Genomic DNA, 57671 nt, shown 5'->3' with positions numbered 1-57671 from the left:
GCTTTTCTTTAGTCGCTCATTTCCTTTAACCTTTAGCCTTCTTTTCCTTTTCTTTTTCTGCCCTATAAAATTCATGGAACATCTTCATCAACGCACGTTTCTCGATCCTTGATACATAGCTGCGGGAAATCCCTAGCTCTTTAGCGATTTCCCGCTGCGTTTTTTCCTTTTTCAAGTCAAGTCCGAATCTGCCTACAATGACTTCCTTTTCCCGTTCATCCAAAATATCAATATATTTTTTCACTTTTTCAATTTCCATATTGAGCTGAATCGTATCGATGACATCTTCGGATTCCGATTTCAGTACATCGATTAAACTGATTTCATTTCCCTCTTTATCCTGGCCAATCGGGTCATGCAAGGAAATATCCTTCTTCGTTTTTTTTGTCGCACGTAAATGCATCAAAATCTCATTTTCGATACATCGCGCCGCATACGTAGCGAGCTTCGTCCCTTTTCCATCCGAATAACTTTCAATCGCTTTTATCAGTCCAATCGTCCCAATCGAAATCAAATCCTCCGTATCTTCGCCCGTATTCTCGAATTTCTTGACAATATGGGCAACAAGCCTAAGGTTATGTTCAATCAAGATATTCCGGGCATCACCATCACCCTCGCTCATAAGCTTCAAGTATTTCTTTTCATCCTGTGACGATAAAGGCTGGGGAAAAGCATTGTTTTTCACATAGGAAACAAATAAGTAAAATTCTTTGATGATATATCCGACAACTGTAAGTATTCCGGGCATTGGTTTCATCCCCCGTTTCTTTGGTTTCCCTATTCATACCTATGCAGCAGTGGGCTCGTTCGTGTCTGTCCCAATAAAAGAAATCAGGAAAGCATGAAATGTTTGTAACGCAATGGTTGAATTCCCAAACGGATAAAAACAATCATTCATATAATAAAAGGGAATTTTTAAGGAAAGGGGGATTTTAAAATGGGATATAACCATGGACCATACGGTTGCGGCAACTATGGGCATTCGGCTCCGCCACCAAGTTATGGCGGGTATGGATACGGGTATGGTCTGTTTATCGTCCTGTTGATTGCATTGCTCATTTTTGGGTTCTGTTGGTTCCCGGGATATGGGTATGGCGGACAAAGTCCATGCTGCTAAAACAGAAAAAACTCGGCCAATAGCCGAGTTTTTCCTTTTATCCTGAACAATTCACCGACTGAAATCCGTTAATCGCACGGTCAAACCAAGACCATGAACATTCCGTTAGCCGGTATCCTTCTCCTGCCAGTAGCAACGCTTTACTCCTTTTACATAAATCAATTTCATCATATTTACCTCCACCTTTCATTGAATTTTTGGTAAGTCCAACACCACACATTTTAGAAAAAAGGACGATGCTTGATCGCTTTGTCGAGATGTTCTTCACGAATTTTGTTGATTCTCTCCTGCTGCATGCATTCCTCGGCAGTCATTTTTTTCATTTTTATTGTAATTGTGAAAAAAAGCATATTCAATGTCATAAATATCACCTCCTTTTAGGGTGCGGCCCCGCAAAAAGGCATAAAAAGGCCGCAGAAAGTTATGTCCTCCTGCAGCCTTTTCAAAAAAAATATAAAAAGGCCGCAGGATAAAAGACTTCTCCCCGCGGCCGCTATGTCTGAATGATTAATAAAGCCCATTTGCTTTAGAAATATTCCGCGTGGCACAGGTCGAATCGTATTTGATTGTCAATTGAAACAGTCCAGATCATTTGATTAGTGACGACTCCATATAGATACAAATTCATTTTCTTCGACCTCCCTTGGAATATTTTTTATTACTTGGTAAGTATATCCATAAATCAGAATTTTGTAAACAGCTTTTGCCTATTTTTTTGAAATTTCTTTCTTTTTTCCCATTTTCAAAAGCTTTTATAAAAAAAAGTGGCCATAATAAGGATAAATCCTTGCAACAATCACACTTAGCCCCTGTGGTGGAAGATACGAGACTCCTGCGAGAAAAGCGCATCTATGTGAAGCCCCGCAGGCGGCAACGCCGAGGAAGCTCACGAACCGTCTCTGGGAGAGTGGAATGAAACGGAAGGCAACGACACTCCTGAGGGAGATGCGCGTCAACGCGCGTCCCCGCAGGCTGAAAGGCGAGGAGGCTCACGGACCGCCTCTGGATTAGGGAGTGCCTGCAGTGAATGAAGCGGTCGAAGTCCAGATTCTCCAATACTTTGGACAGTCAGGATTCCATCTCGTTTTCACACAGTGGAATGAAACGGACATAAACAAAACTATTGAAAATGGAGAGCCTGCCTTAGTGTTCATGCAGAGTAAAACGAAATATTTAACTAACAAAAAAACCGCAGACAAATTTGTCTGCAGCCTGTATCCTGATTCTATTGTTGTAAAGAATCCTGGTCATCCATTTCTGCCAAGACCTTCTTGTGTTTATTTGATAAAAGGAAAAATAATATGGATACACCAAGGAACATGGTCGTCGCTCCCATATAGGCATATGTGTCAATCATCGTTTTGTCGCCAGAAGGAAGGATGGTTCCTAAATAGAAAAACGAACCCACACATAGCAAGGTGATTCCAAATTGCTTATAATCCGCCACCTTCGAACGCAGCATTGCCGCCGTTTCGTTTTTACGGTTTTCCATGCCATTCCACCTCTTTCAAGCTGATAAGTTATCGATATCTTATTCTACCATATTTATTCCAAATCTCAGGGTGTAAATAATGGCAGTAAGCTTATAAAGCGGCAATGACTCCGTTTATGCTCTTAGCGCTTGCTCCAAGTCTTCCAATAGGTCTTCTGCGTCCTCCAGGCCAACGGAAATGCGAATCAGCCCGTCTGTTATTCCAAGCTCTGCACGGCGCTCTGCTGGAATTGAAGCATGCGTCATCAAAGCCGGCACGGAAATTAAGCTCTCCACTGCTCCTAGACTTTCAGCCAGCGTGAAGTATTTCACTTTACTCAAGACGGATGCGGCTTTTTCGGCACTGCCGACATCAAATGAAACCATGCCTCCGAAGCCACGCGATTGTTTCTTCGCTATTTCATGATTTGGATGGCTTTCGAGACCAGGGTAATAGATTTTCGAAACGCCTTCATGACCGGATAAGTATTCAACGATCCGGGATGTATTCTTTTCATGCTCTTCCATCCTGATTCCGAGTGTCTTGATGCCTCGCATCAGTAACCACGAGTCTTGAGGCCCTAGCACGCCTCCTGTAGAGTTTTGGATGAAGTGAAGGTCATTGCCGATTTTTTCGTCATTCACCACGACAAGGCCCGCTACAACATCGCTGTGCCCCCCCAGGTACTTCGTGGCGCTGTGCAGGACGATATCCGCACCAAGCTTAAGTGGATTCTGCCAGTATGGCGTACTGAAGGTATTATCCACAATCGTGAGGATGTCGTTTGCCTTCGCTATTTTTGCTACGGCTTCCAGATCCGTAATCTTCAATAATGGATTTGTCGGAGTTTCGATGAACAGCGCTTTCGTATTGTCCCTGATTTCGTCTTGAATCGCATCTATGTCACTCGTATTGACGAATGAAGCTTCGATTCCGAAGCGGTTCAGCACCTTCGTCATCACCCGGAAGGAACCTCCATAAACATCATCCGTCATCAAAACATGATCACCATTGCTCAGCAGCATCATGACCGCTGTCATAGCTGCCATCCCTGAACCAAAGGCGAATCCTCTTGTTCCTTCTTCAAGATCCTTTATCAATTCCTCAAGAGCATGGCGGGTAGGATTGCCTGTACGAGAATATTCATATCCCCGATGATCCCCCGGACCATCTTGTTTATAAGTACTTACTTGATAGATCGGCACCGAAACGGCACCTGTTGCTTCATCACCAAAAATGCCACCGTGGATCAATTGTGTTTTCTTTCTCATTTTACATTCCTCCCTGATAAATATTTTTACTTAAGTAACGTTCACTGGAATCGGGGAAAACGACGACGATATTCGTCCCAGGGGTTGCCTTGGCCGCTTCATCCAGTGCTGCAGCAAATGCCGACCCGGAAGAACTGCCGACTAGCAGCCCTTCCTTCATTGCCAATTCCTTGACCATGGCGAACGCTTGCCGATCGCTTATCGTATGAATTTGATCAAAGTACGATTCATCCATATAAGCGGGTAAAAACTCCATTCCTATTCCCTCTGTTTCATGAGGTCCCGCTTCGCCTCCGTTCAAGATCGATCCTTCTGGTTCGACAATGACCGTTTTGACCGCAGCCTTTTTTTCTTTTAAATAACGCGATGTTCCCATGAAGGTCCCTCCCGTCCCGGCACCGGCAACAAAAACATCAATCTCGCCATCCAGCTGTTCCCAAATTTCAGGACCCAGCGTTTTGTAATAGGCATCAGGATTGGAAGGATTGGCAAATTGCTGAGGACAATACGACCCGGGAATTTCGGCAAGCAATGCCTTGGCCTTGGATATCGCCCCTGTCATCCCTTCCTCTGTCGGGGTCTGGACCACTTTTGCTCCAAGAGCACGCATCAATTCCTGTTTCTCGGCACTGAATTTCTCGGGTACACAAAATATCACCTCGACGCCACTGTTTATCGCCGCCAGCGCCAGTCCGATCCCGGTATTCCCGGCAGTCGGTTCGATGATCGTTCCGCCCTTTTTCACTTTCCCGGTTTGCAACGCCTGCGTTAAAAGCTCCTGACCGAGACGGTCCTTCACACTGCCTCCTGGATTGAAGTATTCCAGCTTGGCAAAGATGCGGACCTCATTCGGAAGCGGGAAATGGGTGATTTCCATCAGGGGTGTCTTCCCGACCAACTCATGTATGTTTTGAAAGACCTTCATATTCGTACATCCTTTCATAGTTTCCCTACCAACTTAGTGAGTTATAAAACCAAAGAGTAATCAGCGGAGAGACTCGCGCTGATCACTGCTCGTTTATTTCATTTTCCCAACCATTTTCAAAATGAGATCCGCTGAATGAAGGGCCGCCGTTTCCAGGAATTTATCGAAGGAAATATTGGACTCCTTACCTGCGATGTCCGATAGGGAACGTATGATGACAAATGGTGTTTGGAATTGGTAGGCTACCTGTGCAATCGCTGCCGCTTCCATTTCCACTGCATAAAGATCCGTGAATTTCCCTCTTACGAACTCGACCCTGACAGGATCATTCATGAACGAATCCCCCGTCACGATCAACCCTTTCGCCACTTGTATATCTTTAATTTCCTTAGCCGCTTCTTCTGCGAGGGCAAAAAGCTTCTCATCTGGGATGAAGGCTGCCGGCAGTTGTGGAACCTGGCCATACTCATACCCAAAAACCGTCACATCGACATCATGGTGGCGAACTTCGGTAGAAATGACTACATCCCCTACGTTAAGCGCTTCGTGATAACCGCCTGCAGAACCAGTATTGATGACTGCATCCGGTTTGAATTTTTCCAAAAGGATCGCAGTTGACATCGCCGCATTCACTTTGCCGATGCCGGATTTAAGCAAAATGACCTCGACACCGTTCAGTTTCCCTGTATTGAATTCAGAACCGGCAATGGTCACCTGCTCCAAACCTTCCAATTTATCACGTAAAATCGTAACTTCTTCTTCCATTGCTCCGATTATGGCTACTTTCATTAGTACATACCTCTTCCTATAATTTTTCCGCCTCCATAATCCAGACAAACTGATTGCAGCGCTCGAAGTTCACTTTATAACCATGTTCTTCTAGCACTTTTGCCAAAAAAGGAATGGTTGTATAAAATTCGGTTTGCAAATCGTTCGCCAAATTATGAAAGCCTGCCTGCTTTGCATCGGAAATCGCTTGTTCATGCGCTTCCTTTGATTGGTACATCGTATCGGCAAACACTATTTTACCACCAGTATTCAGTAACTTTCCATAGCTGGCTATCGCTTTTTCTTTTTCTTCATCCGTTAAATGATGAAACGCATACGTACTCACGATCGAATCGACCTGCTCCGGCTCAGGGAAATCCATGAAATCGCCATCGGCAAGCTCCGTTCCAGCGCCCAACTTGCCGGCCGCAATCTCCCTCATCGCAGGTGAAGGCTCAATCCCCGTAACCTTAAGGCCTTTTGTCAATAACCTTTTCGTTAGATTCCCGGTACCGACGCCGAACTCCAGAACATGACCATGTACCCGATCCGTCACGCTATCCAAGATTTTGTCATAATGTTTAAAGACCTCTTGATATTCAATATCGTGTCCACCGACAGTATCATCATACGATTTCGACCATTCCTCAAATAACTCCAAAAATTCTCTGCCCATTTTTTATCACCTTTTTATTATAATATAATAAAGCCTATAAGTATAATATGAATTAAACGCAAAAATAGTGCTTGTTTTCTAGGCAAATCCACTATACGGCATACACCCAACTAAGCCTGATTTTATTATAATACAATAAATCCTATAAGTATAATATGAAATAATAAAAAAAAGAGTGTCGGTATTTTTAGGAAAAATCCCTCATTCAGTATTAGATTGGGCTAAATAGGTGTTACACTAGCAGTATCTAAAATGTTGGAGGGAAGTTACTGTGAATTTTCAGCTTGACTTAAACCTATTCGAAGATAAGATAGAGTTTTTTGAGGCAGAAAGCATCAAGAATCTCGAAGAAAAAATCCAAGCACAAATTGAAATCAATAAAGCGATCATGCTCCAGGTTCATTCCGTCTCGCACCAAATGTATGTAAGCGAGGAAGGCAGACGTTTTTATAGTGCCGTCGTTCACTTCAAAGCAAAAAAATGACCATCATGAAAAGCCCCCGGAAAGAGAGTTCTTCCGGGGGCTTACTGGCTATTTCCGTTTATCATTAACCTTCAATTCTTCGACTTTTACAGGTTTCCACCCTGAACCATCCACCCATTCAATATGGACGCGATAGGTTTTTGGATTGTCACCATCAGAAACGGTACCGATAGCCTTGTTGGGCGAACCGCCGTTTTGAAGCCACCACATCCTCAGGCTGCCTTCATCGATACCAGCTCCGAGCGCAATCGCTTTACTCATTTCATTCCAGTCGGCGGAGCCCTTTTGAAAGCTTGTCGTATGTTCCCCGGATTGCTCGGTACCGACTGGCTTCCAATCCTCACTCGTATAGGTGGACGCGACATTGCCATCCCCGCTGCCTTCCACTTCCACAAGCTCGGCATCTCCTGCCGTATCCGAGGCGGCATCATCCTCGGCAGTCTCTACTTCTTCTTCCTCCTTTGCAGGAAGATCTTCGTCCGTGTCCTTTTCCGAATCCTTTTCTTCCACTTTTCCGGCAGGTTTGTCCACCTTGCCCTTATCTTTATCGGCAATTTTCTTCGGTTCAGTCGTGGTTGGATCCGCTTTCGTATCGCCATCACTTAAGAAGATGGTGATGGCAACAACGACGATTAAAATGGAAACGATCGTAATTGCGATATTGTATATTTTATTTATTTTTCTTTTTTGATCTCGCTGATTGAATCTTGAGCCCAAGCTCCATTCCTCCCTTACCATTTCTTACTGCCCCATTTTAACATGATTCAGCCACAGATAGAAGGGAATGGTTTCCTACACTTTTCGCCAATTCTCGTATCAGTCCTGGTTCTTGGAGTATAAAACTTTTACAATATCTGAGAAAAGCGGCGTCATGCTGGAACTATTCTCCTCCGTTTCAAAACTTACGGTAACTAGCGCATATTGGGGATTTTTATATGGGAAGTAGCCCGCAAACCATTTATTAAGCTTTTGGGACTTCCCTTCTTTAATTACCGTTTGAGCTGTACCGGATTTGCCCGCAACCTCCACAGGCAAATCTCTTAAGGAAGCACCGGTCCCCTTATCTTCCGTCACAACCTTCCTAAGGAGATGCTGCATCTTCATCGCTGTGTAGGGAGAAAGGGTCTCGCCTCCCATGCTTTGATCCTTAAAGTCCACCACAGTCGTACTATTATTGAATTCGACCTTGGAAACGGCTTTCACTTGTTCCTTCTTGCCTCCACGGGCAATCGTGGCCATCATGTTCGCTATCGCGAGCGGTGTCGTTTGGACATTTTGCTGGCCTATGGCGGTTTGGGCAATCATGTTGGAATTTTTCTTGGAATCATCGTCGTTCCAGACCTTTCCGGTTTGTTCATGGTACAACTGAGTGACTTTCGTATGATACACATCACCTTGCCAGCCCGTTTCACCAATCAAGCCTAACTTTTCCGCATACGTTTCGAGAAAGTCAGGTTCCTTTTCGGCGATTTCCTGTGACAATTCGGCAAATGTCCTGTTACAGCTTTGGGCAAAGCTGCTTTCGAAATTCAGCATCCCCAACTCCCTCTGTTCATCCGTCTTTCCTTTAATCGTCAAGTTACAATTGAATGTCCTGGACGGGCTTGCCGCTTCATGATCGATGGCAGCAGCAGCCGTAACCGTTTTAAAGACGGATCCTGGTGCTTTTTGCGTCAGCATCATATTGACCGCTCCTGAGCCATTCGGATCTTTAATGTTCATGGCCGGACGAGATACCATGGCGACGATTTCACTTTTTTTGATATCGATCAGTACGAGTCCGCCTTTTTTTATGCCGCGTTCATCTACCAGCTTTTCCGCCTTTTCCTGTATTTCTTTATCAATCGTCGTTACGACCTTCACGGGGTATAAGGGGTTGGCTGGTTCCACGTATTTCACATCAACACCAAACATCGGGCCGCCGCTTGCATCCACGTGAAAGACGAGCTTCGATTCACCATTCGATAGCAAAAACTCATCAAAGGTCCTTTGCAGTCCTGAATTGCCTATTTTCGTTTCCGGAGATAAATTCATGTCCGGATACCGTTTTTTCTTCTCGGCATCCGATATATTCGTCGTGCCGATCAATTGCGCTGCAGGTGTTTGATTGTGATACAGCTTTTCGTTCACGGCAAAGACCCCTGGGATCTTCAATTGGTTAATGGCCTTCGATTGGCTTGCCGTCAATTCTATCGGATCATCCCCGCCGAATACGAATGGTTCATCCGCTTGTTCAATTGCCCGTTTCAGCTCACTTTCCGATTTGCCGATTATCGAAGCGATTTCATCTATAGGCCATGTCATTTTTTTCAGAAACGGAAACAGCACGAGCGTGGGGATTTCTTCATGAGCAAGCGGCTCCCCATTTCGATCATAGAACTTTCCACGTCCGTCATCAATCTTTAGTATTTGTGACCGCTGCTCCACGCTTGCTTCTATTAGATTTACATCATGCTTTGAAAAAGATTCTGTCGATACGAGTTGAATGTAAGCAAGCCTGCCTATGAGTATCAGCATGCAAGCGGTCAAAAGAAATGCCAGCAACCTCATTCGTTTCTTTTTCATTAAAATACACCTCGTAAACATTGTTGACGAGGTGCGAATTTTTAAACAATTACAAACAACTTTTTGCCCGCAAAAAAAAGAGGATGCCCTAAGGACACCCTCTAAAATCCGTTAATTAGCTGATGGATACAATCTTGACGCTCATTTCGCCGCCAGGTGTTTGGATCGATACTTTATCGCCAACCCTTTTCCCTATCAGGCTTTTCGCGATTGGAGAATCATTGGAGATTTTCCCGTCAAATGGGTCCGCTTCAACGCTCCCTACGATGGAATATGTTTCCTCGTCACCGTTTGGAAGTTCTACGAATGTTACCGTCTTGCCTAGCGAAACTGTATCTGTATTCGAATCATTGCCTTCGATGATTCTTGCATTACGGATCATGTTTTCGATCGTTGTGATGCGGCCTTCAACGAATGCTTGTTCTTCTTTAGCGGAATCATATTCGGAGTTTTCGGAAAGATCCCCGAAACTGCGGGCGATCTTGATTCTCTCCACTACTTCTTTCCGTTTAACCGTTTTTAATTGTTCCAGTTCCTGTTCAAGTTTTAACTTTCCTTCTTTAGTCATTGGATATTCTTTTTCAATTGCCAAAACCCTTCACTCCTTCAAATTCTTTATGCCAAGTTTATGTACGATATAGTGCTTAACTCTAAAACCTTGAGTCAAAATATATAAGTGCGCGACTTAAAAAACACGCACAACCGATACTAAGGAACAACCGTTCTTTAATATATGAACCGACTGCGTTGAACAGCCGGTTCATTCTGTATCAAGAATAGAGTATTGCGTTTCCCAGCATTTGTCCAGTATTTCCCCCTAAATAAATGGGATTATTTCAAAAACGGAGGAAAATGGCGCCTATCATTATTTATGCTATGTTATTACAAAAAAGACTTTTGTTCAAGGATTGTTTGTATTTTAGTCACCATGAGGTCAATCGCAACATGGTTTTGTCCACCTTCAGGAATGATGATGTCGGCATAACGTTTCGTCGGTTCGATGAACTGGTTGTGCATCGGGCGGACGACACTGATATATTGATCGATGACGGACTCTATGGAACGGCCGCGTTCTTTAATGTCACGCGTCATCCTGCGGAGTATCCGCAAGTCCGCATCCGTATCCACATATAGCTTCATGTCCATCAAGTCACGAAGGCGTTCATCCTCTAACACCAGAATCCCTTCAAGAATGATGACATCCTGCGGTTCGACGGCGATGACCTCCTCCGAACGAGTATGGATCGAATAATCATAAACGGGTTTCTCTATCGTTTCGTAGCGCAGTAAAGCGTTAAGGTGTTCGATTAACAAATCATTATCAAATGCCAACGGATGATCATAATTCGTTTTCAACCGCTCTTCAAACGGCAGATGACTTTGATCTTTATAGTAATAATCTTGTTCGATCATCAAGATCGAGTGTCCTTGAAAGAATTCAAAAATGGAACGGGTAACACTCGTTTTCCCTGATCCCGAACCTCCCGTAACTCCGATGACCACTGGTTTTTTTCTTGTCATATCAATTCTCCTTCCGCATCATATTGCTCACATATACTCTATTATCTACTTGAATGCGGACAATTTGAAGCGGATGGCGGGCAGCCTCCAGCTCGTTGCCTGACTCATCCCAGATCGTTCCGATTTTTTGTGTAAAGTTTTCAATTTCCGGACCGAAAAACTCGACTTCATCACCAGGCTTGAAGAAGTTACGCTGTTGCATCGTCGCGATTTGCGTTTCCTCGTCGTAATCAAGCACCAATCCTGCGAAGTCGAAGCGAGTCTTTACGGTATGATTCCCGAACATTTGCTGTTTATACCCAGGAATTTCACCTTCCATGAACGATGATGCCGTCTCACGATTTGCACACTTATCAAGCTCCTCCAGCCATTCTTGTTTAATCTTGAAATGGTCGGGATCGGCGCAATACGCATCAATAGCCTTGCGATAGACACTGATAACAGTAGCGATATAATGAATCGATTTCATTCTTCCTTCGACTTTTAAGCTATCAATGCCGATTTCAATCATGCCCGGCAGTGATTCAATCAGCTTCAGGTCTTTCGGGCTCATGGCGAATGGAGCATCTTCTTTATCGAATAAAGCCTTTTCCCCATCTTGATCCAGCTCATATAAATCATAATCCCAACGGCAGGACTGACAGCAGCCACCGCGATTCGAATCACGCGCCGTCATATGATTCGAAAGCGTGCAGCGTCCTGAATAAGCGATGCACATGGCACCATGAACGAATGCCTCGATTTCGACATCGACCTTTTCCTTCATTTCACGGATTTCTTCAGCACTTGTCTCACGGGCCAAGACGACACGCTCCAAGCCCTCCTCTTTCCAATACTGAACAGCCTTCCAGTTCGAAAGGGATTGCTGCGTGCTTAAATGGATCTCTACTTTCGGAGCGACTCTCTTGCACGTTTCAATGATAAGCGGATCGGCGACGATGATTCCATGAACACCAGCCTCCTGAAGGCCTGCCAAATATTCATCAAGACCATCGATATTTTCATTATGCGCGAAGATATTAGTCGTCACATATACTTTAGCACCGTACTTTTTCGCAAATTCGACGCCTTCGGTCATTTCCTCGAACGTGAAATTCCCTGCATTGGAACGCAGTCCATATTCCTGCCCGCCAATGAAAACGGCATCGGCGCCATAATGGACGGCAATTTTTAGTTTTTCCAAGTTGCCAGCTGGGGCCAGCAATTCCGGTTTTTTAACAATGACTCTCTTTCCATCGACGATCCTGGAAATTTTATCAGCAATAGCATTCAAGGCTATTCCTCCTCTTTCTCTTACCCTTTTCTTTAATAAACCGACTCTTTAAAGAAGAAGCCTGTATCCAACTGTCGGCTAACCGGCTGAACCGCTTTGACTTTTTCATAAAGTTCCATTTTCGAATCTTCATATCCGTCGGGATCCTCTGCGCATAAATCTATCGCTTCCCGGTATAGCTTGGTCATCTCCGTGATATACTCAGGAGTTTGTAATAATCCTTCGATCTTTAACGAATCGATTTCCGCCTCAATCAATTCCTGCAGTTCATCGATCATGCACATATCGTTCGGGCTCATGATATGTGTACCGTTTTCATCTTCATATATCGGATATTTGTTTTCGCGTTCCTTATCATGCAGAAACATATTTCTACTTTCCTTGCGATTTTCCACTTCCAATTCCTTGCCTTGGTATTCAAAATAATTTCCCAGAAGCGTCCGTTTGGACTGGAACATGCACGTCATGCCGTGTACCTGAACTTCAAGCTCGACCTCGGCATTTTCCTTCATTTCGACTATTTCGTCCAAACTTATTTCACGGGCAGCAAGGGCTCGGACTGCACCGCGTTTTCCCCAATAATTACAGGTGTACCAGTTCGTCACCGTCATCTCTGTATTCCAGTGCAGGGGCATATCAGGAGCAACGGCTCGGACTGCCATCAAGACTGCCGGATCACCGAATACAATCCGGTCTGCACCAGCCTCGTTTAGGAATGTGACATAGTCTTCTAGCTCGTCCACCTTTTCATTATGAAATATGGCGTTCATCGACACGTACACTTTTTTGCCTGCGGCATGGGCGATCTCTATCGCTTTCTTGATATCCTCACGGGTGAATTCCCCTGACAGCCTAAGAGCGTACCGCTGTTCGCCAATGACGAAGGCGTCAGCACCAGCATCGATAAGCTCTGCGATATGATTGACAGTCGTCGGGGTCACGAGTAATTCAGGCTTTTTCATTTTTGTCACCTCTATGTTTACTTATGGCCACACCATCACCTATCGGCAATATTACGGTATCGAAATGAGGATGGTCATGTAACCATATGTTAAAGTCTCTGATTTTTTTGATGAGAGCTCGCTTACGTCTCGTCATTTCCATTTCTTCGATGTTTTCTGCAACCAAGCCTTTAAATAATACATTATCAGTAATGATAACTCCAGCTTTGGCAAGGAATGGTTCAAACAGTTCAAAAAAGCGCTTGTACTGCCCCTTGGCGGCATCCACGAAGATGATATCATACGGGCCATGTTCCACTACTTTCGGCCCTGCCTCAAGGGCATCCCCTTCAATGAGAGTGATCCTATTGGATAGTCCAGCTTTCTTGATGTTGGCTTTTGCCTGCTCTATACGAGCCTCATTGCGTTCAAGCGTCACGATCTTAGCATCTGGCAGTGTTTCAGCCATCCTTATGGCCGAATAGCCAATTGCGGAGCCGACCTCCAATATCGCCTTCGGCTGATGAAGCCTTAAGATCTGAAGCAGCACCTCAATGCCTTCCGGCTCCATGATCGGCACATTATGTTCCAATGCAAAATCTTCCATTTCCTTGATCAACCCCGTACGCTCTGGAATCAAGGAATGAAGATATTGTTCTATTTTTACGTTCAAAACGTTTCCTCCAATTATAAGAAAAACGAAAGCGCTTGGTCACTCCATGTCATACATGCCCGGTCAGCTTTCCATTGCCTGCACGTTTAATAATGGCCTTAAGCATATATGCTTGACGATCTACATTTCCCTATCTTTCAAAATAAAACCCGGCATGCGCCGAGTTACTAATCACCGATAAAACGGTTCCGAAAATTCACTTGTACTATTCTATCATAAAAACAAGGGGAAAGTAATATCCCTCCCCCTCCGTTACGCTGCATTTATTTATTGGAAATATGCTCTGCTTTTTTCGTATTATGTTCATCCAAGTTTTTGGAATAAAGGACTTCTCCTTCTGGTGTTGCCAAGAAGTATAGGAAATCCGTTTTCTCGGGTTTCAATGCAGCTTCTATCGATGTCGCTCCAGCATTGGCAATCGGCCCTGGCGGCAGTCCCTTGTTCTTATATGTATTATACGGGGACTTCACCTCTAGGTCTTTATAATACACCCTGCTTTTATGGGAACCTTTTGCATACAGCACGGTAGGATCCGTTTGAAGCGGCATATCCTCCTTGATTCGATTGTAGAAGACGGAGGCTATTTTACCGCGGTCAACTTGTGCCGTCGCTTCTTCTTCCACTAGCGAAGCAAACGTCAGCATCTCGTGCACGGAATAATCATCTTTTTCCATCTGCGATTCATAAGCTTGGAGAGTCTCTTCCGTTTTCTTCAGCATCTCTGTCACGATCGAATCCAAGTTTGGTTTTTCCTCGTAAAAGTCATAGGTTGCCGGGAAAAGATATCCTTCGAGCGGATATAGAACCTTTTCATTTTCGATTTCCGAAGTCAATAGCTCCGGGAATTGCTTCTGCATGGACTTGACGAATTTCTTATCATTCAATTCCTCAAAGACTTTTTTCGGTTCTTGGTCCGTCTTTTCGGCAATGATATCGGCGATTTGGACAAGCTGCTTCCCCTCAGGGATCGTAATCTTGAATGCTGCTTCTTTCATCAGTTTCCCGGTTTTGATGCTTGTGACGATATCTTCGATCGGCATGGATGGTGATAACTTATACTCCCCTGCCTGAAAACCGGATTCATTGCGGAATTTAATATAATATTTGAATACGCGTGCGTCCTTGATTATTCCCTGCTCTTCAAGCAATGTTGAAATGCCGTTCACCGAAGAACCGATGGGGATTTTCACTTTCTTGATGGTATCATCGTCAGGGTCGACGGGTTTCATGGCCGAGTTAATATATAAAAAGCCCACGAGACCAACGATTCCAATTAATAAAATTAGCGAAGCTATCGTAATCAAGATAATTTTACGTACAAGCCTGGCTTCTCCTTGCCGTTCCAACAGTTTCATTTGAATATGTTCCTTTTTAGATAAATTATGATCTTTTTCATCCATTTTCATTCCCCCTGCAAACTCACACCAACTAGAGAATGGTTTCTAGATGATGCTTTCTCTAATTAGACTTTGCTTCGAACATTATACTAAAACCAACAAAAAATTACATGTTTTTTGTGAAACTACATGAATTTTTCCTCTTTTTATGGCAAAAACGCACTAGTTTTGTCAGTTACAGAAGTTTTCAACCAGGAAGATAGGCGTTTTTTTTTACCAACATCCGTCTAACGGTTAGACGAATTTCCATATTTTTGTTAGACATTTATTGCGCAAAACCGAATAATGATATAAATAGGTTTTGATTGATTGTATGAAAAGGGAAGGCGGTGTGAAGGGTTGGATAATTCTTATTTTGTCGGATGGGGAACGTTGGCACTCATTAATGCCGGACTTGCTCAAGGTAAAAATAGAACGGCGTTGAATTGGTTTTTGCTCTCTTTAGTTTTAGGTCCCTTAGCAACTTTTATTCTTTTGTTCGTAGGAAAAAGATAGAGCTGCATTGGTACATAAATGAAAAAAACGATCCTGCATTTCGTTAAATTTCCATCGCATATGGTTTTGGAGGATTTGGACTTCAATCATTTCATTTGTTTTATAGAACATAAAAAAGATGCCGTCTGCAAAATACAGACAGCATCTCCTTCAAGTTGCCTAGTTTTTTAAAATGTCCTAAAGGATACATTTTAGAAGCTAGGTTCGTTTTTTTATTCTTCTTCGGCTTCTTCCTGGTCAAGGAATGTATTTAACATTTCTTCGACTAGATCCCACTCTTCTTCTGTTTCGATCGGTGTAAGTTCTCCATCTTTATTATCTTCGCTCGGTACGAATGAAGAAGCGTGGATTTCGATTTCTTCCTCTTCATCTTCTGCAGACATCGGATAGTAAAGGACATAAGATTTGTTGAATTTATCTGAATCGAATGTGAAAAGGATTTCGCAAAGCTGCTCGTTTCCGTTTTCATCTACTACTGTAATGTTGTTTTCACCGTGTTCCATTTGCATTCACCTCATATTGAATTTGTTTGTCTGTCCAAGAAACCTTGCAGAATCATGACAGCTGCCATTTTATCAATGACTTTTTTGCGTTTGCTTCGGCTCACGTCCGCCTCAAGAAGGACACGTTCAGCCGCCATAGTTGTCAACCGTTCATCCCAGAGAAACACCGGCAGCTTGAATTTTCTTTCTAAACGCTTAGCGAAATCTTGGCTTATTTCGCCTCGCGGTCCAACAGTCCCGTTCATATTCTTAGGTAATCCGAGGACGATTTTAGAAACTTCATGTTCTTTTATAATTTCATTGAGACGTTTAAAGCCGAAGTCATTTCCCGCTTCGTTAATTTTGATCGTTTCCAATCCTTGTGCAGTCCAGCCCATCGCGTCGCTTACGGCGACGCCGATCGTTTTTGAACCTAAATCAAGTCCCATTGTGCGCATTAGTATTCCTCTCGATGTTTCTTAAGATACGACTTGACCAATTCTTCGATGATTTCGTCGCGTTCAAGCTTACGGATGATGTTTCTAGCATCCATATGGCGCGGAATGTAGGCCGGGTCACCGGATAATAGATAACCGACGATCTGGTTGATCGGATTATAACCTTTTTCCTGAAGTGCAACATAAACTTGAGACAATACTTCTTGTACATCTCTTTCGAATGGTTCTTCGGGAAAATTAAATTTCATCGTTTTATCAAAGGAACTCATTAACATGCACCTCTCCTCAGCGTCCAGAATCCACTATTACCTACATTGTACAACACTTTTGCTGGATTATGAAATCGATAAGACCCATTCTTCAACAAAATTAAGGGCTGCATCCAATTTTTCCGGGTCTTTTCCGCCGGCTTGGGCCATATCCGGACGTCCGCCGCCCCCGCCGCCGCAACGGGAAGCCACTTCTTTGATCAATTTGCCTGCATGGAAACCACGATCGATATAATCTTTCGTAACACCTGCTATCAAATTGACTTTATCACCTTGGGCCGATCCTAATACGATAATGACAGAATCAAGCTTTTGTTTCAAATCATCCGCCATGGCGCGCAGATTATTCATGTCTGTAGCTTGAACCTTGGCCACCAATACTTGTACACCATTGATTTCTTTCACGTTAGAGACGAGGCTGCCAGCTTCGATATTGCTTAATTTGGCAGTCAGGCTTTCATTTTCACGATGAAGATCCTTCACCTCAGCCAAAACCGTTTCAATTCTTGAAGGAACATCCTTCAAGTTCGTTTTCAATTTAGCTGCTGCCTCTTTTAAGATGCCGATTTGATCAGTCATCAATTGGTAAGCACCAGCACCCGTCACTGCTTCAATCCGGCGTGTGCCCGCACCGATGCCGCTTTCGGAGACGATTTTGAACAAGCCGATCACAGCGGTATTCGGGACATGTACACCCCCGCAAAGCTCAAGGCTATAATCGCCGATTTGAACGACACGGACGACCTTGCCGTATTTCTCGCCGAACAAGGCCATGGCACCCATCGCTTTAGCTTCATCAATATTTTTATAGTCCGTGTTCACTTGTAAGCTTTGCCAAATCTTTTCATTGACAATCGTTTCGATTTGTTCAATCTCTTCCGCCGTTATCTGGCCGAAATGAGAGAAGTCGAAACGAAGGCGCTCAGCTTGTACGAGTGAACCAGCCTGATTGACATGTGTACCAAGAACGTCCTTCAACGCCTGATGCAACAGATGTGTCGCTGTATGATTTTTCGTGATATGGATGCGATTTTCTTGATTGACCGCAGCTGTAATATTGGAATCTGTCGTTAAAGTGCCGGCAACGACCGTTACACGGTGCAGGTTTTGACCATTCGGTGCCTTTTGAACATCGTGGACTTCCACTTTCACCGATTCACTTGCCATCGTTCCTTTATCAGCTATTTGTCCGCCGCTTTCAGCATAGAAAGGAGTTTTGTCCAGAATGACCTGTACTTCCTCCCCTTCCTGTGCCTCCATGACAAGCTCGCCATTTTTTATGATGGACACAACTTTAGCCTCAACCGCAACTTGATCATAGCCGACGAATTCACTTTCGACCTTAATATCGCCCAATACTCCGCCTTGAATTTGCATCGAATCCACATCTTGTCGCGCTGAACGGGCACGTTCACGCTGTGCATCCATTTCTTTTTCGAATCCAGCTTGATCGACGGTCATGCCTTCTTCTTCGGCATATTCTTCCGTTAACTCGATCGGGAAGCCATATGTGTCATATAAACGGAAAGCATCGCTGCCAGGAATGGTCGTGCCGCCTTTTTGCTTTTCCTTTTTAATGACCTCGGAAAGTATGGAAAGTCCATCATGAAGCGTTTCATGGAAGCGTTCTTCTTCATTTTTGATTACTTTTGCAATGAAATCTTTATTATTCAGGACTTCAGGATAGAAGTCTTTCATGATTTCACCGACGACTGTTACAAGCTCGAACATGAATGGACGATTGATGTTAATTTGCTTCGCATATCGAACCGCTCTGCGAAGTAAACGGCGCAACACATAACCACGGCCTTCGTTGGATGGAAGAGCTCCGTCCCCTACAGCGAATGCTACCGTGCGGATATGGTCGGCAATGACCTTGAAGGCAACATCTTTTTCTGAGTCGACGCCATATTTCACATCGGCGATTTCTTCGACCGCTGTGATGATTGGCATGAATAGATCGGTATCATAGTTCGTCGCCACATCTTGAACGACGGAAGCCATGCGTTCAAGCCCCATGCCCGTATCGATGTTTTTCTTTGGAAGCGGTGTGTAAGAACCGTCCGGATTATGGTTGAATTGAGAAAACACGAGATTCCAGACTTCCAGATGACGTTCATTTTCCCCGCCTGGATATAGCTCCGGATCATTCGGATCATCACCATATGCTGGTCCGCGGTCGTAGAAAATTTCTGTATTCGGGCCGCTCGGGCCTTCTCCGATATCCCAGAAGTTTTCTTCGAGACGAATGATTCTTTCAGCAGGAACACCAATCTTTTTATTCCAAAGTTCAAAAGCTTCATCATCTTCCGGATGGATCGTCACGGCTAATTTCTCTTTATCGAACCCGATCCATTTTTCATCCGTCAAAAACTCCCATGCCCAGGTGATGGCTTCTTCTTTGAAGTATTCACCAATCGAGAAGTTACCTAGCATTTCGAAAAACGTGTGATGACGTGCCGTTTTCCCCACATTTTCGATATCGTTCGTCCGAATCGCCTTTTGTGCATTCGTGATCCGTGGATTCTCGGGAATCACCCGTCCATCAAAATATTTCTTTAACGTCGCAACCCCTGAGTTAATCCAAAGCAGTGATGGATCTTCATGAGGAACCAGTGACGCACTCGGTTCGATGTTATGGCCTTTTTCACTAAAAAAATCTAAATACATTTGGCGGATTTGAGCACCAGTTAAATACTTCATATATATATCCTCCTTTAAAAAATTATGTAATTTTTGAGCACACAAAAAACCCCCATCCCAAAAACAGGGACGAGAGTCAACTCGCGGTACCACCCTGATTACGGACGCAGGAAAATCCTAAGTCCATCACCTTCATAAAAGCCTTAACGCGGCATGACGGCAGGTATTAGCTGCTCTCGGGATTAGCTTTCTGCCGATCTTCACCTGATCATCCCTCTCAGCCTAGGGGATCCCTCTCTTTTTGGTGGACTTCGGCATACTTCATCCTTCAACGAATTATCTTATGTATTGGATTATATTCACAAGACTTTTATTTGTCAATAAGCGGCGGCTTCTTTCTAAAATGAACGCGGGCATGAAGGACAAAAACTTTCAGCACAGCCAAGATCGGAATGGATAGGACCATCCCCGTGATACCGCCTATTTCTCCACCGGCCAATAAAGCAAGCATGATGAAAAGCGGATGCATATGCAGGCTTTTACCGACAATCAGCGGGGACAGCACATTTCCTTCGAGAAATTGTAGGACAAGTACGATGGCTGCAACGATCACCACCATTTTCACCGATATCGTCGCGGCGATTATCACGGCAGGAACGGCGCCGATGATTGGGCCGAAGTACGGGATGACATTCGTTATTCCGATGATCGCTCCCAATAGCAGTGGATACTGCATTCCGACTATCCAAAAAAGCAACGAGGATATTAAGCCAATCACGACACAGACGATAATTTGCCCGCGAATATAACTGCCTAGCGAAGCATCGACATCACGAACGAACGCCCGGCCCTGCTTGCGCCATTTTTTCGGGGTCATATACCAGGCCATTTTTTTCAAGACGGTGAAATCCTTCAGGATATAGAAAGCGATGAATGGGATCAACGCAATCAAAACGATGAAATCAATCATCTTCATGGCATTCTCCATCGCTTTTTCAGGCATACGCTTCAACCAGCCTTCAAAGAGTAGGATGCCTTCTTCCACTCTTTCATGAATTCCAAACGGCCAGGCTGCGGTCTGATGGTTAAGTTTATCGATCCGGCTGCGATACTGCTCAACCAGTCCAGGCACGCTTTCCGATAGCTCCCGTACCTGATTGACCATCACCGGTATTCCCTTATAAACGGCAAAGCCGATCCCCCCAAAAAACAATAAATAGATGATCGTGATCGAAAGCCAGCGACGCATCCCTTTCTCATTTAAATATTCGACTACCGGGTGCAGCAAGTAACTGATGAATGCACCTATCAAAAAAGGGATCAGTACCGTCACACAAACGGTAACAATCGGGCCCCACATGGGTTTTAGTTTCATGAAAATATAAATGACGAAGAATAAAAGCAATAAAAAACCGAGGCGATAAAACCACTTTACACGAATACTCACACCAAACACCTCCCGCACATTTAGTCTTAGAAAGAGTGAAGGTTTTCATACCAAAAAAAAGTGCCCTATGATAAGGACACCCTAGCCACATGTTATAATAATGACTTTAACCTCTTGCGGATTTTCTTTATGCTCCGCTTGATCGTCTTCGAGTTCATCATGTCCGAACCCATATTCATTAATGCATTCCGTGAACGTCTAGCCATTGCATACACCTCTTCCGATAGTTACATACTGAAGCGGCGGTCATTTTCCTCAAACAAATCGTCCAATGAGCTTAAACTTCCATCTTCCTCGACCTGGTGCGTATTGATGATCCCTTCTGATAAGGACATTTCAATAAAACAATTCCAGCAATAATATTGATTTACGCCAATCTTCCCCACATCTTTACTGCGGCAATTCGGGCATTTTATTTCCAAAATGGACACCTCACTGTTCATTAACTGAAACAATGATGGTATCCTTCCCAAACGTAGGCGCCTGTTTTGATTCAATCACGGTCGACTCCGAGAAAAACCCATCCGTTGTTTCATACGCTATAATCGTGCCCATTTTTTCCTGGAAATATACATCCTGCAGTAAACCGAGTTCCTCGCCCATTTCTGAAAAAAGCATCCGCCCCAATAATGCGTCCTTGGTTAGGCAAATGGAGGCTTCGGGCATTTTTCTAGGGCCTGAGTCTTTTAACTTGATGACGATCCCGTCTTGTCCGAAAGAAGATATGTCGGCCAATTGCAAATGGAAGGCTTTCTTGAACAATGCTTGCTGATGAATGACCAAGCCGGTTACCTGACCCGATTCTGAGATCGATAAATCATGGACGGTGCCGATTCTATCTCCATTAATTGTATAAACCGGCATCCCTTTCAATAAAGAAAACGTCCGCAAGGTCATCCCGCCTTTCCGAACATTTATATTATTTCTTTGATGATGGAAATAGATGTGCTGAAAGGTTTTCCATTGTTCGATTCACGAAAAGGATGGCATAAAAAAAAGACCGGTTTCCCGGTCACCATCTTACCATCCTCTACTGGAGCCACCGCCACCGGAACTTCCACCGCCGCCGCCGCCTCGTGGGCCGCCGCCGCCACGGCCGCCGCCCCCTCCGCGACTAATGAAAATCAAAAGGATATTGAGTAATGTTTGAAGGAGAATTCCTTTAAAGAATTTAGCATCAAGGATGAACAAGATGATGGCAACCATGATAATGAGAAAAATCTGTAAGCCGGATGGCTGAAAGGTATCAGGCTCTGGTTCAGGCTGTACGGCAATATCTTGTTGAAACTCTTTGCCTAAATCATATTCTTTCGTGACATCATTATAGACGGCCTTATAGGTTTCAGTCAGTGCGGAATCGTAATTCCCTTCTTTCAGCGCCGGAATGGCAACATTGTCCAAAATCTGGCCAGATCTAATATCGGTAATGGCCCCTTCCAGGCCGTACCCCACTTCAATGCGGATTTTCTTTTCTTCCTTGGCAAGAACAATGAGAACACCGTTGTTCAGCTCAGCATCTCCAAGCTTGAATGACCTCAACGCCTCGACCGAGTATTCCTCGATTTCGGATCCCTCCATTGAATTGACGGTCAAAACGGAAATCTGTGCTTTCGTGGCATCATCCAACCGTTTCCCAAGTTCGATCAGTTCGGATTTTTCCTGGTCATCAAGCACTCCGGCAAAGTCCTGGACATAGATATCCCCAACTGGTGCCGGGATGCTGGGTTGTGCTGCGACTACATTTGCAAAATGAAACGAAAACATGAAGAATAGCGCAAACACAGCGAGTCTTTTCATTATTTATCGCTCCCGAAATCAACCTTTGGCGTTTCTTTTTCTTGGTCGGTCACTTCAAAATACGGCTTTGCCTCGAATGCGAAGGCGCTCGCCATCAGGCTCTTCGGGAATCGTTTAATCGTCTTATTATAATTGGTGACTTCATCATTATAATCTTTTCGAGCCACCGTCAGTCTATTTTCCGTTCCTTCCAAACTATCCATCAGGCCCTTGAAGTTCTCGTTGGCCTTTAAATCGGGATAGTTTTCAACTACCACCAACAAACGGCTTAAGGCACCACTCATTTCTTGGTCCGCTGCAATCGCATCTTCCGTGGAATTGGCACCAGCCAGCTTCGAGCGAGCGTCACTCACCGCTTTAATGGCTTCCGTTTCATGCTTCGCATATCCCTTTACGGTTTCGACGAGATTCGGAATCAAGTCCGCCCTCCGCTTCAATTGATTATCCACCTGCGACCACTTATTGTCGACGTCTTCATTGGCACTGACAAGCCCATTGTATGAAGAGACCCCATAAATGATCAGTAAAACGATAACGACTAATCCTATTATCCACCCTTTTTTCACTCAATTTCCCCCTGTTCTACTCACATATAAGTTATATTGTATAGTCATTCCACAAAAACTATGTTTGTAAAACCAAATTCATCAAATTGATGAACGGACCAGAGCTACATAAAATCATAAGGTGTGACATTCTCCATCCCGATCATCGGATCAGTATGCATGAGGATATCCAAATAGCTTGCCCCTCGTTCTTCTACCACTACCTTCTCAACGGGAACGTCTTCTTCGCTCAAAATCTCGCGCAGCTTTTCTTGTAAAGTCGTTTTCCGGCGCATCTCATCATTCCGTTCGATCCCTAGACGGAACGCATCTTCTTCCCCGCATAGAATCAGGAAATTCTTGCTTCGCGTAATTGCGGTATACAATAAATTCCGTCGGAGCATCCGATAGTAGCTTTTCACTACCGGCAAAATGACGATGGGAAACTCACTTCCCTGTGATTTGTGGATGGAGCAGCAATACGCATGGGTAATCTGATTCAGATCCTGTTTCGTGTAAGTCACTTCGATTCCTTCGAACGATATGATGACTTTATCGACAGAATCGGTATTTTCCTTAGCGAACAAGATCGACACGATTTCACCCATATCGCCGTTAAATACCCCTTCCTCAGGCTGGTTCACCAACTGCAGCACCTTATCTCCCGTCCTGTAAATCACGTCGCCGAATTTAATTTCCCGCCGTTTTTCATTGACATTGCTATTGAACACTTCCTGAAGCATTTTATTCAGTGCATCAATTCCGGCAGGTCCTCTGTACATCGGAGCCAATACCTGTATATCCTTTGCCGTGAAGCCCTTCGTCCGCGCATTGGCAACGACCTTCTCGATTACCTGTGAGATTTGGCCAGTCTGGCAGCGGATGAACGATCGATCTTCTTGCTGCTTCGTCACATCATCAGGAAGTTTTCCCTTTTTGATATCATGGGCCAATTCAATGATTGAAGAGCCATCAGCTTGACGATAAATATGCTCAAGGCTGACAGTCGGTACACAATTCGATGCAAGCAAATCCTTCAGAACCTGTCCAGGACCGACTGATGGCAACTGATCTTCATCTCCCACCAATATAACCTGGACATTTTCCGGCAGGGCCTTGAATAATTGATTGGCAAGCCATGTGTCGACCATCGATACCTCATCGATGATCACGATCCGCCCATCCAATCGATTATCCTCATCATGTGAAAAGCCTTCACTCCCATTCCATCCCAACAAACGGTGAATCGTGACGGCGGGGAGACCGGTCGATTCAGCCATACGTTTCGCCGCACGCCCGGTAGGAGCCGCCAGTACGAAGGGAAACGGGTCGCTTCCTTCTTTTTTATAATCATTACTATCCATGGATACACCATGCAGCTCTGCATAAAGCTCAACGATCCCTTTAATGACGGTCGTCTTACCGGTACCCGGTCCCCCTGTCAGAATGAGCATGGGCGACTGCAGCGCTGTTTGTATCGCTTCCTTTTGTGCCGCGGCATATGAAACATCAAGCCGTTCCTCCAGCTTGCCCAGTGCCAGTAAAAACTCCGATTCCGGGAATTGGTCCTCATACTCGGTTTGGGCGAGCAGCCGCTTGATGTTCATGACGATTCCCTTTTCGGAATAAAATAATGATGGCGAATAAATTCGTTGATCTTCGACAACGATTTTGCCTTCCTCCGTCAATTCGATTATTACCGAGGAAATATTCGTGAATTCGATTCGGTCCCGTTTATTTTCCTCAAGCAGCTTTTTGACCGCTTCCAAAAGCTGCTCAGCTTCTATGTAGATGTTTCCGTCCTGAAGGCACTCTGCTTCAAGCGTATACAGACAGGCCGCCTTGATCCGGTCAGGGTGATTGCCTGAAATCCCGAGCTGATGCCCGAGTTCATCGGCCCGCCCAAAACCGATGCCTTCAATATCCTCCACAAGCTTATACGGATTTCCCTGAACCATCGAAATCGTATCCTGCTTATACATTTGATAAATTTTCATCGAGAGCTGTGGCCCGAAGCCATATTGATTCAGGGCGATCATCACCTGCTCCAGACCTTGATGCTCGACTAACGTATCATAGAGACCCTTTGCTTTTTCTCCAGATAGCTTTGGGATATCATCCAGTAACGAAGGCTGAGCCAGAATTTTGGATATTGCCTTTTCCCCTAGTGTCTCAACAATGCTTTCGGCTGTTTTTTTTCCGATTCCCTTGAACAGGTCACCGGATAAATAACTGACGATGCCTTCCTTGGATTGGGGCAAATCCTTGCGAAAATGCTCAACATGAAATTGTAGGCCAAAGCGGGGATGTTCCTTCATCGCCCCATAAAAAATATAGATCTCGTCCTCATGCATCCTTGGAAAATAACCCGTTACGACAGCTTCCTTCTCTTCATAATTCAGATTCGTTTCATGAACGCGTATTCTTACAACCGAGTACATATTTTCCTCATTATGAAAAATCGTCACCAAATGACTGCCCTTCATGAACATTTTCTCTTCTGAAAACAAATCCAACGAATCTTGCTGGCTCAACGCTTCTCCCCACCTTTCCATGCATATGCCGTCTAGTTACTCGGCATTCATTTCTTCCATCAGTTTCTTGCCGTGCCCAGCCAGCATATGATCAGGCTGTGCCTCCAACGCTTTGTCGAAATAGGCAATTGCCGCTTTGGCATCTTCCTTATACCCAGCAAACGCTACACCTAAATTATAATAAGCATCCGCATGACTCGGATCCTGTTCCACCACTAGATTCAGTTGATTGATCAGTTCATCATACAATTCTGCATTTGCAAGACATAGCGCATATTGGAATCTCGCGTCAACGTCCTCAGGGCTCAGCTCAACCGTTCTCTGTAAATAAGGCATCGCCAGCTTCGGCTGTTCCAATGCCATTAAAGTCAATCCAAGCATGAAGTAAGCATCGCTGTTTTCCAAGCCTAAACGAATCGCTTTTTCAAACATGTCCTTCGCTTCGACCAATTTGGAATCGGACTCATAGTATAAGTTTCCTAATGAATAGTAAGCTGCAGCAGCGTTTTCATCCAGCTCGATCGCCTTTTTGTAAAATTTGACCGCTTTATCCGTTTCACCCACGGCAGTCAATACATTCCCAAAGTTTATGTAAGCGACAGGCTCATTCGGATTTTCCTCGATTGCCTCATTAAAAACTTTCGCCGCTTCCTCGTATTTCCCTTGTTGCATAAATTCAATTCCTTGTTGATTCTTATCCATATCCATTCACACTCCATTTTTATTATAAAAAGTATAGCATATGCCAAAGGCCCATTTCAGGCAGCACTCGCAATCCAAAAGAAGTCCCCAACCGCAAACACAGCTGGGGACATGCTTATTTTACCCTACGTAAGTCAGTTTTTCACCTTTTTTAAATACTTCATCAATCGTGCCACCGCCAAGGCATACTTCACCATCATAGAATACGACAGCTTGTCCAGGTGTGATCGCCCGGACCGGACCGTCAAAGATGACCTCGACATCACCATTTTCCAAAACCTTCACATTTACGCCGCTATCGTCTTGACGATACCTGAACTTTGCCGTACAAGTAAATTCATCAGCCGGAATATGATCAGCGACCCAGCTGACGTTCACCGCACGAAGGGAATCGGAATACAGCACATCATTTTCAAAGCCTTGACACACATATAAAATGTTACGCTTCAAGTCTTTTCCCGCAACAAACCAAGGATCGCCGCTGCCGCCAATCCCGAGGCCGTGACGCTGGCCGATCGTGTAATACATCAATCCATCATGCTTGCCCATCACCTTGCCATCCATCGTGACCATATCGCCTGGTTGGGCTGGAAGGTAATTGCTTAAAAATTCCTTGAAATTCCGTTCGCCGATGAAACAGATACCTGTCGAGTCCTTTTTCGTTGCCGTTGCAAGACCTGCTTCCTTCGCCATTTCACGGACTTCCTTTTTATCGATGTGACCAAGCGGGAACATGACTTTTTCCAATTGTGCTTGCGTAAGCTGGTTCAAGAAGTACGTTTGGTCTTTATTGTTATCTACGCCGCGGAGCATTTTGTATTCGCCATCGCGGTATTCAACCTGCGCATAATGGCCCGTAGCCACATAATCGGCGCCAAGGCTGACCGCATGCTCAAGAAATGCCTTGAACTTGATTTCCTTGTTGCACATAACATCCGGATTCGGGGTACGGCCGGCTTTATACTCATCCAAGAAGTATGTGAACACTTTATCCCAATATTGCTTTTCGAAATTGACCGCATAATAAGGGATGCCGATTTGATTGCAAACGGCAATCACATCATTGTAATCCTCCGTTGCTGTACAGACTCCGTTTTCATCTGTATCGTCCCAGTTCTTCATGAAGATCCCGACCACATCATAGCCTTGATTCTTCAACATCAGGGCTGACACAGAGGAATCGACGCCTCCCGACATACCCACGACGACGCGAGTGTCCTTTGGTGCTTTATTCATTCTGTCACCTCTTCTATTTTAAAGGAAGGATTACCTTCCCACTAATCTGTTAATGATTTTCACGGTCGTTTCAGCCGCAGACCTGACACCGTGTTCCGTGTTATGCAAACCGAAGCTAAAACGAATCGAATTCTTCGCCCGCTCCGAATTCTTGCCGAACATGGCGTCAAGTACATGTGAAGGTTCGATGGACCCTGCCGTACAGGCTGAACCGCTCGAAACCGCAACACCTGCCAAGTCGAGATTAACGAGCATCGATTCGACATTCGTGCCTGGAAAACTTACATTCAACACATGCGGCAGCGACTGTTCGATAGATCCGTTAATTTCATATTGTACATCCGCCTCATCGAAGACGGCAAGCAATACGTCTTTAAAGCGCTTGTATTGCGCGGATTTGGTTTCCATCTCATGCTGAGCAATTGACACAGCCTCTGAAAAACCAGCAATGGCCGGCACACTCTCCGTACCCGCGCGGCGTTTGCGTTCTTGCTCCCCTCCATATAAATGGGGGCTCAGCTTCAGCCCTTCACGTATATACAGAAAGCCAATTCCTTTAGGACCGTTGATTTTATGAGCGGAAACACTCAGCAAATCCACACCCAACCCACGAACATCGATAGGCATCAAACCATATGCCTGAACCGCGTCCGTATGGAATATCGCTTGATGATCTTTAAGCATTTGACCGATTTCAGCAATCGGCTGGATCGATCCGACCTCATTGTTGCCAAACATGACCGAAACCAAAATCGTATCATCGCGCAATGCGCCCTTTACATCCGCAACAGAAATAAGCCCCGCTTCATTCACAGGTAAATATGTGACATCAAAGCCAGACTTCTCAAGGAATTGGCACGTATGCAAAACAGCATGATGCTCAATCTCCGTCGTAATGATGTGCTTCCCTTTTTCTTTATACGCATTTGCAGCCCCAATGATTGCCGTATTATCCGCCTCTGTTCCACCGCTCGTGAAAATGATCTCATTCCGTCCGGCACCAATGCTCTTGGCAATGCTCGAACGGGCCTCATCCAAAACATGGCGCGCCTCCCGCCCGAACGCATGAATGCTCGACGGATTACCAAAATCATGGCTCATGACGGCCATCATCCTATCGATCACATTCGGATGCATCGGTGAAGTCGCCGCATGATCTAAATATATTCTATCCACTTTTTTGTCGCCTCCATTAAAAAAACGCAAGCGCCTAAAAAATAGGCGCATTGCTGATTACTTAAATATAGTACATATAAGAATCGATTTCACCCGTATCCTTGTAATTCGCCAAATCCATCAGCGTCGTATTATCCAATACATCCTTCACAGCATCACGAATCCGAATCCAAAGCTGGCGCTTCACCGGCTCTTCTTCTTCAATTCCTTCAACAGGGGTAATCGGCCCTTCCAAAACCCGAATCACATCACCCGAAGTAATCTCCTGAGGATCCTTAGACAAAACATACCCGCCATACGCCCCACGGACGCTCTTAACCAAACCCGCATTACGAAGCGGCGCAATCAACTGCTCCAAATAATGCTCCGACAAATTATGCGTCTGGGCAATCGACTTCAAACTTTTCGGGCCTTCCCCATAATGTTTAGCAAGCTCAATCATAATCGTTAAACCATAACGGCCTTTAGTAGATATCTTCATATATATACACCTCAAATTATTTATCCGTTTCTAAATTCTTATGAAATTATAGCATATCCCCGCCAGAAATGCATTCACCCATCCTCGATTTTACAAATTATCCTAATTGGAAAAGTAGGAAAAAGCAAATGACCACTTTTCGCGATGGACGGATTATTTCCGTTTGGGACGGATTATCCCCCTTCTAGGTCGAATTATTTCCAATACATTCCTGGGTGGATGGATTAAACAAAGTTTTATTATTTAATTCAGTTAATTCCTCCAAATAACAGGAAACTAATTTATAAATGGAGAATACTTTACTTAATTCTATAAGGAGTGATTATCATGATTATAAAAGAATGCAAGATGCCTTTAAAAATCGAGGTGCTGGAAGCGCTCATACGGCGTTTACCTCCTGGATATGCAAAGCAATCGGCAATACAAGAAGATATCAAAAAAATCAGGGCAGGATACAACGGTGAATACAGAGTCTTCAATTTACTTAAAGCCCTTCCTGAAAAAGACTATCTACTCTTTCATGACCTCCGTCTAAGCAGTTCACCTTATCCGTTCCAAATGGACATCCTCATTCTCACACCCTCCTTCCTATTAATCCTTGAAGTCAAAAACATGGCTGGTGAAATTTATTTTGACAATACTTTCAATCAACTCATTCGCACAAATCCAGATGGAAAAACGGAAGCTTTTGACGATCCAATATTGCAAGTAAGCCGCCAGCGCCGGCATCTGTTAGACTGGTTAAAAACAAAAAGGATGAACAACCTTCCAGTTGAAACCCTCGTTATCAGTGCAAATTCTTCAACAATAATTCGGGCTTCGAATAAGGAAATTAATACGAAAATAATACGTAAAGACCGTATTCTTCTTAAAATTGCCGAATTAAATAACAAATATAAGGAAGAGTTACTTTCAAGAAGGGCTATGAAGCGTATATCGAGTCTATTGTTGGATGGACATACCCCTTTTATTCCAAAACCATTAGAGACTTATAGAATACCAAGTACCGCCCTCCAAACTGGTGTCTTCTGCTTTAAGTGTCATGCATATTCCATGGAGCGGCAGAGAAAATGGATTTGCCGTACCTGTTTGGATACTTCCCATGATGCTCATATTTCGGCACTTTTAGATTATCTCTATCTCGTAAAACCTTCCATTACCAACAGCGAATTTCGTAATTTCCTCCAAATCCGATCTCCATCCAGCACAAAAAAATTATTAGCCTCATTGAAACTGAAGCATTCCGGACATAACAGAGGCAGAGTTTATCTCTTACATTCTCTTATAGAGGGCTAGGACGATTTTTCCGCCTAGTAGGTCGATTTTTTCCTGTCTGGGACGATTTATCTGCCTTCTAGGTCGATTTTTATCCTGTCTGGGACGATTTATCTGCCTTCTAGGTCGATTTTTATCCTGCGAAGAGGCAAATTATCTCCGTAGAAGGGTAGTTTTCATACGGATTCTCTGTCACAGGCACCATAATCAGCGCATTTTCCCCTTAACATGTGATACCTTATATAAAAAGGAGAGGTGCGCAATGAATATTAAACCGTTGGCTTACCGGATGCGGCCTCGATCGATTGATGAGATCATCGGGCAGGAGCATCTGGTTGGTGAAGGGAAAATAATCGCGAGAATGGTGAAGGCCAAGCAGCTTTCTTCGATGATTTTGTATGGTCCTCCGGGAATTGGCAAGACATCGATTGCAAGCGCGATTGCCGGAAGCACGAAGTTTGCTTTCCGGACGCTGAACGCGGTGACCAATAATAAAAAAGATATGGAGATCGTCGCAGCCGAGGCGAAAATGTCTGGCAAGGTGATTTTGCTGCTGGATGAGGTTCATCGACTCGATAAGGCGAAGCAGGATTTCCTTTTGCCTTATTTGGAAAACGGGATGATCACCTTGATCGGTGCCACGACGAGCAATCCGTATCATGCTATTAATCCAGCCATCCGCAGCCGGTGTCAGATTTTCGAACTAAAATCGTTGGAAACCGTTGATATAATCAAAGCTTTGGAACGGGCACTTGAGGATGAGGAGCGAGGGCTTGGTGCTTATAATACGGATGTCGGTCTTGAAGCACTTACCCATTTCGCGACTGCTTCGAACGGAGATGTCCGCAGTGCGCTTAATGCCCTGGAGCTGGCCGTCATTTCCACCGAAGCGGATGAATCCGGAACGATTAAGATAGATTTGCCCATCGCCGAGGAGTGCATGCAGAAGAAGAGTTTTTCACATGACAAGGATGGCGATGCTCATTATGACGTCCTTTCGGCTTTCCAAAAATCAATTCGCGGCAGTGATGCGAATGCAGCCCTTCATTACTTAGGACGGCTGGTAGAGGCAGGCGATCTTGTCAGCATAGCACGCCGCTTGGTTGTCATTGCCTACGAAGACATCGGCCTTGCCAATCCGCAGGCAGGTCCCAGGGCACTTGCTGCAGTCGAAGCGGCCGAACGACTCGGTTTCCCCGAAGCCCGGATCCCGCTTGCCAACTCAGTTATCGAGCTCTGCCTATCACCTAAATCGAACACGGCCATCACTGCGATTGATGCGGCTCTTTCCGACATTCGCAGCGGCCATAGCGGAGACGTACCGGACCATCTTAAGGATGCCCATTACAAAGGAGCCACCGATCTCGGGCGGGGCATCGACTATCTATATCCGCATGAATACGAAAATGGTTGGGTGAAGCAGCAATACTTACCGAACAAGCTACTTCGCAAAAAATATTATAAGCCAAAAAAGAGCGGGAAATTTGAACAAGCCCTTGCTTCGGTTTATGAAAATATCGAGAAAAAGAAATAACTCCGGATCGCTTCAGACCGGAGTTTTTTCATTGTGGGAAATGAAAGCTTTTTATATGCCTTATATCTACAGAAACCTCCTCCCCAATAGCATTCAGTCTTTCACCGTACTGTTCATTCCAATATTCTGAAGATGAATAACAAGAGCAAGCCTGGCTTATTGGTTGGTATACGGGAAAAGTGTACAGCTACACTCCATATCGGAACATTAACGATATCTCCCTTTTACGAACTATTAAAATCCCAAATAAACGAAAATCCCTATATAGCACCAGTTCATAAACCATTTTGTGTAAACAACAACTATCCATAGGGAGTATGTATAACTGTCAGTTAAACGTAAAGGTTACGCCTTTCTGATTTGAAAACTCCATTATGATCGCCTAGCTTGGCTAATTCCCCCAGAATTAGCCCTCATTGTGTTATCGTCTTATCAAGCGCAGAAACAACATTTCAATATATGATGCTAGCCCGATAACTTTTACAGCATTTATAATTAGATTATTGCAACCGCAGAAAAATTAGGCTCCTCGTAGTTAGTGGATAAACAATTACGAGTGCTAGCGGCATGTCCACTCTTCATAGGAAGGCACAACAACTTTTTAGTTGCTGTACCTGTATGGTCAGTCTTCTTCTTTAAAGTTACCCTTCGATGCTTTAATCAAATTATCCAGCCACATTTTCTTAAATATATTCACACGGCGTGGACTGCCATTCTCTTCACCTTCAGTTGAATTTTCAGTTTCTTCTACGACGTCGAAGATGATTTCATTTGAATTGTCTTCATCACCTGAACTTTCCGTTGAACTACTTTCATCCGATGAACTTTCCGTTGAACTACTTTCATCCGATGAACTTTCCGTTGAACTACTTTCATCTGATGAACTTTCCGTTGAACTACTTTCATCTGATAAACTTGCCGTTGTGATACTTTCATCTGATGAACTTTCTGTTGAATCACTCTCGTCTGATGAGCTTTCCGTTGAACTACTTTCATCCGATGAACTTTCCGTTGAACTACTTTCATCCGATGAGCTTTCTGTTGAATCACTCTCGTATGAAGAGCTTTCCGTTGAGTCACTCTCGTATGGTGAGCTTTCTGTTGAAAATTCCATTGATTCTTAAGCCTCCAATATTTATTTATTGTTTAGGGATATGAATATCCGTACTGCATATATATGCGTTTTCTTTCTAATAGGGACTTTGCTTATCACCCATTTTAAGGTACCTTCTTTTTAGGCAAACAAAAGGAGAAAGATTCCTACTGGAATATCTGTGAAGAAATCAAGCAGAACGGCGAAATTCCCTACAATGAATGGAAAGATCCTTTTCTCAATTCATACACAACAATCAAAGATATCCAGCCTAAAAAAACTTTCCTGAATGAAGTAAACTGTAAAGCCTGATCGAAATTGGTCGAAAATTTGGCAGATTCCTCTAGGCGATAGTATAAAATTTAAAACCAATCACCACACTTCACATCAAAAAAGAATCCGGTCCAGTCCTATCCGACTTCATATACGAATGAAAATATCGGAATGCTGAAAAACCAAAACAAGTTGCCCAAATTCGGTTCCGTTCTTTTTGCAAAAAGATTTGACGTCGAAGGGAGAATTCGAACACATTTACCACATGGCAGTCTGGCTGAAAAATAATTAATCAGCCACTAAAGACTCCAAAAACTAAAAAGCAGGCAAATAAAATGATCACCACCTTAACAGCACACTTGACAATCATTTATTTCCAAGCCACATCGTTTGACTTTCACCCTCTTAATAGATGAATGCAAAAACAAATAACCACTAGGCCAAATTGCACACCAATAAACAAAGCAGCATCCATTCCACGATTAACCACTTTTTACCTACTGTTCTAGATATCTAGTACACAGGTACACTAAAAAATGTCAAAGCTATGATAAAATAGTAAATTATACTATTATTTTAGCGAAAAATTAAATATAATAGAGTATGTGGCAACAAAAAGAGGAAGGAAGTAATCTATGAGACACGAAAAAAAGAAGAAAAAGAGACGGACTTGGCTAAAAGTAGTCGGGATAATTGTCCTACTTTTCATACTAGCAGGAGGCGCTTTTGCCTACACCGTCTGGAATTCGCTAACTAATACCGTTGATTCGATGCATACGCCCATAGACCGTAAAACGGACAAACGAACGAAGAATCTTGCCCTATCCAATCGGGAGCCCTTCTCGATGCTCATGCTCGGGGTCGATGAACGTGATGGCGACAAAGGCCGTTCAGATACGATGATCGTTTTGACCGTCAATCCAGAGAAGAAGTCAGTTAAAATGCTAAGCATTCCCCGTGATACCCGGACCGAGATTGTCGGCCACGGTACACAAGATAAAATCAATCACGCATTTGCATTCGGCGGCGCAAAAATGTCCATGGATACCGTTGAAAACTTTCTCGATATTCCGATCGACTATTATATGAAGATCAATATGGAAGGCTTCAAGGATATCGTCGATGCAGTCGGCGGCGTGACTGTACAAAACGATTTGGACTTCACGTACGAAGGCGTCCATTTCAATAAGGGAAGCATCAACCTGAATGGAGAAGATGCACTTAAATACTCGCGAATGAGATATGAAGATCCAAATGGTGACTATGGCCGTCAATCGAGGCAACGCTCCATCATCGAAGCCGTCATCAGGGAAGGTGCAAGCGTCTCATCTTTGACAAAATATGATGATGTCTTCGACGCTCTAAGCAAAAACATTCAGACGAATTTAACGTTCGATGACATGATGGATATTCAGAAGCACTACCGCGAAGCAAGCAAAAGCATCACCCAATCCACCATTCCTGGCGCTGGAAAGAAAATCGACGGAATCTACTATAATATCGTGTCCGATGAAGAAAAAGAACGGGTCCAATCCGAATTAAAAGAACAATTGGACATTAAATAAATAAAAAGATCAAGCTGCCAGGAACCGCGTTCTGACAGCTTTTTCTTTTTGACCGTCCTTTATTCTGACAAAAAACGAACTCCAATTGTAGAGATTTGTTGGAATTTTTGTTGTTTATTAGACGGTAAAAAACGGTATAATCTAGTATGAGCTACAAAAAACCTAACTTCCCCTTGCCCCTTTATCAAATGACTCTAGTAATCTTTGGACCCGGAAATCCCATCGACCGCCATTCATCACCTATACTAAATGACCCAAAACAAAAGGAGTGTATCGTATGAAAATCAAAGCAGGCAGCTGGGCTATGCTAAGCAAACAGGACAAAATGTTCATTCTAAAAGCCATCAGTGATCGCTCAAGAATGAAATATGTTTCATGAGGAATGGAAACCCATCCTTCCCCATAAGCATCCCCTCTCTTTTTTCACTCTAAATGCCCTGGTGCCCGAAAAAGGAGAGGAATCATATTCATCCGGCAAACGCCATTCGCCAAAAACTCGATTAATTGACAAAAAAAAGAAGCATGTTGTTGGACATGCTCCTTCCAGTAAGTATCCGGTTCAGACAAGATTTCTTCAAGTTCGACGCTTTCTCCAACGATTAAACAGAAGCAAGCCAAAAATGCCAACCAAGCCCCCAAACGCATCAAGCAGCACATCCTGCAGCAACGGCGTACGGCCGCCCGTCAGCCTTTGATGCAGCTCATCCGCACTCGCATAAAAAACGACACACACCAGAGCACCTGAAACCGCAACAACAGCATTCCTAACAAAACTTCGCCAAACCCCCAACGTCAACAGCCCAAACACAAAAAAGATTAAAAAATGGGCCCCCTTCCGAATGAAAAACTCCAGAAACCCACTCACCCCCGCCGTATGCGCACTCACCTCAACCCCACCATACATGAAGGAAATACCCTCCAAGCGTTCATACCAATACGGCGTATCAAACTGCGCCAAAAAAGGCGTAATGCTCTGCTCCTCATACGTCTGCGAGGAAAAAAAGAAAATCACCATCGCCCACATAACGAGCAGGATGGGGAATATGTATCTCTGGATCATAAACTATCAGACTCCTCGATGATCCCGCTTAATTTTTCCTTAAGCTCCTCTACCAGCTCACTTACAGTAACATCCTGATCGGACTCCCCTTTTACAAACGAATACTTTAAAATCTCAAAAAATTTCATTTCAAACTCCTACTCCAATTTAATCGAGCCGCCTTCTCCTACTACTTCCCTACCCCTATTATTGAAAAATAAGGAATATAGCTCATTTCATTGATAATTACATAGTTGGTGGGAATTGGCAAGTGGGAGGTGTTTAAATAAGTAAGTAAAACTTGATTTTATGTAAATTATCCAAAGTACTTCTCTTAAAATTAAATGAATTGTGATGGGACCTTATCAATTTTACCAAAACGATATAAAATATCTTGAACGATTCGATATGATGCTTGGCCATCTCCATAAGGGTTTGCTGATTTAGCCATTTCATTGTACTTCACTTTATTATTCAATAACTCATGTGCAGTCTTAAATATAATATCTTCATCAGTACCAACTAACTTTAATGTTCCTGCTTCTACTCCTTCTGGTCTTTCTGTTGTATCTCTAAGAACCAGCACAGGAACTCCTAATGATGGAGCTTCTTCTTGAACTCCTCCAGAGTCAGTCAAGATAAGGTATGAACGTGAAGCAAAGTTATGGAAATCTATTACACCTAACGGCTCAATAAGATGAATTCTTTTATTATTCCCTAATACTTCTTTTGCAATTTGTCTTACAGCAAGATTAATCCTTTTGGTACCTTTTTCCTGATGAATGAAGGTCCATTATGAAAGGAGCCTGGACTTTCTCTAATAATTCGAATTTGTTTATCACGTCCACCCATTTTGGACAAGTTATATGCTAAAAAAATGCCCTACCTTCTGTTAAGTTACACAACGAAAATAAGATTAAAAAAGAGCTTTCAGTTCTCTACATTTCGCGCTGCAATTTTCTATATTTTCTGCTTGCAAAAAAACCTATATTCTAAAATGATTACCAATACTAGTATTTTACAATGTAAAAAACTTGTATTGGGTATTATCCCCATGATAAAATATAAAGTCTGTAAGTATAAAAATTTGTTAAATTTATAATAAAAAAGGATGAAGGAAAGGAAGATATCAATAAAAAAAATACTTTTATTGTTTAACATATTACTTTTGATTATATTTATAATTTTAGTTTACCTTTTTTTTAGTGGAAATATTAAATTTTCCGATAATTCAATCCGTTCTGGAATTATTAATGTTAAGTCACCTCCTTACAATGCAAAAGGCGATGGTAAACACGATGATACAAAAGCAATCCAAAAAGCTATTAATGATTTAGTAGACGGCGGAGGAATTATATACTTACCTAAAGGTTCTTATAATATATCGTCTTCATTAAAAATTAAAGATGGAATAACATTACGCGGTATTGGATCATTAGGTACTATAATCAGAAATACTGGTACAGGATATGCAATAGAATCTATTGAAAAAAAGAGATCAAAAACAAGCACTATGGTCGAAGATAAAGTACGTAGGTACCAAACAATAGAAAATATAACTGTTCAAGGTACTGATAATGCCGAGGGTGGAATTAAGCTCTCTTTTAGTGGTGAGTATTTTGAAATTAATAAAGTAAGAATCCTTGGAAATATTAACGGGGTAGGACTTAATCTTCAAGATAGTTATAGTGGTATTATTCAAAATGTTCATGTTTCGCAAAGTACAAATAACACAGGAATTAAATTACAAGCAAGACAAGTAAGTAGTGGGCAAATTTCTTTTATTAATGTTGTAGTAGCTCATAGTAAATACGGTGTTGAAATTGGTGAAAGCTATAATACAAGTTCTGCTCAAATAATCGATAGTGTTTCTTTTACTGGTTGTATTTTTCAACATAATGAAAAAGCAGGACTAAGAATAGGTTCAAATGTAAGGCATATAGATGTGAGGAGCTCACATTTCGAGTGGCAAGATGAACCTTCAGCTGTAGGTTTGCAAATAAACGGGCAAAGCGCTTTTGGAGGGAGTATTGTTTCAAGTTGGTTCTATAAAAATGAAACGGCAATTCAGATTGACAATGCAGAAGGATATATTTTTGAAAGTCTCAATATTCAAAATGGAACTAACGGTGTGGTCACAACTGCAAATGCTTCACAAATTCACCTTGGGAAATACATTCGTTATACAAACATCAAAAATAATATAGTAAATTCAGCTCATTGAAATTTTGTCTTTTTAAAAATCTCTAAATAACCACCTTGAGAATAAGAACAAAGAAATTATAAACAACAGCTGTTCACTTTAATATGGTTAGTCTTGTCCTTCTATTTAACCAAAAATTATAAAACACTTAAAATTTCTGTCAAGTAGAGAATCATAAAAGACTATGCAGCCATCGCTTTTCGATTGGAACTTGGTGGCTGAATCATTTTTTTGGAATTGTTTATTGTTGTAATAATTATTCTTTTTCTAGTTATTTAATGTAACATCTTCGATTCAAAATAAATTAAAGTAAACCGTGGTTGACAATAAAACTTCTTTACCTATGCTTCCATTGAGTACTAATATGAAGACATTCGTTATTTGCAATCGCTTGAAAAATGCTACCTTATTTCTTTCCTTTGAAAATTCCTTAAATTCCGCCTTTTTCCGCATAATATTTTCCTCTTCAGGTAGTAGTGTAACATTCAGACATCCACGGTTCTTCATGTACTTTTTACACTGTCTACCTAAAAGAGTAATTTCAATTTTTATGTGCCTTTTTAATTATTAAGTCAATATTTTTTATCAAAGTAAGTCTGATAACTCCCTGTAATGATTTGTTCCCACCATTCTTTATTATTTAGATACCATTGAATCGTTTGGGCAATACCAGTTTCAAAATTGTAGGTTGGTTTCCAACCCAATTTCATTAGTTTTGTAGGATCAATTGCATATCGCTTATCATGACCAAGACGATCATCTACAAAATCAATTAAGTTTTCTGATTTACCGAGTGTACCAATTATCGTTTTGACCACTTCTAAATTCGTTTTCTCGTTATGACCACCAACATTATATACTTCGCCGTTGTCACCCTTATGTAGAACTAAATCTATTGCTGAACAATGATCAATAACATGTAACCAGTCACGGATGTTTTTTCCATCACCGTAAACAGGCACCTTTTGGTCATTGACTACTCTGGAGATGGTCAACGGTATTAATTTTTCTGGAAAATGATATGGACCGTAGTTATTCGAGCAGCGCGTAATATTAACCGGCAATTGGAACGTTTCGTAATAAGCCCGTACTAACAAATCAGAAGATGCCTTACTAGCACTATATGGGCTATTCGGTTGCAGTGGAGTTTCCTCTGTAAAAAAAGTTGTAGGATCAAAATCTAATTCTCCGTATACTTCATCCGTCGATACATGAACAAATTTAGTAATCTTATTTTCCTTTGCTGCATCTAATAATACTTGTGTGCCCAGTACATTCGTCAAAACAAAAACCTCGGGATTCGTTATTGATCGATCCACATGGCTTTCAGCTGCAAAATGAACTACATAATCAAACTTCTCTCGTTCGAACAAAGACATGATTGACTTTCGATCCGTAATGTCTGCTTTAACAAAATGATAGTTTAGTTTATTTTCTATCTCCCGGTGCTTCATTAAATCTCCTGCATAAGTCAATGAATCTAAGTTATAAATATCATAATCCGGATATTTATTCACCATAAATTGAACAAAATTTCCACCAATGAATCCTGCTCCGCCTGTCACTAGCATCTTTTGTTTCTTCATTTCAGTTCACCTCTTGATTTAACTTTTCTATATACCGGGTTAACGCATCTTTCCAATTAGGTAAAGCAACAAATCCATTTTCTGTCAACTTTTGCTTAGATAGTCTTGAATTTTTTGGTCGCACTGCCCTTGTTGGATATTCCTCAGTATTTATTGAGTTTACCTTTACATTTTTATTAGTAATTTTAAAAATTACTTGAGCAAATTCTGCCCAACTACAAAAACCTTCATTAGATGCATGGTAGATTCCATAACGATCTGTTTGAATCATATCCAATAATAAACGAGACAAATCATAAGTATACGTAGGAGAACCGAATTGATCGCCTACTACATTTAATACATCTCGAGACTCAGATAATTTAAGCATAGTTTTAATGAAATTATTTCCATTAGTACCAAAAACCCAAGAAATCCGCACAATAAAATAATTCTCTAAGAGAGATTGTATGATTTTCTCCCCTTCAAATTTGGTGAAACCATAATAACCAATAGGATTAGGGGAATCAGTTTCTTTAAATGGCTTATCTCCCTGCCCATCCAATACATAATCCGTGCTAATATAAACAAATTTAGCCCCTATCTCCTTTGCTGCTTCAGCCAAATACCTAGTGCCATTGACATTAACATCATAACATTTCTCTTTATCATCTTCCGCTTTATCAACAGCTGTGTAAGCAGCACAGTGAATAATTACTGCAGGATTTAATTCTGTAACATATTTAGATACGCAATCTTTATCAGTGATATCTATATCACGAGAGCCGGTACCATACATCTGCAGCCCTCTATAATTACCTTCCTTGACCACATCAAAGCCAAGTTGACCACTATAACCAGTTACTAAAACTTTCATGGCCTATTCTCCACTCACAAAATTATTTTCAGCATCCTTTAGTAACGGAGCATTTTCATCTTTAGCAGATAAGACAGGTTCAATATCCATTGGCCATTGAATCCCTATTTCTGGGTCATTCCAAATAATTCCTCTATCATTTTCTGGAGAATACAACTCATCCACTTTATACTGAACCTCAACATCATCTGTTAGCGTCATAAAACCATGAGCAAATCCTTTTGGAACCAATAATTGCTTTTTATTTTCTTCACTAAGCTCTACTCCAAACCATTCACCATAGGTAGGACTTTCTTTTTGAATATCAATTGCTACATCAAAGATTGAGCCTTTTGTACAACGAACAAGCTTTGTTTGTGCTTTTGGATCCTTTTGATAATGTAGTCCTCGTAGCGTTCCTTTTATGGCAGAAAATGAATGATTATCTTGTATAAAAACTATGTCTATACCAGCTTTTTTAAAGTTCTCTTCATTATAAGTTTCAGTAAACCACCCACGGTGATCACCAAAGATTATTGGTTCAATCACCATTACACCATTTAATTTTGTTTTTGTAATATTCATGATTTTGCACCCACTAAATTTTTATCAATTAATACTTGCTCAGCTAAGCGCATCATATATTTTCCATATTCATTTTTCTTTAAGGGTTCAGCCAACTTTATGAGTTGATCTCTTGAAATATATCCTTTTCGATAAGCAATCTCTTCTAAACAAGCAACCTTTAAACTTTGCCGTTTTTCTATCGTTTCTATAAAAGTAGAAGCTTCTAATAAAGATTCATGAGTCCCTGTGTCTAACCATGCAAAACCACGCCCCATTAACTCTACTTGGAGCTTCCCTCTCCGTAAATATTCCTCATTAACTGATGTAATTTCCAATTCGCCCCGTTCAGAAGGGTTAATAGATTTCGCTATTTCAACAACATCGTTATCATAAAAATATAGTCCTGTAACTGCATAGGTTGATTTTGGAGTTTGCGGTTTTTCTTCAATGGAAACCGCCTTCCCACTTTCATCAAATTCAACAACTCCAAAGCGCTCTGGATCTTTTACATTGTAGCCAAATATAGTCGCTCCTTTTTTTTGACTGGCAACTCGTTCCAAAACTTTCGTAAAACCGTGCCCATAGAAAATATTATCACCTAGAACTAGAGCAACCGATTCATCACCAATGAAATCTTCTCCAATGATAAATGCCTGTGCTAAACCATCAGGTGAAGACTGGATAGCATAACTCAACTCGATTCCCAATTCTTTTCCATCACCCAGAAGTTGCTCAAATCTATGCGTATCTTCTGGTGTTGAAATAATTAATATATCCCGAATACCTGCAAGCATTAATACAGATAACGGATAATAAATCATTGGTTTATCGTAAACCGGAATTAATTGTTTTGATATCGACTTAGTTATTGGATAAAGACGTGTACCACTTCCGCCTGCTAATATGATTCCTTTCATTTGCCACCTCATTATTAGTTTTCTTACTTGTCTAGTACAATGATGTTGTTACTGCATAGTTAAAATTAAAAAATTTTTTAAGAAAATTGCGTTTCTTTTATTAGTACTTTAATTACTTGAAAATAATGTTTCATATTCATTTACAATTTTATCCCATGAATATTCTGTCCTAATTCTTTCTTTAGCTGCTTTACCTAGTATCTCTATTTGACCTGTAGAGAATTTCTCTACTTCATTAATTAAATTAGTGAGTGAACTAGTTTCTTTCGAGAAATAAACAGCACATTCTTTTCCAACTTCCTTATTAAAGACAACGTCCAAAAGTAAATTTATACTTGTAGAAGCTAAAGCTTCTAAGAGAGAAGGATTTGTTCCCCCAACTTCATGTCCATGAAAATACCCATAAGCATTTTCCCTTATTTTTTTAAGTAATTCTTGATCATAAACGGTTCCTACAAACTTAATTCGATGGTCCTTTTCAAAATTAGTTGTGCGTTTCAATCGCTCATAAAAAGCATTTTCTTCAACATTTGCAATAAGAATAAAATCTTTTGTTGTAGAGGAATTCATAAATTCTGTAATCATTAATTCATAATTATTCTCAGGAACAAATCTTCCAACAACTAAATAATATTCTTTGGGTTGAATCTGATACTTTTTATACCACTCGATCAGTACTTCGTCCTTAGCACTCAATTGAGAAGGAGTAATATCAGCCCCATATGCAATAAATCTGGTTTTAGGGTTATAAGAATTATACTCAGCACGTATGTAACTCTCTATTCCTATTGAATCACAGACTAATAAATCTGCATTCTTAACCATCAATTTTTCAGATAACTTCCAATAGCGTTTAATCCAGTAATTCCATTTACTACGTTTCCATTCATGTCCATCTGGATTAACGAATACTTGTACACCCATTTTTTCTAACTGATTTTTATAATACGAAAAGACAGGACCGATTCGACATGCCAGTATATAAATAATGCAATTATCTATTTTCTCCTCTTTAATATAACGAATGCTCTCTTTTAAGCTTAAAATATCATATAAAACAGCACTTGCACTTCCCACATTTGGAACCTTCACATTAAAACATCGAGCATTTTGATAATAGAATTCACTATTTTCTTCACCTAAACATGAAACATGATACAAAATTTGATTGCTTACCTTACGTGATGTTAAATATTCTACAAAGGTTTCAAAACCTCCATATTTAGCCGGAATACCTTTTGAGCCAATAATAAATACGTTCATAAACACACATCCTATTTATTTCATAACTTTTCGAAAAAAATAACCATAAAATAATGTAGCTATTACTATTAAAATTATTACTATAATGAAATTACCAAAACACTTTGTAAATAAATATATTAGAATAAATTCAAAGAGTAAAAAAATGAAACTAAAATACATTCTTTTAGTAAAAGTTATATATTTTTTGAAAATTAAATATGAGTACAATAATAAAAAGTAAATCAAGTTACTCATTAAAAAAGTATTCATGTAATTCATAAGTTCTAGTTCATAAAAAAAATATGAAATAACAAGTGTAATACAGCTAAAAAAAACTATAAATTTATTAAGATTCATCACTATATATACTCTAGTTAGTATAAAAGCAAAAGACATAAAAACAAATAATATTGAAAAAACTTTAAAAGTTTGATCTAAATTTTGTATATTAAAAGAATTATTCAATATGAATTCCATTGTATTTATTAACTGAGGACTACAAAAATATAATAATAAGAAGATAGGTAGTATCCTTGTTTTTACAGATATAATTATATCTTCGAAAAATTTATTGAATTCATTTCCGACCTTAATAAAGCTTTCAACCAGATAAGGTAAAACTGCGGTTATATATGACACAATAAGTACTCCAAAAAATACCTGGATTAATTTATCAGAAAATTTAACACTTGAAACTAGCCCATCGTTCACAAAAGCATACCTTTGAAATAAGATAAGACTAATTTGATAGTACCCTAAGAAAAATGTTAGGGGGATAGATTTGACTAATAAGTTGAATATTTCCTTATTCCATTTGAATGTAGGAATTAATTTCATTCCCCAGATCCGACCTTTTAATATTAAAAAAATAAATTGCGCTAAATTTCCCACTGTTATTCCGAGTGGAAAAGAATATATTCCTATATAATTTTTAAAAAACAAAATACTTATTAACATCAAAATGTTATTTAATATCAGAGAGAGAGAATATTCATAAAATTTCTTATGCGCATTAAATATTGCTAAAAGAAAGCCATTTAAAACTATTAAAAACCATGATGGTATTAAGGCATTTGTTAGATGAATCAACATTTCAGGTACTTCTTCATTTTTTAATATTAAACTAAAAATCATTTCAGGTTTTAAATATACAATTACTGTTAAAGAGCCTAGTAACAATAATAGATAACCGAAGATAATATTTGAATCTCTTTGAGCTTCAACCTTATTTATTACAATTTTTTTAGCATAATATGGAACAAATGTAGCTCCTAATACACCTCCAACTAATAAAAAATATAAAAAATCATTAATTATAAGTGCAATATATAAAGTATCTGATAAGCCCATAAATGATGAGTCCGTAACTAAGAGAAACTCTCGATAAAAAGCAATAAATCTTGTAATTAACATTCCAACTGAGAGTAAAAGAGAGCCAATTAAAATATTATTTGAGAATCTATTTAATAAAACAGTTTTAATATTCATTTTTATACCTTAATCTTTATTAATAAAATTTCTTAATAAAGTTTGCGTAGATAAACTTTTCTTTCTTAATTGCTGAAACTCATTTTTTATTGTTTTTATTTCATTTTGTTTATTCTCTTTCAATAATAAAAACTTTTCCATAAGTTCTTCGTCAGTAACATTATTGATATTTAAGCTATACCTCTCTTGATTAACCAATTTTATAAAACTCTCTACCTTGGGATGATAATTAATGCTCACAAATGGAACATTATTAATTGCAGACATTATCAAAGAATGCAATCTTACACCCACGAAAATTTCGAATTCCCCAAATATATTTAAAGCTTCAGTAGGAGTAAGATCCTCATCTAACAGTAAGATTTTCTCCTTATTTTTTATACCAGCAAGGATTCTTTTTGCAGCTCCTAAATCATGAGTCTCTCCTTCTAAATTATGCAAAGGTATGAGATATACATTATACCCTTGGGTTTCTATCAATTGATTAATGAATTTTATGAAGTTTAGTTCTAACTCACTTTCCATACTATTATTATTTACTATGTTAAAATACGGTAAAAAAGAAATACCAATAGAATTTTCACGAATCGAAATTTTATTTTTTTTAATTTCAGGATTTAAAACAAATGCAGGATCCGCGGTCACAAAAATCTTATCTTTTCTTACACCTATCTCTAATAATAAATCTGCACTACCCTCATCCCGAACTGTAATTAAATCTGCAAATTTCAGAAAAAACCGTGTAACAATTCTTGATTGTTTTGTACCTAATGGCCCAACTCCTATTGAATAGAGCATTGTCTTTTTTCTGAAAATTTTAGCAATTAGAAGGCTCGAAATCCAATAAAAAAGTTGTTTAATTCCTATGAAGTCTTGAATTAGTCCTCCTCCACCTAAAATAAATATATCTGTTTTAGAGATTTCTCTAATAAACTTTAATAGATACTTATTTTTTCTTGGTGCATTGGTTGATTTAATATTAAATCTTTCACTTGTTAGTTTAGGATTTTTTGATAGGATAGTAACATCTAATGATGGATTTTCTAATTTAAAAGAAGTTAAAATTCCTTGTAACAATATTTCATCTCCAAGATTTTTATCTCCATAATACCCAAAAACTAGTACTTTAGTCATTCTTTATTCATCCTTTACCATTTTAATATAAATGCTGTTTATCTCTTTTATACAATTTTCCCAATTAAAAAGATCATTAATAGAATCTTTATTATAATCATTGCCTTCTTCAAGAAGATGTTTTATCTTAGGTACAAAATTAGATTTTTCTTGTAATGCATAAATACGATTTGGCATTAACGTTTGAAATTCTGTCAAAGCCCCGATATTAAAGCACGTAACTTGTTTACCTAATTTAACAGCCTCAATTACCGTCAACCCAAATGTTTCCATCAAAGAAGTTTGAACGTATATATCCATTAGTTCTATATATGGATATGGATTTTCTTTAAAACCTAGGAAAATTATATTATTTTGGATATTTAATTCCTCGGTATATCTTTTTAACTTGTGTTTTTGTTCACCTTCCCCGACAATTAAAACTTTGACATCCTGATTATCCTTTTTAATTTCTTTTGTAATCTCTAATAACAATTGTATATTTTTTACCTTTTCTAATCGTGCAACAGTACCTAATACTTTACTACCATTTAAACCATATTTCCTTCTTAATTTTTCAAGGTATTCTGGATTTGATTTTTTTACAATTACTCCATTGTATATTATTGATAATTTTTCTTTATTATAATGATTTTTCATCAAATCGTTATAAACAAATTTAGATACACATATATATTTATTATTTAGCTTTAGTAGGCTTCTTTCCAGTATCCTATAAATTGTTTTTTTTAATCTATTTGGATAATCATAATTGATAATCCCATGTATAGTAGTTACAACTTTAGCTTTTGTTAGTAGTGATAAAATACATCCGAGTATATTCGAAGCCACAGTATGCGCGTGCATAACTTCAATATTTTGTTTTTTTATATATTTTACAAGCCTAAAAATATCATTGAATTCTATCCCCGTTTCTTTTAGAAGATAAAATTCCACATTACTATTTTGTTTATTATTGAGTAAATCATACAAACGATTACTTTTTCTGACCACAATATGAAAATTTAAAGATGGGAATTTTTTTTCTGCCTCATTTACTAGATCAAAGATATGCTTTTCTGCCCCACCAAAATGGGATCCTATATCAATCATTAATATTTTTGTCATATTTTTTTTCCTTTGTATTCAATTTAATATAAAATAATATACCTATCATTATCCATAAGTAAGCTGAAATTGGTCTATATATTATGTTAAATGAAGAAAAATTCTCAAAAAATATAACGCATAGATTTAAGAATAACCCCATAGCTATAGATTTATATAAACTACTCTCTGTATCCTTAAAAATAGATAGGGACACCTTTAAACTGTATAAAAAAATCAAGCCATAAGCTAAGTATCCAATTAATCCAGTTTGTGCAATTAGAGCAACATGTCCTACATCACTTAAAAAAGGATTATTAATAAAATCCGTAGTATTAAACAATGCTTGACTACCAATTGTACCTCCAGTTACATCAGAACCCACTTCACCAGGTCCAAAACCAAAAAAGGGTTTACTTTGGAGAATGAATGGTAAGATATAAAACAAAACATGTAATCGGTCAGTTTTTAAAGACTGGGAAATATATTCTGAGGTAAAAATAGTTGTAAATCTATTAAAAAATTCAACCTCAAAACTAACTCCTATCATCAAAAAAACTAAAGCTAGTAAGAACAAACCAAATAAAGAGAAAATTATTTTTGGGGTTAATTTCCTATATAATAGAAAAATCACAATTCCCCCAATTAATAAACTAATCAAGCTTGTTCTAGAATTTGTAAATACAATAGCGACTAATGAAATTAATAATAAAGGTAAGATTTTATTATTTACTTTACTATAAAAAACTTTGTATAAATAAAATGGAAGAATAAATAAGAAAATATGTACTAAATAATTTGCATATATATTATACCTACCCAATGAACCAAAAATAAATATGTCACTATAGTTGTTTTCATATGAACCTTTTATTACTTGTTTACCTAATACAACACTTTCTGAGGAAAATAACGATAATAAAACTGGAAAATATACTTGAAGTATTCCTAAACCAACTTCAAATGTAAAAGTTATTGTGATTAAACAAAAAATTCTTTTTATATTTATATTTTTCAAATTTATTATAATTAAATAAAAGAGATAATATCTAATAAAAGGCCTAACCCCTAATATGTAAATAACCATATTATTAGAATTCAACAAATTTGATATTAAACCTATAATTGAAAATAACAATATAAAGAGAGATACCTTCCCGAATTTTAATGGTTCTTTTTGAACAATTTTTTTTATTACTATTTGACAAAATATTAAAAGTAAGAAAGGTTCTAATCCAAACCTAATAACACCAGTTATAGATGTTGGAAACATCTTTAAAACTATCTCTTCTAAAGGAATATAAACAATTAAGGAATAAACCATGAAATTTGGTTTTATCCAAGTAATAATAATAATAATAAGTATAGATAGAAATAAAATCCCAACAACAGGAAAGAAGCCCGTTATTATAAATAGTGCAAATAAAAATAAAATTATTAAAATTTTCCTGCTACCAATTATGTTAAAAATCTTAATACGCTCCTTTTCCTGAAATCAGGACCAGCACTGTTTTCACTAAAATTTTTAAATCAAAAAAGATAGTCGATTTTTTTATATATATCAAATCTAACTCTACCATTTGTGAAAAACTCGTTTCATTTCTCCCACTTACCTGCCATAACCCTGTGCACCCAGGAGTAACTAGTAATCGTTGCTTATCATAAGAGGTATATTCCTCTACCTCGCGTAGCAGCGGCGGCCTGGGCCCAACCAAGCTCATATCACCTTTTAATACGTTCCATAGTTGAGGCAGCTCATCTATACTCGTTTTGCGGATGAACTTACCGATTCTTGTTATCCTCGGGTCATCCTTCATTTTAAACATGGCTCCTGAGACTTCGTTTAGGGCTAGTAAGTCTTTTAATCTTTCTTCGGCGTCGGAGACCATGGATCTGAATTTGTACATATGGAATTCAGTTTCTGCTTTACCTACTCGAACCTGTTTAAAGAAAACAGGTCCTTTTGGGTCTTCGATTTTAATTAGTATAGCTACAAGGATAAAAAGGGGTGATAAAAATATAATTCCTAAGAGTGAACCTATGATGTCTATGATTCTTTTCGTTCTTAAATAGCTTACGTTAGCATTTACTTGGTCAGCCGTTAATATGTGGTCAGATGATGCCACCCTCTGCTCAACTGCTACAGCTTTCAAATTGGATCCTCCCTTACTCGTTTAGTCTTTTATCTTTTGTTTTTCTAGTAAGTCCTCTATAAAGGCTAAAATATCATCTTTAAGATTGTTGTTCTTCAGTGCAAACTCGATTGTTGTCTGGATGAATCCTAATTTCTCGCCGACGTCAAATCGTTTTCCTTCAAAGTCGTAGGCAAAGACTCGTTGTATTTCGTTCAGTTTTTGGATGGCATCGGTAAGTTGAATTTCTCCGCCTGCTCCTAGTTCTTGTTTCTCCAGGAACATGAATATTTCCGGGGTAAAAATGTATCGGCCCATGATTGCCAGGTTGGATGGTGCTGTTCCTTTTGCTGGTTTTTCGACAAAGTTGTTTACTTCATAGCGTCGCCCGTTTTGGCTGCCTGGATCGACAATTCCGTAACGGTGCGTTTCTTCTTGTGGAACGGTTTGGACACCGATGACCGACGAGAGGGTTTTATCGTATTCGTTGATCAATTGTTTTAAACAAGGTGTTTCCGCTTGGACGATATCGTCGCCCAGCAAAACGGCGAATGGCTCATCGCCAATGAATTTCCTTGCACACCAGACTGCGTGGCCTAATCCTTTTGGTTCTTTTTGCCTTATGTAGTGTATGTCCACTTTGGAAGGTGCTTGGACTTTTTCAAGTAATTCGTATTTGTTTTTCTCCATTAAATTGTTTTCGAGTTCGAATGCGTTATCGAAGTGATCCTCAATGGCACGCTTGCCTTTGCCGGTGACGATAATGATATCTTCAATTCCTGACGCGACGGCTTCTTCAATGATATATTGGATGGTCGGCTTATCTACGATAGGCAGCATTTCCTTGGGCATCGCTTTTGTCGCAGGCAGGAACCTTGTTCCTAGCCCCGCCGCTGGAATTATTGCTTTTTTCACCTTTTTCATATTTGTTTCCCCCTCTAGTTATTCGTTTTCCTCATTGTTCCGGTGCAAAATATCTTTCTAATTTTTCAGGAAATGAAAAAATCTGTTAAACTACTGAATTTTTCATCCGATAAAAAATAGGCAGTATTATTCACTTCAGTGAAAATTGGCAAGATTGAAAAAATAAAATGATGCAGCCTGACCTGGGTTCAGCTCATATCCTGCCGCAAGCATTAGTTACTTGTTACTAAACAATGAAGGTGGTCCAAATAACTGAATATTCTCAAAATTACTTAAATCAAAAAACGCCTAAAAACTTTTTCTTTTTAATCTTTTCAGGAACTTCTTTATAAATGGATTTACCTTCGACAAGCAACTCGGCATTATCCAGGAACAGGTTGACATAGTCTACGCTGTATTTCTTTTCAATGGCATCATAAGCTTCGTTCATTTTGAAGCTTCGATTTGTGATATTATGAGCATCTGATGAAACGAAGTGCGTTAAGTTCGCCTCAATTAATTGCATGGAGAATTTTTGTATTGCTTTCCCGAAGGCACCTGAAACGCTAGCGGCGGTCACTTGTGTAAGTGTCCCGTTATTGACAAGCTTATATAAAAGATCGGGATTTTCGATTAATTCTTGGTTTCGTTCCGGGTGGACAATAATCGGAGTTAGACGCTCGAACTGTATATCTGAGAGCAATTGTTCCGTATAGCGCGGGACATGTGCCGATGGTAGTTCAATGAAAAGATACTTACCGCCATCATTCAAGGTGACGATCTCTTCAAGTTTATAATCTTTCAACATATCTCCATATATCCTTGTCTCTTGTCCCGGAAGGATTTCAAGCGGTATCGCTTGCGCTTGCAACACTTCATTAAGGGTTGCCACCCTGGCAATGATGTCTTCTTTACGATTTTCGTATTTGCCATTCATATGATGGGGAGTTGCAATGATCTTATGTATTCCCTCAATTACGGCCATTCTCGCCATTTGCAGACTATCCTCGATCGATTTAGCGCCATCATCAACCCCGGGCAATATGTGGGAATGGATGTCTATCATGCCTTCACCCCTTTATCCTGATTGTTTTACTGTACGAAAATTACGAATATACACTCTAGTAAACTACAGACGAACAGCTAAGCAGTCCTTTTTTCAGTTTCCGTAATAATAGTAGTATTGGCTGTTTTTTTGCATTTTTTTGTTATTTAACACAACACCTAAAAGGTTGCATGAAGCAGCATTCAATAGTTCTTTTGCTTTTATTGCTTGTTCCGTTCCGGTTTTCCCGCTCGAAACGACTAGAATCGTTCCATCACATTTGTTCGATAGAATTTGGGCATCCGTTACCGCTAAAACTGGAGGTGTATCCATGACGATGATGTCAAATTCCTCGTAAAATCGTTCGAATACCTCGGTCATCGATTTTGAGCCTAGTAATTCAGCTGGATTAGGCGGGATTGGGCCGCTGGATAACACAAAAAGGTTTTTTTCATCAGTTTCAACGACAGCTTCCTTTAAATCCATCCGTTTCGTCAATACATTCGTCATTCCGAACGTATTCGGTAAATTGAAGGTGTAATGAACGGTCGGTTTTCTCAAGTCAGCATCGACAAGAAGAACCGTTTTTCCTTGTTGGGCGAATACGATAGCGAGATTGGCCGCTGTTGTGGATTTTCCTTCGCCCGGACCTGAAGATGTGACCATGATTGAACGTACCTCTTCATCAACAGCCGAGAATTGAATGTTTGTCCGGATGGTGCGGAATTGTTCCGATATCGGGGATTTAGGATTGAATTTCGCAATTAACTTTCTTTTAGAATCAAGCTTTATCTTTTTATCTTTAGCCAACTTTTTCGCCTCTTCCACGTGTAGTCGTTCTTTCGGAGCGTAAACTATTATCCCCTTGGCCATCAATCGTTCCAATGACACCAAGTATAGGCACCCCTAGTTGTTTCTCGATATCCTGCTCTGTCTTGATCGTGTTATCCAAATATTCCAGCAAGAACGCAAGCCCTACACCCGCCATTAATCCGACAACCAATGCTATCGCAATGTTAAGCAACGGCTGTGGCTTGATTGGAGATGGGTTTTCTTTATTCTCCGCTTTGGCCAATAACGTTACATTATCTACGTTCATGATCTCGACGATTTGTTTTTGAAACACTTCTGCCGTCTTATTGGCAATATCCACTGCCGTTTGTGGATTTTCATCCTCGACAATAATATTGACCACTTGTGAATTTTGTTCACTTGCAACCGTGATCTTTTCATTTAGCTCTGCTGCTGTCATATCAAGATTAAGATCTTCTTTAACTAACTCCAATATTGCCGAACTTTTAATGATGACATTATATGTATTGATTAATTGAAGGTTCGTTTGGACTTCATTGTAGTTATAGAGTGCTTCTTCATTCTTCGATTGATTGACCAGCAGTTGCGTGGATGCCTGATAGATTGGCGTTAATAGAAAATAGCTGACAGCTCCACTTACTAAAACAGCAAGTGCCGTTACGATGATGATTAGGTTTAATCGCTTTCGCAGGGTTAAAAATAGGTCTTTAATACTTATTGTTTCTTCCATGATTCCCTCCAACTTATAAATAACAGCAAACGTATTATAACATAAAAACTTGCCATTCATTGTTTTTTTTGCCATAATTTTAGGTAATTTGATATTTATATTAAACCATACGCCCTAATAAATTGGTATGAATATTTCATTATTGGTACAAATTACAATTATTTTGTGGAAATATGTAACATTATGTCATGGAGGAATCAGTATGAAGGTCTTGTTACCTACTTTTTGTGTAATGCTCGCCATCACATCCATAGTCATGGGTAATATTCATTGGAAAGGTAAAATCTCCGAAGCTAGCATCAGTGAGCCTGCAACAAAAAATCCGCAGGTGGAAACTAGTAAAGCAAGTCCCCACCGTGAAGACTTAATTAAATACATCGGGAATTGGCCGAAGGAAAGCCAAGAGTTATATAAACAAAGATTATCAGAGGGAAAACCGTTCAAGTTATTGTTGGTTGGTTCGAATTCCCTTGGAAATGAGACGTATAACTTACCTGATGATTTAGCTGATCAGCTGGATACTACATACGGAGACACCGTTCAGGTAGATGGTTTAATTTACGATTTGATGAGTTCACAATTCGTGCTCCAAAATAAACAAGAAGATTTAATCGAAGCTAAAGCCGATTTGATTTTATTGGAGCCTTTTACAATTAAGGATAATGGGAATGTCCCCATCGACGAGTCTCTTGCAAATATCACGTCAATCATTAAAGATGTTACATCCGACCGCAAGGAAACACAGTTCATGCTTCAACCGCCTAACCCTTTATACAAGGCTACATATTATCCAAATCAAGTGAAGGAACTGGAAAAATACGCTAAAGTCAACAAAATTCCGTACCTTAACCACTGGAGCAATTGGCCGGATTTGTCATCCGAAAATATGAAGGATGTCTTGAACGAAGACCGTGAGTTACCTAATGAAAATGGGTATAAAATATGGAGCTTGTATTTAGAGGAGTTCTTCGTTAAACAGCCTTAATGTGAAAACGCCACATCCCACTTAAGGTGGTGTGGCGTTTTGTATTAAAATATGCCCAAAAATTTTCTAGTTTCTATTTTTTCCGGCATTTCCTTGTAGGCGAGTTTGCCTTGGACGAGCAGCTCGGCATTTTCCATGAATAAATATTTCATGTCTGCACCATATTTGTTTTCTATTTCATTGAAAGCCGCAAGCATATGGAAGGCACGGTTTTTCGTATTATGTGCATCAGACGCGACATAGTGAGTCAACTTTTTCTCTATTAGCTGCAGGGCGAATTTTTTCGTTTTCTTCCCAAACCCGCCGACAATGCTTTTTGCCGTTATTTGTGTCAAGGCCCCATGCTTAACAAGCTTATAAAGGTGATTGGGGGATTCCAAAAACTCCAGATTCCTCTCTGGATGAACAATGATCGGAACTAGCCCTTTCATTTGAATTTCATATAATAAAGGTTCTGTATAGGCCGGAACATGGTCAGATGGCAATTCGATGAACACATATCTTCCTGCATCGTTAAGTGTTAGAATCCTTGCTTCCTGATGATCCGATAATAAATCTCCATATATTCTTGTTTCCTGACCTGGCAAGACTTCGAGGTCAATCGCCTCCGCTTTCAATACTTCATTTAGTTCTGCGACTTTTTCGATAATATCGTTTTTCTCATTTTCAAAATGACCATTTTTATGATGAGGAGTGGCAATGATGGTCTGAATACCCTCCGATACTGCAAGCTTTGCCATGGCTATGCTCTCTGTAATGTGCTTGGCCCCGTCATCAACACCGGGTAAAATGTGGGAGTGTATATCAATCATCTTTATAACCTCTTTCCGCTCTTTCGGATAAAAACATCTAGCTAACATTTTCATGCACTTAATAAAAATAAATGTAATAGAGCTGTATTTTAATCGTCTTTTATAATTCTACGTATGTTCTTTATAATGAACAATAGGTAGGAAGGTGCGATTGTTGCAGCAAAATTCAACTTAAGAAATTAATTCCATTAGAATTGTCCTATAGCTATTCTGAACAACTGGTGAGATGGAGGTACAAAGGTCAATTACATATCAGGGTCTTTCTTTAATTTCATGTAAACTATGTAATGGCTGTATATGGTTTAAGTAATGTTACTGTATATCATGCTCCCTTCACACTTTTTCGTTGTATGATAGAAAAAAAAAGGAGTTTTGGTAATGATTATTCTGCAGTATATTGAAAAGATTTTTTCATTCATGCATAAGGATATACCGGAAACTCATGTGAAATGCCATGTTTGTGCAGGTACAGGTGCCTACGATATTTATACCGATTGCCTAACTTGTAACGCAAAGGGAATGATCAGTAAAGTGGAGTATAATAGGAGGCTTGAAGAAGGTGAGATTTAAAGAAATTCGTGAAGGTCAATATATCGGAAATCCGGGAGCAGTATGGACTATTGCTTCTTTTTTGTGTCAAAACGGTTGAGGCACAAATTATTGTTAGTACCCTTTCATTTGTTGGCGGATAATCAGATGTGAATTCCCTGATACTGGATTGATTAAAAGCAAACAGCCCCCAATAACCAATTTGGTGGCTGCTCTTACAGTTACTTGGTAACCGTGACTTTTCTTGCTTCACTTACATGTTTCGCTTTGTCTTTAGCTGTAACATAAAGGTTCTTCCCTGCTTTTTGCTTCGGGATCCTAACCGCGAAGGTGCCTTTATTCGTTGCTGTGGCAGAGCCGATCTCTTTCCCTGATACCTTGATGGACATAGTCGAATTGGCTTCAGCTTTGCCTGTTACGATCGTCGTTTTGGTCGTGACTTTGTCGACCGTCGGTTTACTAGGTGCGGTTTTGTCTGCGACGGTCACGGTTTTAAATTGACTAGTATTGCCGGCTTTATCCGTTGCTGTAATCGAGAGGACGATTCCGGCTTTTTGTTTTTTTGATATCGTTATGGTGAAGTTTCCTGCGCCATTGGCATTCGCTTTGCCAAGGACCGTACTGCGATTTTTGACAGTGACGGAAGAGCCCGCCTCCGCTTTGCCGGTCACTTTTACCGTATTGTCACCAACCGTATTGACTGACGGTTTACTAGGCGCGGTTTTATCTTCCACTTTAAATGTAACGGGCACACTTTTATTCCCAGAATTATCAATGATCCTTGTCGAGATCGCCGTGCCGGCTGTTTGTTTGGCAATCGTTGCCGCAAACGTCTTTTGGCCGTTGATCTTCACTGTCGCCAGCTGTTTCTTATCGGTGTAAATCGAGACGGTTCCTGTTTTAAAGTCGGCTGGGATGTTCCCTGTTACCTTGATGTCCTTATCGGAAATCGTTTGAACGACCGGTCGTGCCAGCGTCTTCATTTCGAGAGCCTTTTTGGCATTGACCTTCCCGTTTCCATAGTATATGTCTTTCCCTTTCGTACCCAGATCCTTCGCTGAATCATAGAGACGATATTCAACCTCCGTTTTGTTGAGCTTCGGTTCATTGGACCAAATGAGTGCCGCTACCCCCGCCACCATAGGCGTGGCCATCGATGTTCCGCTCATCCAGCCATATCTACCATGCGGTAAGGTTGAAAGGATCTTATCTCCAGGAGCTGCAATATCCACAGTTGAATCGTAATTGGAATAACTGGTGCGCTTATCACTTTTATCCGTCGACGCAACGGAGATGACGTTACTGTATGCAGCTGGGTATACTCGCTGCACATTTTTCCCCATATCGCCTTCATTACCTGCAGCCGCGACAATCAAGATCCCTTTTTTCGAGGCTTCCTGGACGGCTTTATTAAACGCCTCGGAATACGCGTTAACTCCAAGACTCATATTGATGATGTTCGCTTTATGCTGGATCGCATAATGTATCGCCTCAATGATATTGGCCGTATCGGCATATTTTCCTTCAAAAACGTTGATGGGCATCAGTTTCACATTCGGAGCAACGCCCGCTCCACCAATGCCGTTGTTGGCACTTCCAGCAATGATGCCTGCAATATGCGTCCCATGCTGCCCTTCCGGCAAAATATTCTTCCGTTTGCGGATCGTATCATAGGCGTTGACGATTTTCCCGGTTAAATCCTCATGTTTGCGATCGATCCCGTCGTCGATGATCGCCACGATCATACCATTCGCCCCCATCGACTTTGTCCATGCCGCTTCCGTTCCAAGATTTTCATGATGCCATTGATCTATGTAGGCTGGATCGTTTGGTATTTCCATCTTCTTGAACAAATAGTTCGGCTCTGCATACTCGACATTCTTCCGTTTCTCAAGCTTTTCGATCAGCTTGTCTGTTGTTTGCCCTTTTGGAACCTCAACCTTCTCTATCAACTCGTTGATCGGTTCATCATCCGTCGCCTTATACTTGACGATGACACCATCCGATTGTGGAGCTTCCTCTGCAAAAGCAAAGTCTCTCTGATAAGGCAGCAGCAGCAGCAACATCAACAGCAAAACAACCGGCAGAATCGCCTGAATAGGTTTGTACATGAAATCACTCCAAAAAAATAATTAAGAATAACCACCGATGACATTACCTCATGATCTCACTCTACTATTATCCCTAACTAGATTGTATACCGAGAGAAGTAGTTTTACTAACCTTTTTATCTAGTTTGACGGACATAAGCTAAACGGAGAAACTGAGTCGAACGCAACGGAAGGTGGCGACACTCCTTTGGGAATTGCGCGTCTTCGTGAGACGANCAGGCTAAAAGCCGAGGACGCTCCCGGACCGCCCTCTGTAAAAGCGAGCGCCTGCAGTGAAATCAAACGGTTATAGTATAAATCCTTAAACCCATAGGCAATGGAAATTCTATCTTTGTTCTCACGCACAGTGGAATGGAACGGAAGGTGCGACACTCCTGCGGGAAATGTGCGTCTCGTGAGGCAC

57 protein-coding genes and 1 pseudogene are annotated in these 57671 nt (G+C 40.6%); 9 read left to right on the top strand and 49 right to left on the bottom strand.

Annotated features, from left to right (window positions below):
* Nucleotides 1-25: 25 nt before the first annotated feature.
* Entirely contained in the window at nt 26-748 is a 723-nt protein-coding gene (gene sigK, locus ASU00_RS01435; RefSeq protein WP_034308596.1) for an RNA polymerase sporulation sigma factor SigK, read from the bottom strand.
* Between the two features lie 189 nt (nt 749-937).
* Here sigK and ASU00_RS01430 point away from each other — a divergent pair, with 189 nt between their 5' ends.
* Entirely contained in the window at nt 938-1117 is a 180-nt protein-coding gene (locus ASU00_RS01430; protein WP_057911658.1) for a hypothetical protein, read from the top strand.
* A gap of 221 nt (nt 1118-1338) precedes the next feature.
* Here ASU00_RS01430 and ASU00_RS24270 read toward each other — a convergent pair whose 3' ends face one another.
* The 6 genes from ASU00_RS24270 to ASU00_RS01405 all read right to left on the bottom strand — a co-directional run bounded on the left by ASU00_RS24270 (nt 1339) and on the right by ASU00_RS01405 (nt 6229).
* On the bottom strand, nt 1339-1479 hold the full coding sequence (locus ASU00_RS24270; protein ID WP_082630104.1) for a YrzI family small protein: 141 nt from the start codon (nt 1477-1479) through the stop codon (nt 1339-1341).
* A gap of 863 nt (nt 1480-2342) precedes the next feature.
* The gene (locus ASU00_RS01425; protein WP_057911657.1) at nt 2343-2609 is read right to left on the bottom strand and encodes a YrhC family protein; all 267 of its coding nucleotides are present in this window, start codon (nt 2607-2609) and stop codon (nt 2343-2345) included.
* 114 nt (nt 2610-2723) lie between these two features.
* Nucleotides 2724-3860, bottom strand: coding sequence for a bifunctional cystathionine gamma-lyase/homocysteine desulfhydrase (locus ASU00_RS01420; protein WP_057911656.1), 1137 nt, complete (start codon nt 3858-3860; stop codon nt 2724-2726).
* A 1-nt stretch (nt 3861) separates the two neighbouring features.
* On the bottom strand, nt 3862-4785 hold the full coding sequence (locus ASU00_RS01415) for a PLP-dependent cysteine synthase family protein (RefSeq protein ID WP_057911655.1): 924 nt from the start codon (nt 4783-4785) through the stop codon (nt 3862-3864).
* A 93-nt stretch (nt 4786-4878) separates the two neighbouring features.
* Nucleotides 4879-5574 carry a 5'-methylthioadenosine/S-adenosylhomocysteine nucleosidase gene (gene mtnN / locus ASU00_RS01410; RefSeq protein WP_057911654.1) on the bottom strand — a complete coding sequence of 232 codons (696 nt, stop codon included), beginning with the start codon at nt 5572-5574 and terminating at the stop codon, nt 4879-4881.
* Between the two features lie 16 nt (nt 5575-5590).
* On the bottom strand, nt 5591-6229 hold the full coding sequence (locus tag ASU00_RS01405; protein WP_057911653.1) for a class I SAM-dependent DNA methyltransferase: 639 nt from the start codon (nt 6227-6229) through the stop codon (nt 5591-5593).
* Between the two features lie 271 nt (nt 6230-6500).
* Here ASU00_RS01405 and ASU00_RS01400 point away from each other — a divergent pair, with 271 nt between their 5' ends.
* On the top strand, nt 6501-6713 hold the full coding sequence (locus tag ASU00_RS01400) for a DUF2536 family protein (RefSeq protein WP_057911652.1): 213 nt from the start codon (nt 6501-6503) through the stop codon (nt 6711-6713).
* A 48-nt stretch (nt 6714-6761) separates the two neighbouring features.
* Here ASU00_RS01400 and ASU00_RS01395 read toward each other — a convergent pair whose 3' ends face one another.
* The 8 genes from ASU00_RS01395 to mltG form a co-directional block, all read right to left on the bottom strand.
* Nucleotides 6762-7430, bottom strand: coding sequence for a YrrS family protein (locus ASU00_RS01395; RefSeq protein WP_057911651.1), 669 nt, complete (start codon nt 7428-7430; stop codon nt 6762-6764).
* Between the two features lie 99 nt (nt 7431-7529).
* Nucleotides 7530-9278, bottom strand: a complete 1749-nt coding sequence (locus ASU00_RS01390; RefSeq protein WP_057911650.1) for a peptidoglycan D,D-transpeptidase FtsI family protein — start codon at nt 9276-9278, stop codon at nt 7530-7532.
* Between the two features lie 115 nt (nt 9279-9393).
* On the bottom strand, nt 9394-9870 hold the full coding sequence (gene greA, locus ASU00_RS01385; RefSeq protein WP_057911649.1) for a transcription elongation factor GreA: 477 nt from the start codon (nt 9868-9870) through the stop codon (nt 9394-9396).
* Nucleotides 9871-10160: 290 nt separating this feature from the next.
* Nucleotides 10161-10799, bottom strand: a complete 639-nt coding sequence (gene udk / locus ASU00_RS01380) for a uridine kinase (protein WP_057911648.1) — start codon at nt 10797-10799, stop codon at nt 10161-10163.
* Nucleotide 10800: 1 nt separating this feature from the next.
* Nucleotides 10801-12072 (bottom strand): peptidase U32 family protein, encoded by a 1272-nt coding sequence (locus ASU00_RS01375; protein ID WP_057911647.1) that lies wholly within the window; start codon nt 12070-12072, stop codon nt 10801-10803.
* Nucleotides 12073-12104: 32 nt separating this feature from the next.
* Nucleotides 12105-13034 (bottom strand): peptidase U32 family protein, encoded by a 930-nt coding sequence (locus tag ASU00_RS01370; RefSeq protein ID WP_057911646.1) that lies wholly within the window; start codon nt 13032-13034, stop codon nt 12105-12107.
* On the bottom strand, nt 13021-13686 hold the full coding sequence (locus ASU00_RS01365; RefSeq protein WP_236712561.1) for an O-methyltransferase: 666 nt from the start codon (nt 13684-13686) through the stop codon (nt 13021-13023). Before ASU00_RS01365 ends, ASU00_RS01370 begins: the two co-directional genes overlap by 14 nt.
* Before the next feature lie 263 nt (nt 13687-13949).
* Nucleotides 13950-15092: an endolytic transglycosylase MltG gene (gene mltG, locus ASU00_RS01360; protein ID WP_057911644.1), complete on the bottom strand. Its 1143-nt coding sequence runs from the start codon at nt 15090-15092 to the stop codon at nt 13950-13952.
* A gap of 330 nt (nt 15093-15422) precedes the next feature.
* Between mltG and ASU00_RS25730 the strand changes: the two genes are divergently transcribed.
* Entirely contained in the window at nt 15423-15578 is a 156-nt protein-coding gene (locus ASU00_RS25730) for a hypothetical protein (RefSeq protein WP_169792901.1), read from the top strand.
* 212 nt (nt 15579-15790) lie between these two features.
* Here the strand turns inward: ASU00_RS25730 and ASU00_RS01355 are convergent, their stop codons facing one another.
* The 14 genes from ASU00_RS01355 to cymR all read right to left on the bottom strand — a co-directional run bounded on the left by ASU00_RS01355 (nt 15791) and on the right by cymR (nt 29348).
* Complete coding sequence (locus ASU00_RS01355; RefSeq protein ID WP_034308630.1) at nt 15791-16081, bottom strand: DUF1292 domain-containing protein; 291 nt, start codon at nt 16079-16081, stop codon at nt 15791-15793.
* A gap of 11 nt (nt 16082-16092) precedes the next feature.
* Nucleotides 16093-16518, bottom strand: coding sequence for a Holliday junction resolvase RuvX (gene ruvX / locus ASU00_RS01350; RefSeq protein ID WP_057911643.1), 426 nt, complete (start codon nt 16516-16518; stop codon nt 16093-16095).
* Nucleotides 16518-16787 carry an IreB family regulatory phosphoprotein gene (locus tag ASU00_RS01345; RefSeq protein ID WP_057911835.1) on the bottom strand — a complete coding sequence of 90 codons (270 nt, stop codon included), beginning with the start codon at nt 16785-16787 and terminating at the stop codon, nt 16518-16520. Before ASU00_RS01345 ends, ruvX begins: the two co-directional genes overlap by 1 nt.
* Nucleotides 16788-16853: 66 nt before the next feature.
* Nucleotides 16854-19490: an alanine--tRNA ligase gene (gene alaS, locus ASU00_RS01340; protein WP_057911642.1), complete on the bottom strand. Its 2637-nt coding sequence runs from the start codon at nt 19488-19490 to the stop codon at nt 16854-16856.
* 310 nt (nt 19491-19800) lie between these two features.
* Nucleotides 19801-20877 (bottom strand): AI-2E family transporter, encoded by a 1077-nt coding sequence (locus tag ASU00_RS01335; protein ID WP_057911641.1) that lies wholly within the window; start codon nt 20875-20877, stop codon nt 19801-19803.
* Between the two features lie 227 nt (nt 20878-21104).
* Nucleotides 21105-21293, bottom strand: coding sequence for a hypothetical protein (locus ASU00_RS01330; RefSeq protein ID WP_064463723.1), 189 nt, complete (start codon nt 21291-21293; stop codon nt 21105-21107).
* A gap of 16 nt (nt 21294-21309) precedes the next feature.
* A complete protein-coding gene (locus ASU00_RS01325) occupies nt 21310-21768 on the bottom strand; it encodes a PRC-barrel domain-containing protein (protein ID WP_057911640.1) in 459 nt (152 codons plus the stop codon).
* A 129-nt stretch (nt 21769-21897) separates the two neighbouring features.
* The gene (locus ASU00_RS01320; RefSeq protein WP_057911639.1) at nt 21898-22674 is read right to left on the bottom strand and encodes a TPM domain-containing protein; all 777 of its coding nucleotides are present in this window, start codon (nt 22672-22674) and stop codon (nt 21898-21900) included.
* A complete protein-coding gene (locus ASU00_RS01315) occupies nt 22674-23240 on the bottom strand; it encodes a LemA family protein (RefSeq protein WP_057911638.1) in 567 nt (188 codons plus the stop codon). Before ASU00_RS01315 ends, ASU00_RS01320 begins: the two co-directional genes overlap by 1 nt.
* Before the next feature lie 104 nt (nt 23241-23344).
* On the bottom strand, nt 23345-25753 hold the full coding sequence (recD2, locus tag ASU00_RS01310) for an SF1B family DNA helicase RecD2 (RefSeq protein ID WP_057911637.1): 2409 nt from the start codon (nt 25751-25753) through the stop codon (nt 23345-23347).
* Nucleotides 25754-25789: 36 nt separating this feature from the next.
* On the bottom strand, nt 25790-26455 hold the full coding sequence (locus ASU00_RS01305) for a tetratricopeptide repeat protein (protein ID WP_057911833.1): 666 nt from the start codon (nt 26453-26455) through the stop codon (nt 25790-25792).
* A gap of 120 nt (nt 26456-26575) precedes the next feature.
* Complete coding sequence (gene mnmA, locus ASU00_RS01300; protein WP_057911636.1) at nt 26576-27691, bottom strand: tRNA 2-thiouridine(34) synthase MnmA; 1116 nt, start codon at nt 27689-27691, stop codon at nt 26576-26578.
* A gap of 30 nt (nt 27692-27721) precedes the next feature.
* On the bottom strand, nt 27722-28867 hold the full coding sequence (locus ASU00_RS01295) for a cysteine desulfurase family protein (protein WP_057911635.1): 1146 nt from the start codon (nt 28865-28867) through the stop codon (nt 27722-27724).
* A gap of 61 nt (nt 28868-28928) precedes the next feature.
* Nucleotides 28929-29348: a cysteine metabolism transcriptional regulator CymR gene (gene cymR / locus ASU00_RS01290; protein WP_057911634.1), complete on the bottom strand. Its 420-nt coding sequence runs from the start codon at nt 29346-29348 to the stop codon at nt 28929-28931.
* Between the two features lie 327 nt (nt 29349-29675).
* Between cymR and ASU00_RS01285 the strand changes: the two genes are divergently transcribed.
* Together ASU00_RS01285 and ASU00_RS01280 are read left to right on the top strand one after the other, a co-directional pair.
* Nucleotides 29676-30644, top strand: a complete 969-nt coding sequence (locus ASU00_RS01285; protein WP_057911633.1) for a nuclease-related domain-containing protein — start codon at nt 29676-29678, stop codon at nt 30642-30644.
* Nucleotides 30645-30885: 241 nt separating this feature from the next.
* Nucleotides 30886-32157 carry a replication-associated recombination protein A gene (locus tag ASU00_RS01280; protein ID WP_057911632.1) on the top strand — a complete coding sequence of 424 codons (1272 nt, stop codon included), beginning with the start codon at nt 30886-30888 and terminating at the stop codon, nt 32155-32157.
* A gap of 622 nt (nt 32158-32779) precedes the next feature.
* Here the strand turns inward: ASU00_RS01280 and ASU00_RS01275 are convergent.
* Nucleotides 32780-33271: a hypothetical protein gene (locus tag ASU00_RS01275; protein WP_057911631.1), complete on the bottom strand. Its 492-nt coding sequence runs from the start codon at nt 33269-33271 to the stop codon at nt 32780-32782.
* 887 nt (nt 33272-34158) lie between these two features.
* Between ASU00_RS01275 and tagU the strand changes: the two genes are divergently transcribed.
* Nucleotides 34159-35088, top strand: a complete 930-nt coding sequence (gene tagU, locus ASU00_RS01270) for a polyisoprenyl-teichoic acid--peptidoglycan teichoic acid transferase TagU (protein WP_057911630.1) — start codon at nt 34159-34161, stop codon at nt 35086-35088.
* 574 nt (nt 35089-35662) lie between these two features.
* On the opposite strand, the gene ASU00_RS01265 is transcribed toward tagU, so the two are convergent.
* The 3 genes and pseudogenes from ASU00_RS01265 to ASU00_RS01260 all read right to left on the bottom strand — a co-directional run.
* Nucleotides 35663-36148, bottom strand: a complete 486-nt coding sequence (locus tag ASU00_RS01265; protein WP_057911629.1) for a VanZ family protein — start codon at nt 36146-36148, stop codon at nt 35663-35665.
* Entirely contained in the window at nt 36145-36276 is a 132-nt protein-coding gene (locus ASU00_RS26600) for a hypothetical protein (protein ID WP_269085296.1), read from the bottom strand. Before ASU00_RS26600 ends, ASU00_RS01265 begins: the two co-directional genes overlap by 4 nt.
* A gap of 191 nt (nt 36277-36467) precedes the next feature.
* Nucleotides 36468-36884: pseudogene (locus tag ASU00_RS01260) on the bottom strand (UDP-N-acetylglucosamine 2-epimerase); the annotation flags it as partial.
* A 354-nt stretch (nt 36885-37238) separates the two neighbouring features.
* Here ASU00_RS01260 and ASU00_RS01255 point away from each other — a divergent pair.
* Entirely contained in the window at nt 37239-38351 is a 1113-nt protein-coding gene (locus tag ASU00_RS01255) for a glycosyl hydrolase family 28-related protein (RefSeq protein ID WP_057911628.1), read from the top strand.
* A gap of 551 nt (nt 38352-38902) precedes the next feature.
* Here the strand turns inward: ASU00_RS01255 and rfbB are convergent.
* The 14 genes from rfbB to ASU00_RS01185 all read right to left on the bottom strand — a co-directional run bounded on the left by rfbB (nt 38903) and on the right by ASU00_RS01185 (nt 52811).
* Nucleotides 38903-39916: a dTDP-glucose 4,6-dehydratase gene (rfbB, locus tag ASU00_RS01250; protein WP_057911627.1), complete on the bottom strand. Its 1014-nt coding sequence runs from the start codon at nt 39914-39916 to the stop codon at nt 38903-38905.
* Between the two features lies 1 nt (nt 39917).
* Nucleotides 39918-40772 (bottom strand): dTDP-4-dehydrorhamnose reductase, encoded by an 855-nt coding sequence (gene rfbD / locus ASU00_RS01245; protein ID WP_057911626.1) that lies wholly within the window; start codon nt 40770-40772, stop codon nt 39918-39920.
* Between the two features lie 3 nt (nt 40773-40775).
* Nucleotides 40776-41336, bottom strand: coding sequence for a dTDP-4-dehydrorhamnose 3,5-epimerase (rfbC, locus tag ASU00_RS01240; RefSeq protein ID WP_057911625.1), 561 nt, complete (start codon nt 41334-41336; stop codon nt 40776-40778).
* Nucleotides 41333-42235 (bottom strand): glucose-1-phosphate thymidylyltransferase RfbA, encoded by a 903-nt coding sequence (rfbA, locus tag ASU00_RS01235; protein ID WP_057911624.1) that lies wholly within the window; start codon nt 42233-42235, stop codon nt 41333-41335. The genes rfbC and rfbA overlap by 4 nt, the downstream gene beginning before the upstream one ends.
* Before the next feature lie 108 nt (nt 42236-42343).
* Nucleotides 42344-43498 carry a beta 1-4 rhamnosyltransferase Cps2T gene (gene cps2T / locus ASU00_RS01230; RefSeq protein WP_057911623.1) on the bottom strand — a complete coding sequence of 385 codons (1155 nt, stop codon included), beginning with the start codon at nt 43496-43498 and terminating at the stop codon, nt 42344-42346.
* A 15-nt stretch (nt 43499-43513) separates the two neighbouring features.
* Complete coding sequence (locus ASU00_RS01225; protein WP_057911622.1) at nt 43514-44968, bottom strand: lipid II flippase MurJ; 1455 nt, start codon at nt 44966-44968, stop codon at nt 43514-43516.
* A 9-nt stretch (nt 44969-44977) separates the two neighbouring features.
* On the bottom strand, nt 44978-46102 hold the full coding sequence (gene csaB, locus ASU00_RS01220) for a polysaccharide pyruvyl transferase CsaB (protein ID WP_057911621.1): 1125 nt from the start codon (nt 46100-46102) through the stop codon (nt 44978-44980).
* Nucleotides 46103-46105: 3 nt separating this feature from the next.
* Nucleotides 46106-47209, bottom strand: coding sequence for a glycosyltransferase (locus ASU00_RS01215; RefSeq protein WP_057911620.1), 1104 nt, complete (start codon nt 47207-47209; stop codon nt 46106-46108).
* Nucleotides 47187-48461, bottom strand: coding sequence for an O-antigen ligase family protein (locus ASU00_RS01210; protein WP_161809676.1), 1275 nt, complete (start codon nt 48459-48461; stop codon nt 47187-47189). Before ASU00_RS01210 ends, ASU00_RS01215 begins: the two co-directional genes overlap by 23 nt.
* 199 nt (nt 48462-48660) lie before the next feature.
* A complete protein-coding gene (locus ASU00_RS01205) occupies nt 48661-49314 on the bottom strand; it encodes a sugar transferase (RefSeq protein WP_269085302.1) in 654 nt (217 codons plus the stop codon).
* 48 nt (nt 49315-49362) lie between these two features.
* The gene (galU, locus tag ASU00_RS01200) at nt 49363-50244 is read right to left on the bottom strand and encodes a UTP--glucose-1-phosphate uridylyltransferase GalU (protein ID WP_057911617.1); all 882 of its coding nucleotides are present in this window, start codon (nt 50242-50244) and stop codon (nt 49363-49365) included.
* A gap of 277 nt (nt 50245-50521) precedes the next feature.
* Nucleotides 50522-51289, bottom strand: coding sequence for a tyrosine-protein phosphatase (locus ASU00_RS01195; RefSeq protein WP_057911616.1), 768 nt, complete (start codon nt 51287-51289; stop codon nt 50522-50524).
* Between the two features lie 93 nt (nt 51290-51382).
* On the bottom strand, nt 51383-52078 hold the full coding sequence (locus tag ASU00_RS01190) for a CpsD/CapB family tyrosine-protein kinase (protein ID WP_057911615.1): 696 nt from the start codon (nt 52076-52078) through the stop codon (nt 51383-51385).
* Nucleotides 52071-52811 carry a YveK family protein gene (locus ASU00_RS01185; RefSeq protein WP_057911614.1) on the bottom strand — a complete coding sequence of 247 codons (741 nt, stop codon included), beginning with the start codon at nt 52809-52811 and terminating at the stop codon, nt 52071-52073. The genes ASU00_RS01190 and ASU00_RS01185 overlap by 8 nt, the downstream gene beginning before the upstream one ends.
* A gap of 202 nt (nt 52812-53013) precedes the next feature.
* Here ASU00_RS01185 and ASU00_RS01180 point away from each other — a divergent pair, with 202 nt between their 5' ends.
* Nucleotides 53014-53796 carry an SGNH/GDSL hydrolase family protein gene (locus ASU00_RS01180; protein WP_057911613.1) on the top strand — a complete coding sequence of 261 codons (783 nt, stop codon included), beginning with the start codon at nt 53014-53016 and terminating at the stop codon, nt 53794-53796.
* 44 nt (nt 53797-53840) lie between these two features.
* Here ASU00_RS01180 and ASU00_RS01175 read toward each other — a convergent pair whose 3' ends face one another.
* Nucleotides 53841-54608: a tyrosine-protein phosphatase gene (locus ASU00_RS01175; protein ID WP_057911612.1), complete on the bottom strand. Its 768-nt coding sequence runs from the start codon at nt 54606-54608 to the stop codon at nt 53841-53843.
* A gap of 378 nt (nt 54609-54986) precedes the next feature.
* Here ASU00_RS01175 and ASU00_RS01170 point away from each other — a divergent pair, with 378 nt between their 5' ends.
* Entirely contained in the window at nt 54987-55178 is a 192-nt protein-coding gene (locus ASU00_RS01170; RefSeq protein ID WP_057911611.1) for a hypothetical protein, read from the top strand.
* Between the two features lie 200 nt (nt 55179-55378).
* Here the strand turns inward: ASU00_RS01170 and ASU00_RS01165 are convergent, their stop codons facing one another.
* A complete protein-coding gene (locus tag ASU00_RS01165) occupies nt 55379-57268 on the bottom strand; it encodes a S8 family serine peptidase (RefSeq protein WP_057911610.1) in 1890 nt (629 codons plus the stop codon).
* Nucleotides 57269-57671 lie beyond the last annotated feature (403 nt).

This window comes from Peribacillus muralis (assembly GCF_001439925.1).
In the GTDB taxonomy this organism is placed as follows: domain Bacteria; phylum Bacillota; class Bacilli; order Bacillales; family DSM-1321; genus Peribacillus; species Peribacillus muralis.
Note: the sequence above shows the minus strand (reverse complement) of the source record. Positions and strands in the feature narration are given on the sequence as shown.

Bases quoted from the DNA above. Each gene is read 5' to 3' on its own strand.
- ASU00_RS01390 (WP_057911650.1), bottom strand. From the start codon at position 9,278: ATGAAAAAGAAACGAATGAGGTTGCTGGCATTTCTTTTGACCGCTTGC.
- ASU00_RS01225 (WP_057911622.1), bottom strand. From the start codon at position 44,968: ATGAATATTAAAACTGTTTTATTAAATAGATTCTCAAATAATATTTTA.
- ASU00_RS01345 (WP_057911835.1), bottom strand. From the start codon at position 16,787: ATGAGTTCCTTTGATAAAACGATGAAATTTAATTTTCCCGAAGAACCA.
- ASU00_RS01210 (WP_161809676.1), bottom strand. From the start codon at position 48,461: ATGTTTCCAACATCTATAACTGGTGTTATTAGGTTTGGATTAGAACCT.
- ASU00_RS01255 (WP_057911628.1), top strand. From the start codon at position 37,239: ATGAAGGAAAGGAAGATATCAATAAAAAAAATACTTTTATTGTTTAAC.
- ASU00_RS01265 (WP_057911629.1), bottom strand. From the start codon at position 36,148: ATGATCCAGAGATACATATTCCCCATCCTGCTCGTTATGTGGGCGATG.
- ASU00_RS26600 (WP_269085296.1), bottom strand. From the start codon at position 36,276: ATGAAATTTTTTGAGATTTTAAAGTATTCGTTTGTAAAAGGGGAGTCC.
- ASU00_RS01415 (WP_057911655.1), bottom strand. From the start codon at position 4,785: ATGAAGGTCTTTCAAAACATACATGAGTTGGTCGGGAAGACACCCCTG.
- csaB (WP_057911621.1), bottom strand. From the start codon at position 46,102: ATGACTAAAGTACTAGTTTTTGGGTATTATGGAGATAAAAATCTTGGA.
- ASU00_RS01305 (WP_057911833.1), bottom strand. From the start codon at position 26,455: ATGGATAAGAATCAACAAGGAATTGAATTTATGCAACAAGGGAAATAC.
- ASU00_RS01275 (WP_057911631.1), bottom strand. From the start codon at position 33,271: ATGGAATTTTCAACAGAAAGCTCACCATACGAGAGTGACTCAACGGAA.
- ASU00_RS24270 (WP_082630104.1), bottom strand. From the start codon at position 1,479: ATGACATTGAATATGCTTTTTTTCACAATTACAATAAAAATGAAAAAA.
- ASU00_RS01165 (WP_057911610.1), bottom strand. From the start codon at position 57,268: ATGTACAAACCTATTCAGGCGATTCTGCCGGTTGTTTTGCTGTTGATG.
- cps2T (WP_057911623.1), bottom strand. From the start codon at position 43,498: ATGAACGTATTTATTATTGGCTCAAAAGGTATTCCGGCTAAATATGGA.
- ASU00_RS01405 (WP_057911653.1), bottom strand. From the start codon at position 6,229: ATGGGCAGAGAATTTTTGGAGTTATTTGAGGAATGGTCGAAATCGTAT.
- ASU00_RS01430 (WP_057911658.1), top strand. From the start codon at position 938: ATGGGATATAACCATGGACCATACGGTTGCGGCAACTATGGGCATTCG.
- ASU00_RS01420 (WP_057911656.1), bottom strand. From the start codon at position 3,860: ATGAGAAAGAAAACACAATTGATCCACGGTGGCATTTTTGGTGATGAA.
- ASU00_RS01215 (WP_057911620.1), bottom strand. From the start codon at position 47,209: ATGACAAAAATATTAATGATTGATATAGGATCCCATTTTGGTGGGGCA.
- ASU00_RS01175 (WP_057911612.1), bottom strand. From the start codon at position 54,608: ATGATTGATATACACTCCCACATTTTACCCGGTGTTGATGACGGGGCC.
- sigK (WP_034308596.1), bottom strand. From the start codon at position 748: ATGCCCGGAATACTTACAGTTGTCGGATATATCATCAAAGAATTTTAC.
- rfbA (WP_057911624.1), bottom strand. From the start codon at position 42,235: ATGAAAGGAATCATATTAGCAGGCGGAAGTGGTACACGTCTTTATCCA.
- udk (WP_057911648.1), bottom strand. From the start codon at position 10,799: ATGACAAGAAAAAAACCAGTGGTCATCGGAGTTACGGGAGGTTCGGGA.
- ASU00_RS01355 (WP_034308630.1), bottom strand. From the start codon at position 16,081: ATGGAACACGGTGAAAACAACATTACAGTAGTAGATGAAAACGGAAAC.
- ASU00_RS01280 (WP_057911632.1), top strand. From the start codon at position 30,886: ATGAATATTAAACCGTTGGCTTACCGGATGCGGCCTCGATCGATTGAT.
- ASU00_RS01195 (WP_057911616.1), bottom strand. From the start codon at position 51,289: ATGATAGACATCCATTCCCACATATTGCCCGGGGTTGATGATGGCGCT.
- ASU00_RS01180 (WP_057911613.1), top strand. From the start codon at position 53,014: ATGAAGGTCTTGTTACCTACTTTTTGTGTAATGCTCGCCATCACATCC.
- rfbC (WP_057911625.1), bottom strand. From the start codon at position 41,336: ATGAATATTACAAAAACAAAATTAAATGGTGTAATGGTGATTGAACCA.
- ASU00_RS01170 (WP_057911611.1), top strand. From the start codon at position 54,987: ATGATTATTCTGCAGTATATTGAAAAGATTTTTTCATTCATGCATAAG.
- alaS (WP_057911642.1), bottom strand. From the start codon at position 19,490: ATGAAGTATTTAACTGGTGCTCAAATCCGCCAAATGTATTTAGATTTT.
- ASU00_RS01370 (WP_057911646.1), bottom strand. From the start codon at position 13,034: ATGAAAAAGCCTGAATTACTCGTGACCCCGACGACTGTCAATCATATC.
- galU (WP_057911617.1), bottom strand. From the start codon at position 50,244: ATGAAAAAGGTGAAAAAAGCAATAATTCCAGCGGCGGGGCTAGGAACA.
- ASU00_RS01285 (WP_057911633.1), top strand. From the start codon at position 29,676: ATGATTATAAAAGAATGCAAGATGCCTTTAAAAATCGAGGTGCTGGAA.
- rfbB (WP_057911627.1), bottom strand. From the start codon at position 39,916: ATGAAGAAACAAAAGATGCTAGTGACAGGCGGAGCAGGATTCATTGGT.
- ASU00_RS01320 (WP_057911639.1), bottom strand. From the start codon at position 22,674: ATGAAAAGACTCGCTGTGTTTGCGCTATTCTTCATGTTTTCGTTTCAT.
- cymR (WP_057911634.1), bottom strand. From the start codon at position 29,348: ATGAAGATATCTACTAAAGGCCGTTATGGTTTAACGATTATGATTGAG.
- mtnN (WP_057911654.1), bottom strand. From the start codon at position 5,574: ATGAAAGTAGCCATAATCGGAGCAATGGAAGAAGAAGTTACGATTTTA.
- ruvX (WP_057911643.1), bottom strand. From the start codon at position 16,518: ATGCGCACAATGGGACTTGATTTAGGTTCAAAAACGATCGGCGTCGCC.
- rfbD (WP_057911626.1), bottom strand. From the start codon at position 40,772: ATGAAAGTTTTAGTAACTGGTTATAGTGGTCAACTTGGCTTTGATGTG.
- mnmA (WP_057911636.1), bottom strand. From the start codon at position 27,691: ATGAATAAAGCACCAAAGGACACTCGCGTCGTCGTGGGTATGTCGGGA.
- ASU00_RS01185 (WP_057911614.1), bottom strand. From the start codon at position 52,811: ATGGAAGAAACAATAAGTATTAAAGACCTATTTTTAACCCTGCGAAAG.
- mltG (WP_057911644.1), bottom strand. From the start codon at position 15,092: ATGAAAATGGATGAAAAAGATCATAATTTATCTAAAAAGGAACATATT.
- ASU00_RS01425 (WP_057911657.1), bottom strand. From the start codon at position 2,609: ATGGAAAACCGTAAAAACGAAACGGCGGCAATGCTGCGTTCGAAGGTG.
- tagU (WP_057911630.1), top strand. From the start codon at position 34,159: ATGAGACACGAAAAAAAGAAGAAAAAGAGACGGACTTGGCTAAAAGTA.